The organism is Jiangella endophytica, from assembly GCF_003427025.1.
Classification (GTDB): Bacteria; Actinomycetota; Actinomycetes; order Jiangellales; family Jiangellaceae; genus Jiangella; species Jiangella endophytica.
This window is the reverse complement of record NZ_QVAI01000019.1, coordinates 113,180-158,300: the sequence shown is the minus strand read 5'-3', so window position 1 is coordinate 158,300 and position 45,121 is coordinate 113,180. Positions and strand designations below refer to the sequence as shown.

General features: G+C 70.9%; 39 protein-coding genes, 2 tRNA genes, 1 pseudogene and 1 riboswitch (1 of these 43 only partly in view). Of the genes and pseudogenes, 21 read left to right on the top strand and 21 right to left on the bottom strand.

The window, feature by feature from the left end; translation table 11 throughout:
* The 3 genes from DZA62_RS29315 to DZA62_RS29305 form a co-directional block, all read left to right on the top strand.
* On the top strand, positions 1 to 1,022 hold a 1,022-nt coding region (locus DZA62_RS29315), incomplete at its 5' end, for an ATP-dependent nuclease (protein WP_198664327.1).
* Complete coding sequence (locus DZA62_RS29310; protein ID WP_116952484.1) at positions 1,019 to 2,848, top strand: UvrD-helicase domain-containing protein; 1,830 nt, start codon at positions 1,019 to 1,021, stop codon at positions 2,846 to 2,848. The genes DZA62_RS29315 and DZA62_RS29310, both read left to right, overlap by 4 nt.
* A 385-nt stretch (positions 2,849 to 3,233) precedes the next feature.
* Positions 3,234 to 3,758, top strand: a complete 525-nt coding sequence (locus tag DZA62_RS29305) for a hypothetical protein (protein ID WP_116952483.1) — start codon at positions 3,234 to 3,236, stop codon at positions 3,756 to 3,758.
* Positions 3,759 to 4,052: 294 nt separating this feature from the next.
* Here the strand turns inward: DZA62_RS29305 and DZA62_RS29300 are convergent, their stop codons facing one another.
* Positions 4,053 to 5,516 carry a DUF4241 domain-containing protein gene (locus DZA62_RS29300; RefSeq protein WP_116952482.1) on the bottom strand — a complete coding sequence of 488 codons (1,464 nt, stop codon included), beginning with the start codon at positions 5,514 to 5,516 and terminating at the stop codon, positions 4,053 to 4,055.
* Between the two features lie 342 nt (positions 5,517 to 5,858).
* On the opposite strand from DZA62_RS29300, the gene DZA62_RS29295 reads away from it, so the two are divergent.
* Both DZA62_RS29295 and DZA62_RS29290 read left to right on the top strand, forming a co-directional pair.
* Positions 5,859 to 6,071, top strand: coding sequence for a helix-turn-helix transcriptional regulator (locus tag DZA62_RS29295; RefSeq protein ID WP_116952481.1), 213 nt, complete (start codon positions 5,859 to 5,861; stop codon positions 6,069 to 6,071).
* Positions 6,068 to 7,540, top strand: a complete 1,473-nt coding sequence (locus DZA62_RS29290; protein WP_116952480.1) for a tyrosine-type recombinase/integrase — start codon at positions 6,068 to 6,070, stop codon at positions 7,538 to 7,540. Before DZA62_RS29295 ends, DZA62_RS29290 begins: the two co-directional genes overlap by 4 nt.
* Positions 7,541 to 7,565: 25 nt before the next feature.
* Here DZA62_RS29290 and DZA62_RS29285 read toward each other — a convergent pair.
* The 4 genes from DZA62_RS29285 to DZA62_RS29270 all read right to left on the bottom strand — a co-directional run bounded on the left by DZA62_RS29285 (position 7,566) and on the right by DZA62_RS29270 (position 10,309).
* Positions 7,566 to 7,638, bottom strand: a tRNA-Glu gene (locus tag DZA62_RS29285).
* An 89-nt stretch (positions 7,639 to 7,727) separates the two neighbouring features.
* Positions 7,728 to 7,799: transfer RNA gene (locus tag DZA62_RS29280), tRNA-Gln, on the bottom strand.
* Positions 7,800 to 7,936: 137 nt separating this feature from the next.
* The gene (gltX, locus tag DZA62_RS29275; protein WP_232827636.1) at positions 7,937 to 9,466 is read right to left on the bottom strand and encodes a glutamate--tRNA ligase; all 1,530 of its coding nucleotides are present in this window, start codon (positions 9,464 to 9,466) and stop codon (positions 7,937 to 7,939) included.
* A 60-nt stretch (positions 9,467 to 9,526) separates the two neighbouring features.
* Positions 9,527 to 10,309 carry a fumarylacetoacetate hydrolase family protein gene (locus tag DZA62_RS29270; protein ID WP_116952479.1) on the bottom strand — a complete coding sequence of 261 codons (783 nt, stop codon included), beginning with the start codon at positions 10,307 to 10,309 and terminating at the stop codon, positions 9,527 to 9,529.
* A gap of 80 nt (positions 10,310 to 10,389) precedes the next feature.
* Here DZA62_RS29270 and DZA62_RS29265 point away from each other — a divergent pair, with 80 nt between their 5' ends.
* Genes DZA62_RS29265 through DZA62_RS29255 form a run of 3 tightly spaced genes read left to right on the top strand, consistent with a single transcriptional unit; the run spans position 10,390 to position 14,359 of the window.
* Complete coding sequence (locus DZA62_RS29265) at positions 10,390 to 12,474, top strand: TRAP transporter permease (RefSeq protein WP_116952478.1); 2,085 nt, start codon at positions 10,390 to 10,392, stop codon at positions 12,472 to 12,474.
* Positions 12,471 to 13,469, top strand: coding sequence for a TAXI family TRAP transporter solute-binding subunit (locus DZA62_RS29260; protein ID WP_116952477.1), 999 nt, complete (start codon positions 12,471 to 12,473; stop codon positions 13,467 to 13,469). Before DZA62_RS29265 ends, DZA62_RS29260 begins: the two co-directional genes overlap by 4 nt.
* 20 nt (positions 13,470 to 13,489) lie before the next feature.
* Positions 13,490 to 14,359 carry a 3-methyladenine DNA glycosylase gene (locus DZA62_RS29255; protein WP_408619870.1) on the top strand — a complete coding sequence of 290 codons (870 nt, stop codon included), beginning with the start codon at positions 13,490 to 13,492 and terminating at the stop codon, positions 14,357 to 14,359.
* Here the strand turns inward: DZA62_RS29255 and DZA62_RS29250 are convergent.
* Positions 14,343 to 15,389: a lipoate--protein ligase family protein gene (locus tag DZA62_RS29250; RefSeq protein ID WP_116952475.1), complete on the bottom strand. Its 1,047-nt coding sequence runs from the start codon at positions 15,387 to 15,389 to the stop codon at positions 14,343 to 14,345. The genes DZA62_RS29255 and DZA62_RS29250 overlap by 17 nt on opposite strands.
* A 51-nt stretch (positions 15,390 to 15,440) precedes the next feature.
* Between DZA62_RS29250 and DZA62_RS29245 the strand changes: the two genes are divergently transcribed.
* Both DZA62_RS29245 and DZA62_RS29240 read left to right on the top strand, forming a co-directional pair.
* Complete coding sequence (locus tag DZA62_RS29245) at positions 15,441 to 16,130, top strand: Pr6Pr family membrane protein (RefSeq protein WP_157987979.1); 690 nt, start codon at positions 15,441 to 15,443, stop codon at positions 16,128 to 16,130.
* Positions 16,096 to 18,615: a DEAD/DEAH box helicase gene (locus DZA62_RS29240; protein ID WP_232827635.1), complete on the top strand. Its 2,520-nt coding sequence runs from the start codon at positions 16,096 to 16,098 to the stop codon at positions 18,613 to 18,615. Before DZA62_RS29245 ends, DZA62_RS29240 begins: the two co-directional genes overlap by 35 nt.
* Positions 18,616 to 18,646: 31 nt before the next feature.
* On the opposite strand, the gene DZA62_RS29235 is transcribed toward DZA62_RS29240, so the two are convergent.
* A complete protein-coding gene (locus DZA62_RS29235) occupies positions 18,647 to 20,098 on the bottom strand; it encodes an LGFP repeat-containing protein (RefSeq protein WP_157987978.1) in 1,452 nt (483 codons plus the stop codon).
* Between the two features lie 140 nt (positions 20,099 to 20,238).
* Between DZA62_RS29235 and DZA62_RS29230 the strand changes: the two genes are divergently transcribed.
* The 3 genes from DZA62_RS29230 to DZA62_RS36005 all read left to right on the top strand — a co-directional run bounded on the left by DZA62_RS29230 (position 20,239) and on the right by DZA62_RS36005 (position 21,394).
* Positions 20,239 to 20,556, top strand: a complete 318-nt coding sequence (locus DZA62_RS29230; RefSeq protein WP_116952472.1) for an ArsR/SmtB family transcription factor — start codon at positions 20,239 to 20,241, stop codon at positions 20,554 to 20,556.
* Positions 20,553 to 21,071, top strand: coding sequence for an SRPBCC domain-containing protein (locus tag DZA62_RS29225; RefSeq protein WP_116952471.1), 519 nt, complete (start codon positions 20,553 to 20,555; stop codon positions 21,069 to 21,071). Before DZA62_RS29230 ends, DZA62_RS29225 begins: the two co-directional genes overlap by 4 nt.
* A gap of 110 nt (positions 21,072 to 21,181) precedes the next feature.
* Positions 21,182 to 21,394 (top strand): hypothetical protein, encoded by a 213-nt coding sequence (locus DZA62_RS36005; RefSeq protein ID WP_198664325.1) that lies wholly within the window; start codon positions 21,182 to 21,184, stop codon positions 21,392 to 21,394.
* On the opposite strand, the gene cimA is transcribed toward DZA62_RS36005, so the two are convergent.
* The 9 genes from cimA to thiD all read right to left on the bottom strand — a co-directional run bounded on the left by cimA (position 21,387) and on the right by thiD (position 35,138).
* Positions 21,387 to 22,976: a citramalate synthase gene (gene cimA, locus DZA62_RS29220; RefSeq protein WP_116952470.1), complete on the bottom strand. Its 1,590-nt coding sequence runs from the start codon at positions 22,974 to 22,976 to the stop codon at positions 21,387 to 21,389. The genes DZA62_RS36005 and cimA overlap by 8 nt on opposite strands.
* 1,244 nt (positions 22,977 to 24,220) lie before the next feature.
* Entirely contained in the window at positions 24,221 to 25,315 is a 1,095-nt protein-coding gene (locus DZA62_RS29215; RefSeq protein WP_116952469.1) for a branched-chain amino acid aminotransferase, read from the bottom strand.
* Positions 25,316 to 25,360: 45 nt separating this feature from the next.
* Entirely contained in the window at positions 25,361 to 26,155 is a 795-nt protein-coding gene (locus tag DZA62_RS29210) for a glycerophosphodiester phosphodiesterase family protein (RefSeq protein ID WP_198664324.1), read from the bottom strand.
* 162 nt (positions 26,156 to 26,317) lie between these two features.
* Positions 26,318 to 28,216, bottom strand: a complete 1,899-nt coding sequence (locus tag DZA62_RS29205; RefSeq protein ID WP_198664323.1) for a Xaa-Pro dipeptidyl-peptidase — start codon at positions 28,214 to 28,216, stop codon at positions 26,318 to 26,320.
* A gap of 150 nt (positions 28,217 to 28,366) precedes the next feature.
* Positions 28,367 to 30,271, bottom strand: a complete 1,905-nt coding sequence (locus tag DZA62_RS29200) for a Xaa-Pro dipeptidyl-peptidase (RefSeq protein WP_116952466.1) — start codon at positions 30,269 to 30,271, stop codon at positions 28,367 to 28,369.
* A 203-nt stretch (positions 30,272 to 30,474) separates the two neighbouring features.
* Entirely contained in the window at positions 30,475 to 31,518 is a 1,044-nt protein-coding gene (locus DZA62_RS29195) for a 3-isopropylmalate dehydrogenase (RefSeq protein WP_116952465.1), read from the bottom strand.
* A 390-nt stretch (positions 31,519 to 31,908) separates the two neighbouring features.
* Complete coding sequence (gene serA / locus DZA62_RS29190) at positions 31,909 to 33,498, bottom strand: phosphoglycerate dehydrogenase (RefSeq protein ID WP_116952464.1); 1,590 nt, start codon at positions 33,496 to 33,498, stop codon at positions 31,909 to 31,911.
* A 135-nt stretch (positions 33,499 to 33,633) separates the two neighbouring features.
* Entirely contained in the window at positions 33,634 to 34,308 is a 675-nt protein-coding gene (locus DZA62_RS29185) for a TenA family protein (RefSeq protein WP_116952463.1), read from the bottom strand.
* On the bottom strand, positions 34,305 to 35,138 hold the full coding sequence (gene thiD / locus DZA62_RS29180; RefSeq protein ID WP_116952462.1) for a bifunctional hydroxymethylpyrimidine kinase/phosphomethylpyrimidine kinase: 834 nt from the start codon (positions 35,136 to 35,138) through the stop codon (positions 34,305 to 34,307). The genes DZA62_RS29185 and thiD overlap by 4 nt, the downstream gene beginning before the upstream one ends.
* Positions 35,139 to 35,190: 52 nt before the next feature.
* Positions 35,191 to 35,284: riboswitch (TPP riboswitch) on the bottom strand.
* 84 nt (positions 35,285 to 35,368) lie between these two features.
* On the opposite strand from thiD, the gene DZA62_RS29175 reads away from it, so the two are divergent.
* A complete protein-coding gene (locus tag DZA62_RS29175; RefSeq protein WP_116952461.1) occupies positions 35,369 to 36,190 on the top strand; it encodes an alpha/beta fold hydrolase in 822 nt (273 codons plus the stop codon).
* Between the two features lie 4 nt (positions 36,191 to 36,194).
* Here DZA62_RS29175 and DZA62_RS29170 read toward each other — a convergent pair whose 3' ends face one another.
* Positions 36,195 to 37,256 (bottom strand): alpha/beta hydrolase family protein, encoded by a 1,062-nt coding sequence (locus DZA62_RS29170; RefSeq protein ID WP_198664322.1) that lies wholly within the window; start codon positions 37,254 to 37,256, stop codon positions 36,195 to 36,197.
* Positions 37,257 to 37,295: 39 nt separating this feature from the next.
* On the opposite strand from DZA62_RS29170, the gene DZA62_RS29160 reads away from it, so the two are divergent.
* A complete protein-coding gene (locus DZA62_RS29160) occupies positions 37,296 to 37,727 on the top strand; it encodes a nitroreductase family deazaflavin-dependent oxidoreductase (protein ID WP_116952458.1) in 432 nt (143 codons plus the stop codon).
* On the opposite strand, the gene DZA62_RS37340 is transcribed toward DZA62_RS29160, so the two are convergent.
* On the bottom strand, positions 37,724 to 38,332 hold the full coding sequence (locus tag DZA62_RS37340; RefSeq protein ID WP_116952457.1) for a Clp protease N-terminal domain-containing protein: 609 nt from the start codon (positions 38,330 to 38,332) through the stop codon (positions 37,724 to 37,726). The genes DZA62_RS29160 and DZA62_RS37340 overlap by 4 nt on opposite strands.
* A complete protein-coding gene (locus DZA62_RS29150) occupies positions 38,332 to 38,559 on the bottom strand; it encodes a hypothetical protein (protein ID WP_116952456.1) in 228 nt (75 codons plus the stop codon). The genes DZA62_RS37340 and DZA62_RS29150 overlap by 1 nt, the downstream gene beginning before the upstream one ends.
* An 84-nt stretch (positions 38,560 to 38,643) precedes the next feature.
* Here DZA62_RS29150 and DZA62_RS29145 point away from each other — a divergent pair, with 84 nt between their 5' ends.
* From DZA62_RS29145 to DZA62_RS29130, 4 genes are all read left to right on the top strand, one after another.
* The gene (locus DZA62_RS29145; RefSeq protein WP_116952507.1) at positions 38,644 to 39,336 is read left to right on the top strand and encodes a class I SAM-dependent DNA methyltransferase; all 693 of its coding nucleotides are present in this window, start codon (positions 38,644 to 38,646) and stop codon (positions 39,334 to 39,336) included.
* Positions 39,337 to 39,488: 152 nt separating this feature from the next.
* Positions 39,489 to 40,178 carry a phosphotransferase gene (locus DZA62_RS29140; protein WP_116952506.1) on the top strand — a complete coding sequence of 230 codons (690 nt, stop codon included), beginning with the start codon at positions 39,489 to 39,491 and terminating at the stop codon, positions 40,176 to 40,178.
* A gap of 109 nt (positions 40,179 to 40,287) precedes the next feature.
* On the top strand, positions 40,288 to 40,986 hold the full coding sequence (locus DZA62_RS29135) for a hypothetical protein (RefSeq protein ID WP_198664321.1): 699 nt from the start codon (positions 40,288 to 40,290) through the stop codon (positions 40,984 to 40,986).
* 154 nt (positions 40,987 to 41,140) lie between these two features.
* A complete protein-coding gene (locus DZA62_RS29130; protein WP_198664320.1) occupies positions 41,141 to 42,187 on the top strand; it encodes an iron-siderophore ABC transporter substrate-binding protein in 1,047 nt (348 codons plus the stop codon).
* Here the strand turns inward: DZA62_RS29130 and DZA62_RS29125 are convergent.
* A complete protein-coding gene (locus tag DZA62_RS29125; RefSeq protein ID WP_116952454.1) occupies positions 42,148 to 43,113 on the bottom strand; it encodes an NAD(P)/FAD-dependent oxidoreductase in 966 nt (321 codons plus the stop codon). The two genes, DZA62_RS29130 and DZA62_RS29125, sit on opposite strands and share 40 nt — an antisense overlap.
* Positions 43,114 to 43,179: 66 nt before the next feature.
* On the opposite strand from DZA62_RS29125, the pseudogene DZA62_RS29120 reads away from it, so the two are divergent.
* A pseudogene (locus tag DZA62_RS29120) lies at positions 43,180 to 43,368 on the top strand (helix-turn-helix domain-containing protein); the annotation flags it as partial.
* Positions 43,369 to 43,515: 147 nt separating this feature from the next.
* Positions 43,516 to 45,066, top strand: a complete 1,551-nt coding sequence (locus DZA62_RS29115) for an ankyrin repeat domain-containing protein (RefSeq protein WP_116952453.1) — start codon at positions 43,516 to 43,518, stop codon at positions 45,064 to 45,066.
* Here DZA62_RS29115 and ppk2 read toward each other — a convergent pair.
* Positions 45,059 to 45,121, bottom strand: the 3' portion of a protein-coding gene (gene ppk2, locus DZA62_RS29110) for a polyphosphate kinase 2 (protein ID WP_116952452.1). The gene runs 786 nt beyond the window's last position; only the last 63 of its 849 coding nucleotides appear in the window; its start codon lies beyond the right edge, outside the window; the stop codon is at positions 45,059 to 45,061. The genes DZA62_RS29115 and ppk2 overlap by 8 nt on opposite strands.

The window sequence follows — 45,121 nt, the reverse complement described above, 5'->3', positions numbered from 1 at the left end:
CACAGTCCCCTGAGGCGGTCGGCAGTTCGGGTCAGCATGCCTCGTCGAACGGGCACGCCGGCAAGGTACAAGTCGTCGTCACCACGCACTCCCCTGTCCTAGCCAGTACAGTCTCCGTCGACAACGTGGTGGTCACAGCCAGGGACGGCGACACCGCCCAGTGGTGCACCAAGACTACGGCCATCGCCTCACTCGGCCTCAAAGCCGCCGACCGGCGCAAGATCGACCGTTACCTCAACAGCACCCGAAGCGCGCTGCTGTTCGCCCGCGACGTCGTCCTAGTCGAGGGCATAGCCGAGGCACTTTTGCTCCCAGCCCTCGCTGCGTACCACCTGCCCGTCGCCAACTCCGTCGAGCGGGCCGCCGCGCTGCAACGCCAATTCCGCAGCACCAGCATCATCAGTGTCGAAGGCACCGACTTCGAGCCTTACCTGCGCCTCCTCCTCGCCGGGAACAACCCACGAGTCGACCGCGTCGTCGTCATCACCGACGGCGATAACGGCGCAGGCCAGGAACGAAAGCAGGCCTACGAGGCACTCTTCACCCAAGCCGTAGCCGACGGCCGACTCCACGTCGTAGTCGGCAGCACCACTCTGGAAGCAGAGATCTTCCGCGAGGAACCAAACGAAGAGCTGCTGCATCACGCATTCAAGGTCCTGCACCCACAGTCCGAACACCACTGGGACAACCTGCTCACGGCAGTCGAAGGCGAGGACGGCGACGTCAGAGCGAGCAAGTTCGCGCAGGCCATCTCCGCCAAGTCTGCAAAGGAACCGCTCTACCTCGACATCGGCAAGGGCGACTTCGCACACCTGGTAGCCGAGGCCATCCTGGTGGACACGGAAGGCGCCCTATCTGTGCCGGACTATCTTCGCGTGGCGATAGAGCTCGCAGCACACACCGACGCCGACATCTATGCCGATGCGGGCGCGCACACCGAGCCCCCACGACCGAACTCGAACCCGGAGCCCGAGAGACCGAGGAATCCCATGAAGGCTGGGGGCTCCGGGAGCACAGGGTGAACACGGAAAGTCCGGGGGACGCCGAAGATCACCCCGAAGGGCTCAGCGCGGAGCAGATCGCCGCGCTCGCCCCGCAGGTGCGTCTCATCGAGGCCGGCCCTGGTGCCGGCAAGACCAAAACTGTCATCGCGCGCCTGCGTGCGCGGGCAGCAGCTGGCCACCGCGTTGCTCTCCTCTCCTTCACCAACGCGGCCGTCGACGTCGCCCGCGCCAGATGCCGGGACGTCCCGGGCCTCGTCGATGCCCCCAACTTCGTCGGCACCTTCGACCAGTTCTTCCACCGGTACGTCCTCACACCAGACGTGCGCAGGAAGACTGGACAGTCCCCCACCTACCTCAGTTCCTGGGACGACCTGCCCTCTCACCTTGCCGTCGTGCGACCCACCAACGGCGGAGTTGGAGTACGGCTCAGCGCGTTCACTTCCCAGCACGGCGAGGACAGCGAGGATTGGGGCGTCGACGAATCACAGCTGACCCGCGCCGAGCGCCGAGGGTGGGATCCTCTGACCGCCTGGACCCGGAACCAGATGAACAACAACGGTTCCCAGCGAATCAACCACTTGCTCGCGCGCCATGTCTACGACACCGAACAGGCGCGACGACGCGCCCTCGAGGTGCTCGCCGACCTTGAGCAGCCATGCCTGCAGCGCCTCGCTCTCCGATTCTCAGAGATCATCGTCGACGAGTTCCAGGACTGCGACGAGCTCGAGCACCAGCTACTCGATCACCTTCGGGCGGTCGGCATCCACGTCGTCGTGGTGGCCGACCCCGACCAGGCCATCTATGAGTTTCGCAACACATCGCCGCAGGGCTATGTCGACTACCGCGCCACCCTCACGTCTGACCAGATCGCGCCTCTTACCACCTGCTTCCGGTCCACCCAGGTCATATGTTCACTCGTCTCCGGTCTTCGCTCGGTGGGCATGGACCCGATCAATGCGGATCCGGGGCACCCCGGCGGGGCAGAACTGGTGCACGTCGTCGTCGGTTCCGGCCCCGAAGCTGGCACCACGGCAGTAGCTATCACCAGGAGGTACGGGGTCAACGGGCGCCAGACGCGCGTCCTGGCACACAGGCGATCCGACGCGCGAGCCCTGACCCGCGCGGGGAAGGAGGCTCCGCGTGGGAACTCCCAAATGGAAGTCCTGATGGCGCCGCTCGCGGATCTGCTCTCTGGCGCAGATGCACGCACTCGACTTGCGGCCGCCAAGCGGATCGAACGCTTTGTCCTCGCCCAGTTCGACTGGAGCGAGGTACGCGTCGAGACCGACGGCGGTTCCCGCCGACCAGCCAGTCGCGAGGAGCAGTTGCTGGCGCTGGGAGTCGCTACTGAGCAGCTGCGCTTGGTGGTAAGTCGTCTGCTCACAGCATCGCCTGGCTGGACGGAGAAGACACCGTGCTCCAACGATGTCCACACCATCCTGAAGGACTTCGCTGCAGGCCTGGGCGTCGAACTCGTCTCCGACCTGAGGAGAAGACTTGTCGTTCCGCCGAAGGTGTGGGAATTCTGGACCTCACGGACCAGTCTGCTAACTGACGCGGCCGCCGAGGCGATCCGGTGGGGACACATCCACGGCGTCAAGGGAGAAGAGGTCGACGCCGTCGTGCTGGCGGTGCCCTCCAAAGCCCGGCCCAACGAACCCCACGTGCTCGATGACTGGGCCTCGGGAACCAACAGCGAGCAACGCCGGGTCCTCTACGTCGGGGTTAGCCGAGCCCGTCGGGTCCTGGTTCTCGTCGTCCCGGCCGGACGCAAGCAGCAGCTTCTTGACTTGCTCACCGGGGCAGGCGTTCCGTTCGACGTAAGTGCCGTTGCCCAGCGATGAATGGTCGTTGCGACAGTTTGAACCGCGCCTAGCGTCCTCGACGAATGCAGCCCCGCAGCGTTGATCGGTGCGGGACTCGAGGCGGTCGGTCCCCCTGGTCACGCCCCCGATCCAGGCCCGTGTGGGACCTGGTCCGAAGCACACGGAGCCCCTCGACCATCGCCGAGGCTCATATCGCTGCGGTGGCAACGTAGTAGCACGCACATGCCGATTCGGTGCGTCGTTCCGCCGCTACTGCAGCATCCGACATGATCGACTACATGGACTACTGAGCGCCGCCGACGAGGGCCTGGATCTCGATCCGGCGTACAACCGCAGGAGCCAAGCTGATCAGGGGCTGTCGGTGGGCCATGAGATCCTTGTAGTGATATCGAGAGGAGCCCACGTGGTTGCGTTCAAGCCCAACAAGCGAGGCCTCGACCAGCTTCAGCGCGAGCTGCAGCGAGAGCTCGACAAGCGGCCCGTCTTCGTTCGGACAGAGGCGGAACCCGGCAGCGTGATCCAGCCCGCCGCGACGGTGAATCACTATCACGGACCCGTGGTGACAGTTAACGGCGACGACGCTCAGATCGCCTGGGGCAACGAGACGGTGAACCAGATCCAGAGCCGTGTCGAGCAGATCGCACCTGGTTTCGAGGCGCTGGCCCGCACGATGACCGACCTGCTGGCGAACCTCGACAAGCTGGGCTTGGACGCCGACGACGAGCTGGAGATCCGGACCACCGTCGAGACCGTTCTCGGTGAGGTGGTCAAGGCCGAGCCGGACAAGCGCATTCTGAAACGGGCAGCAACGATGATAAAGGGTCTCCTCGCGCCCGTCGGGTTGGGCGTCGGCAAGGCTGTCACCGAGGAATCGGCAGAGGCAGCCCGCCAGGTAATCGAGAACATCGTGCAGACCATCCCCTCCTAGATCCGTACGCCCATCCGCCGAGTAGGAACGGACTGGACCGCCTTGGCGAAGCGATAGAGACGGTGGAGTAGGAAGCGGCTCGTCGGCGCGCTCGATCACACGTGGCATGGTCGGCAGACGCCATGTCGCGCCGCAGCGCTCGGTCTGTCGGCCCAGCGCCAAACGCACTCGGCATGACACGAGCGGGCGTACCAGCCACTGGCACCTTCGGCGGAGCAAGTCATTCCGCCGCGTTCGGTTCCGGTCGACGTGGCCAGCTACATCGCGGCGCGAGCAGCCCGAGTGGACCCTGTGTCACGTGTGTCGGTAGCCGACGTCCATGGTCACCTCGAGCACTGACCCGGGAGGGGGTGGTGTCGCCGGCCGCCACGTCTGGCTGTGCCGGTCCCCGGACACGGAGAGACCGAGGCGGTGACCGTCGAGGAGAACGACGCCGTCGGGTGCCAGTACCCGAATCTTGCGGATGTTCCTGCCGCGATACTCGATGGTGAACGAGCCGTCGTCTTCGGTGATCGCGAGATCACATGCGACGAGTTCGGGCGCCAAGACCGGGCCGGTCCGCCAGGGAATGGCGACCGTGGAGGTCTGGGCCTCGACCAGGACCAAGAAGTCGACGACGAGCGCCGCCAGAGTGCCATCGGCTGCCACACCCCAGTAGCACGGGTAGCCGCCGTCGCCGTAGCCGCTGGTCACCATGACGGCGTCATTCGTCTCTCCATTGAGGCCGAAGATGGTCCCGGGTGCGTTCGACAGCCGCTCGGCCTGGGCCTCGAAGAGTTCCTCCACGTGTTGAGCCTCGCAGCGCACCAGACTCGCCAGATCGAGGATCGCGACGTTGCCGTAATCGACGCCCACGACATGGGAGCCGCCGGTGCGCGTCGCAGGATGCCAACTGACGGGCGTCAGCTCGGACAGACGCATCCGCAAGGCCACGTTGGTCTGATCGACGGTTGCGACCTCCACCGGATAGCTGCCCGCCGGCACACGACGGCTGAGAGGCTCGAGATCAAACTCGCCGTAGCCGAAGTCACGGACGGTGAGCACGCCCATGTCGCAGGTGATCTCACCCAGCAGGGTGACCTCGATCGTGCCCGGCTTGTCAAAGAAGACGACCTGACGGCCGGCGCTGAACAGGGCCGGCAGATCCAGTTCGAGATCCGGATCGACATCCGACAACGGCGCGTCCTCGGTCGCGCCGGCCAAGAGCCGCGCCGCCTGGGCCTCATCGACAAGCGGCGCACCGGGCGGATCGAGGAACGACAGGATCGCACCGATGCGCCACTCACCGCCTCGACGCACGAGCCGGTACTCGTGGTAGGTGGTCTGTGCGCCGACCTCCATGATCGAGCGCGCCGCGGCCTCGTCGCCGTCCACCTCGACGGCGGTGATCCGCTCACAGGCCGGATCATGCGCCGGTGACGAGGACATCACGCCCTCCGCGCCGGTGCTACCTCCAGGCACACCGTGCACGTCGACGAGAGCTGACAGCTCCCGAACCCACCGGTCGTAGTCCGCTGGATCGTACGAGACTGCGCTCGGTGGCTTGCCGTGCCGCTCCCAACGCTGGTGGAAATCGGCAACGAAAGCCTCGACCCGCGCGGCGATCTCATCAGACACGGCCCAGAGGCTACCCACCGCGCCAACCAACTCAACCACTGCGAACGGCTCGGCATAGAAGGCGGCGTATTGCGGCGGGGCAGGCGCGTCGAACCGCCACCCGAGATCCACGTGTCCGAGCCGCGTCGGCACCTGCGTCATAGCGCCGCGAAGGACGCAGAGTGCGGGCACGTCGAGAGCGGACAGCAGCTCGACGAACTAGAGAAGGTTCGCAGCGAGGTGGGAGAGGCTCAGGTCAGCCACAGGGTCAGCACCGTCTGCGGAGCGTAGATAAATGACTCCCCCGTTCGGACACGCCAACCAGGGCTCATCCTCTGCGACTGGCCGGAGCCCGGAGCCTGACCCGACGCCTCAGCCCCGGCGTGGGCGGATGGCTGCCACGTAGTCGTCGATGTCACCCGTCCCGCTCGTGCTCGGCCGTCCAGCGGCGTCAACGCACCTATCCCGCGGAGGCTGGCGACACCAAGGGATGGGGAGGCTGCGATGGCTGCAGATCGTAGTCGGGATCGTCCGACACAGCGGCACCTGAGTATCGCGGACATCTGCACCGAACTGAACATCGCGCGGTCGACCTTCTACGACTGGCGGGCGAAGAAGACGGCCCCGCCGTGCATCAAGCTGCCTAACGGCGAGCTCCGCGTGCGCCGGAGGGACTTCGACGCCTGGCTGGACTCCCGGCTGGAGTCAGAGTCGTGAGGGCGACCACGTACAACGTCCGGGTCTGGAAGACGTCGGTTTACAAAGGCAGCCGCGTCAGGACGTACACCGTCCGGTGGGGCGTGGCCGGCGAGCCGTTCCGGGAGCCGTTCCGCACCGCGGCACAAGCCGAGAGCTTCCGTTCCGACCTGGTCGCGGCGGCGCGCAAGGGGGAAGCGTTCTACGTCGATACAGGGCTCCCGGTCTCGATGAAGCGCGCCGAGGCGAACATGTCCTGGTACGAGCTCGTCTGCGCATATACCGATACGAAGTGGCCGAAGTCAGCGGCGACCACGCGCCGCACGGTCGCAGAAGCCCTCACCGCGGCCACCTGCCTGATGTTCAGCAGCGAACGCGGCATGCCCGACGGCGTCCAACTGCGGTCCGCGTTGACGCGCTGGGCCTTCAATACCACCCGCCGCGACGACCCCAACCGGCCCGCCTGGGTCAGTGAAGCGCTGCGGTGGGCATCCAGCCACACCCGGCCGGCCGCTGACCTGGCCGACGCCGACGTGCTCCGACAGCTCCTCGACGGCCTCGCCGTCCGCCTCGACGGCGGAGCCCGCGCGGCCAGCGTCACGTCGCGCTGGCGGAAGATCCTCTACAACCTGGCCGAGTACGCGGTCGACCGGAAGGTCCTCATTGCCAACCCGCTCTCCACGGTCAAACAGCCGGCCCAACGCATCGCCGAGGTCGATCCGCGCAGCGTGGCCAACCCGACCCAGGCACGCGACCTGTTCACCGCCGTCGCCGCCCAAGGCACCACCGGCCAGCGGCTCGAGGCGTACTTCGGCTGCCTCTACTACGCCGCCATGCGCCCAGAAGAAGCCGCCGACCTGAGCCGACACAATCTCGACCTCCCAGAGAAGGGCTGGGGCTGGATCTACCTGGAAGCTGCCAAGCCCCACGCCGGCAGCGACTGGACCGACACAGGCATGGCCCGAGACTCCCGGCCGCTCAAACAGCGAAACCTCGGCGAAGTCCGAAAGGTCCCGTCCACGCCGGAACTCACCGCGCTGCTGCACCACCACCTCGCCACTTTCGGCACGACGCCCGACGGCCGGCTCTTCGTCGGTGAACGCAGCACCGACCACCTCCCAGCATTCACGGTCTTCCGAGTGTGGAGCCGCGCCCGCGAAGCCGTGTTCGGCAGCGCGGCGAGACGCTCGCTGATCGCGCTGCGCCCCTACGACCTCCGCCACGCCTGCGTCTCGACATGGCTCAATTCCGGCGTCCCGCCGACCAAGGCGGCGGCTTGGGCGGGCCACTCAGTCGACGTCCTGCTCAAGATCTACGCCAAGTGCGTCGACGGCGACGACGAGCTGTACCGCGACCGGATCGACGCCGCGCTCGGGCCTGGCCGCGGGCCGCGAAAACTTCGACACGTATTCGACAAGAACGGCCGTAGAGAGCCGCCTGGAGCCGTAGATGGCCGGACAGACAAGAACGGCCCCTCACCCGCGTTCTAGCAGGTGAGGGGCCGTTTCACTAGCGTAGCCCCGACGGGATTCGAACCCGCGCTACCGCCTTGAGAGGGCGGCGTGCTAGGCCGCTACACAACGGGGCCGTTGCGACCGAGGTCGCGAGGTGAAACTTTACCCGAGCCTCGCTCCGACTCCAAACCGGCTGGAGATCGTCGCCTGGCCGTGCCGGGCGCTGGGGTACCAGGACTCGAACCTAGACTAACTGAACCAGAATCAGTCGTGCTGCCAATTACACCATACCCCACTGGATCGGACGGTTTCCCGCTCGACCGCCCGGTAAGGATAGCGGTCCGACACGGTCCGATCCAAACCGGCAGCACGGCCGCACCGCAGCTCAGCGACACGTGGCGCACATCACCACGAAACGGCCCGTGGGACCGCTCAGCCCACCCGCCGCAGTGCCGCGTCCAGCCGCGCCAGGGTGCGGTCTCGCCCGAGCAGCTCGAGCGACTCGAACAGCGGCGGCGACACGCGGCGGCCGGTGACGGCGACGCGGACCGGGCCGAAGGCGTGCTTGGGCTTCAGGCCGAGCTCGTCGACGAGCGCCGAGCGCAGGGTGGCCTCGATCGTCTCCGTCGTCCACTTCTCGTCCGCCGCCAGCCGTGCACGCGCCGCCTGCAGCACCGGCCGGGCGTCCTCGGTCAGGACCTTGGCGACGGCGTCCTCGTCGAAGGCGACGGGGCCGGGAGCGAACAGGAAGCCGAGCATGCCGACCGCTTCGTCGAGCACCGTCATGCGCTCCTGGACGAGCGGGGTCGCGGCCCGCAGCAGCTCGAGGTCGGCCTCGGGCGCCGGGACGGCCAGCACTCCGGCCGCCTGCAGGTACGGCACCATGCGCGCTGCGAGGTCGTCGGGCGTGAGCCGGCGCAGCCAGACGCCGTTGATGGCTTCGGCCTTCTTGAGGTCGAACCGGGCCGACGCGGAGTTGACCCGGGTGACGTCGAAAGCGGCGGCCATCTCGTCCATCGAGAAGACCTCGCGGTCCTCGCCGATGGACCAGCCGAGCAGCGCGAGGTAGTTGAGCAGGCCCTCGGGCAGGAAGCCGCGGTCGCGGTAGAGCTGCAGCGACGACTGCGGGTCACGCTTGGACAGCTTGCGGTTGCCCTCGCCGGTGACGAGCGGCAGGTGCCCGAACCGCGGCAGCGGCCCGGAGGCGACACCGATGTCGCGCAGCGCCTGGTGCAGCACGAGCTGCCGCGGCGTCGACGACAACAGGTCCTCGCCGCGCAGCACGTGCGTGATGCCCATGAGCGCGTCGTCGACCGGGTTCACGAGCGGGTAGAGCGGCTGGCCGTTGGCGCGGACGATGACGTAGTCGAACAGGTTGTACCGGTCGACGGTGATCTCGCCGCGGATGAGGTCGACGAACGTGACGTCCTGGTCGGGCATCCGCAGGCGGAGGACGGGCTGGCGACCCTCCTCCTGGTACGCCGCGACCTGTTCGGCCGTCAGCGTGCGGCACTTGCCGTCGTACCCGCTGGGCCTGCCGGCCGCGCGGGCCGCCTCGCGACGCTCGTCCAGCTCCTCCGGCGTGCAGTAGCAGTGGTACGCGTGACCGGTCTCCAGCAGCCGCGACGCGGCCTCGGTGTAGACCTCCTGCCGCTGCGACTGCCGGTACGGCGCGTACGGGCCGCCGATGTCCGGCCCTTCGTCCCAGTTCAGCCCGAGCCAGCGCAGCGCCTCGAGCATCGCCTCGTACGACTCCTCGCTGTCGCGCGCGGCGTCGGTGTCCTCGATACGGAACACGAAGGTGCCGCCGAAGTGGCGCGAGAACGCGGAGTTGTAGAGCGCGGTGCGGATCACCCCCACGTGCGGGTTCCCGGTGGGCGACGGGGAGTAACGCACGCGGACGTCGGCAGGCGCGACGTCACCGAGCACGAAAGCGTCCGACGAGCCGGCGCCGTCAGTCACAGCAGATCACCTTGAGTTCTCAGTCAGAAGATGCAGATGTGGATGCACCGCAGGCTACCGTCAGTCGGCGGCGACGACGGGGTTGGCGAGCACCCCGATCCCCTCGACGGTGACGGCGACGTGGTCGCCCGCCGTGATCGGCCCGACGCCGGCCGGCGTGCCGGTGAGGATGACGTCGCCGGGCAACAGCGTGAACGCCGCGCTGATGTACTCGATCAGCGTCGCGACGTCGAAGATCAGCTGCGACGTGCGGCCGCTCTGCCGCTCCTCGCCGCCGACGCGGCAGCGCACCGCGAGGTCGCTCGGGTCGAGGTCGGTCTCGATCCACGGGCCGAGCGGGCAGAACGTGTCGAAGCCCTTGGCCCGGGCCCACTGGTTGTCGGTCTGCTGCAGGTCGCGCGCGGTGACGTCGTTGCCGCAGGTGTAGCCGAAGATCACCTCGGAGACGCGGTCGCGCGGCACCGACTTGGCGATGCGCCCGATGACGACGGCCAGCTCGGCCTCGTGGTGCACGTTGCCGGACTGCGGCGGCAGCACGATGGGCTCGTCCGGGCCGATGACGGACGTGTTGGGCTTGAGGAACAGCAGCGGCTCCTCGGGCAGCGGGTTGGACAGCTCGGCGGCGTGGTCGGCGTAGTTGCGCCCGACGCCGATGACCTTGCTGCGCGGGATGACCGGCGCCAGCAGCCGCACGTCCTCGAGCGCCAGCTTCTCGCCGGTCAGTTGCGGCGCCCGATAGAGCGGGTCGCCCTCGAGGACCGCGATGACGGTCGCTCCGCTGTCGTCCTGTCCCACCGCTCCGAAGCGTGGGTCGTCCCCCGTCGTGAACCTCGCGATACGCACGATGGTGAGCGTATCCCGCCTACGGACCGCGCACCCTACACACTAGCCATGAACCGGGCGTCACACCTAGGGTCATGGGGATGACCGACGCCTCGACGACGCGGCAAGCCAGTGGTGAAGGTGCGGACGTCGGTGAGCTCATGGCGAGGTACGACGAGGAGCTCCCCGCCCGCCGGTTGTCCGGCCGGGTCGCGCTGGGTGTCGGCATCGCCTGCTTCGCCGTCGCGGCGTTCGTGCTGCGTCAGGTGTTCTGGCCGCTCAGCGCCGGCAACCAGTACTACCTGATGCTGTTCCTGGCGTTCGTGCTGCCGCTGGTGTTCCTCTGCTACCGACCTGCGACGACGCGCGCACGGGCCTACCTCTCCAGCCCGCTGGAACAACGGACCGACAACCCGGGGCCGCTGGACTGGGCGCTGGCCGCGGTCGCGCTGGTCGCGTGCCTGTACCCGCTGCTGCCGGTGACGATCGGCGACTCCGGCGGCGGCTTCGACGCGTTCCTGGACCGGCAGGGCTCGCTGACCGGCCTGGACGTGCTCATGGGCGCCATCGTGCTGCTGCTGGTGATGGAGGCGACGCGGCGCACGACCGGCTGGGTGCTGCCGATCGTCTGCGTGGTGTTCCTGGCGTACGCCTACTACGGCGGCTTCCTGCCGCAGGGGTGGCCGGGCGCCCACGCGGGCATCGACTTCGACCAGATCGTCAACGCGCTCTACAACGACCCCAGCGGCTTCTACGGCGTCCCGCTCGACGTCTGCGCCACGTACATCGTGCTGTTCACGATCTACGGCGCCGTGCTCGACCGGACCGGCGCGGGCCGGTTCTTCATCGACCTCAGCTTCGCGATCTTCCGCCGGTCGCGGACGGCGCCGGGCCGGACGGTGGCGCTCTCGGGCTTCCTGCTGGGCACGGTCTCGGGGTCCGGAACGGCGACGGCGGTCGGCCTGGGCGCGGTGACGTGGCCGGTGCTGCGCAAGGCCGGCTACCCGCGCGAGAACGCCGGCGGCATGCTGGCGGCGTCGGGCATCGGCGCGATCCTGTCGCCGCCGACGCTGGGCGCGGCGGCGTTCATCATCGCCGAGTACCTGGGTGTCTCGTACCTGGACGTGCTGGTGTGGGCGCTGGTGCCGACGCTGCTCTACTACCTCGGCATCGTGCTGGCGATCGAGATCGACGCGCGCAAGGCCGGCGTCGCCGCCGTCGACGTCGAGCGGAAGAACCCGTGGCGGCTGCTGGCCCGGTCCGGCTACCACTTCCTGTCCCTCGGCGTGATCGTGATCTTCCTGGCGGCGGGCCTGACGCCGTTCCGCGCGGTCGTCTACGCGACCGCCGTCGCCGTCGGGTTCGGCGTGATCGACGCCGTCGTCCGCCGGCGCGGCCGGGACTGGGCCGGCGTCGCCGCCGACACCGCGCGGGTCGTGTACCTGTCGCTGTCCGACGGCGTGCGCTCGGTGCTGCCGGTGGCCGCGGTGTGCGCCGCCGCCGGGATCATCGTCTCGACGATCACCAAGACCGGCCTCGGCCAGGTGCTCTCCGACCTGCTCATCGACGCCGCGTCGGCGGTCACCGACGACGCGACCGTCGTGCTGATCCTGAGCGCGGTGCTGGCCGCCGTCGCGATCCTGGTCCTCGGGCTGGCGGTGCCGGTGACGGCGTCGTTCATCATCAGCTGGGTGGTCATCGGCCCGGCGCTGCTCGACCTCGACGTCTCCGCGCCGGCCGTCGCGATGTTCATCTTCTACTTCTCCGTGCTGTCCGAGGTGTCGCCTCCGACGGCGCTCGCGGCGGTCGCGTCGGCGGCGATCACCGGCGGCCGGGTCATCGCCACGATGTGGCAGGCGTGCAAGTACGCGCTGCCGGCGTTCCTGGTGCCGCTGGCGTTCGTGCTGACGGACAACGGCTCGGCGCTGCTGCTGGAGCGACCGGCCGGCGACGTCGTCTGGACCGTCGCCGTCTCCGCGGTCGCCGTCGCCGCCCTGGCCGCGGCCGCCGGGGGCTGGCTGATCCGCCGGGCCGGCGCAGCCGAGCGCACGCTGTGCGCCGTCGCCGCATGCCTGCTGCTGTACCTGCAGCCGCTGTCCATCGCCCTCGGCGCCGGCGTGCTCGCCGTCGCCGTCGTGGTCCACCTGAGCACGTCGTCCCGCACCCGAGAGGAGCTCCCGACATGAGAACTCGCGTCGTCACCCGGCTGGTGGTGGGATTGCTCGCGACCGGCCTGGCGGTGTCCGCCTGCGGCGGCCGCCAGACCACCTCCCCTAGCGACGACGGCGGCGACGCGGCCGCCTGCGAGGCCGGCTCGGGCCGGATGACCATCGCGACCGGCAACTCCACCGGCGTCTACTACGTGCTCGGCGGTGGCCTGGCGCAGCTGATCGGCGACCAGACCGACATCACCGCGACCGCCGCCGAGACCGGGGCGTCGGTGCAGAACATCCAGCAACTCGTGGCCGGCGACTACGACCTCGCGTTCTCGCTGGCCGACACCGCCGCCGACGCCACGCAGGGCGCCGGCGCGTTCGACGAGGCGCAGCCGGTGTCGGCGCTCGGGCGCATCTACCCCAACTACACGCAGGTGGTCGTGCGCGCGGACGCCGGCATCACGTCGATCGAGGACATGGCCGGCAAGACCATCTCGACCGGGTCGCCGAACTCCGGCACCGAGGTCATCGCGCACCGGCTGCTCGAGGCGGCCGGCCTGGATCCGGCGAGCGACGTGCAGGCGCAGCGCCTCGACCTCACCAAGACCGTCGACGGCATGAAGGACGGCTCGATCGACGGCCTCGTGTGGTCCGGCGGCCTCCCGACCGCCGCGATGACCGACCTGTTCACGTCGCTCGGCGACGACATCGCCTTCGTCGACATCACACCGCTGCTGCCGGCCCTGCAGGAGATCAACCCGGTGTACTCCGAGGGCGAGATCCCGGCCGAGACGTACGGCACGAACGCCGCGGTGCCGACGATCGTGGTGCCGAACGTCCTGATGGTCCGCGACGACCTCGACGACGGGACGGCGTGCGCGCTGACCAAGCTGGTCTACGACAACGTCGAGGCGCTGACCTCGGTGCACGCGGCGGCCGCCGACATCGACGTGTCGGTGGCGACGGAGATCGACCCGATCCCGCTGCACCCGGGCGCGGAGCAGGCACTCGACGAACTGGAGTGAGTTCGTACGCTGGGACCGTGATCCTGGCGGAGCGGCAGTGGCGCGCACGATTGCTCGCCCACGAGGCGCGCGTCGACGCGCTCGTCGGGGCGCACCTGTCGCGGCGGCGGGCGGGCGTGCCGCACCCCGTCCACGACTTCCTCTTCACCTACTACAGCTTCAAGCCCGCCCAGCTGCGGCGCTGGCACCCGGGCGCGGGCGTCGTGCTGGGCGGGTCGCCGCCGCACGCTGAGTGGGCGGGCTATGTCACCGGGCGCGGCGGCGTCACCGTCGGCGACGCCGTGGTGCGCAAGCGCGCCGCCACCGTCGAGTGGGTGCGCTCACTGCTGACGGCGACCGCGTCGCGGCCGGCGCACACCGGCTGCTTCGGGCTGCACGAGTGGGCCATGGTCTACCGCACCCGCCCCGGCGACGTGCGGCACGAGGCGTACCCGCTGCGGCTCGGCCACGACGGCACCGACGAGGTGGTCGAGGCGCACCAGATCAGGTGCTCGCACTTCGACGCGTTCCGCTTCTTCACCGACGCGGCCCGGCCGTTGAACGCGGTGACGCCGACGCGCGAGCTGCAGCCGGCACTGGAGCAGCCCGGCTGCCTGCACGCCGGCATGGACCTCTACAAGTGGGCCTACAAGCTGGTGCCGCTGGTGCCGTCGGAGCTGGTGGCCGACGCGTTCGAGCTGGCCGCGGAGATCCGCGAGCTCGACATGCGCGCCTCGCCGTACGACCTGGCGGACCTCGGGTTCGAGCCGGTCCGCATCGAGACCACCGAGGGCAAGCGCCACTACGTCGAACAACAGCGCGCCTTCGCGGCGCGCGGCGCGGGGCTGCGCCAACGCCTGCTCGCCGCGATCGACCGGGTCGCGGTGCCGGCCGTCACGGCACGCGGCTGAGCCAGTCGCCGGTGCCGAACTTCGACGCGACGAGGTCGTCGGCCAGCCGCAGCGTCTTGTCGTCGAGCCGGTCGTCGGTGAGGCCGTAGCGGGCGCGGAACGTGCCCACCATGCGGTCGATGACGTCGGCCCGCGCCAGGCCGGTCTGCGACCGCAGCGGGTCGACCCGCTTGTTGGCGCTCTTCGTGCCCTTGTCGGACAGCTTCTCGCGGCCGATGCGCAGCACGTCCAGCATCTTCGCCGCGTCGATGTCGTAGGCCATGGTGACGTGGTGCAGGACGACGCCGCCGGCGAGGCGCTTCTGGGCCGCGCCGGCGATCTTCCCGGCCGGCGAGGTGATGTCGTTGATCGGCTGGTACGTCGCCTCGATGCCGAGGTCGCGCAGCGCCGCCACCACCCACTCGTCGAGGAAGGCGTAGGAGTCGACGAAGGACAGTCCGGACACCAGCGACTCGGGCACGTACAGCGAGTAGGTGATGGTGTTGCCGGGCTCGACGAACATCGCGCCGCCGCCGCTGATGCGCCGCACGACCGTGACGTCGTGCCGCGACGCCCCGTCCAGGTCGACCTCGTTGCGCAGCGACTGGAAGCTGCCGATGATCACCGCGTTGGACGCCCACTCCCACACCCGCAGCGTCGGCGGCCGCTCCCCCGCACCGACCTGCTCGGCCAGCACCTGGTCCAGCGCCATCTGCAGCGCCGGCGCCTGCGGGCCCTCGTGCAGGAAGTGCCAGTCGTGGTCGGTCCAGGACGTCGCGCCGGTGAGTGCTCGTCGGACGGCCACCGCGACGGCGTCGGCGGAGAACCCGAGCATGACGACGCCGTCGAGCACGGCGTCGACGCGCGCGGCCAGCTCCGCGGCGGACAGCGAGACCGGCGCCCCGGCCAGCGCGGCGTCGATGCGCTCCAGCGCGTCGTCGGGCTCGAGGAAGAAGTCGCCGCTGACGCGCGCATGCCGGATGACGCCGTCGAGCACGTCGAGGTCGACGACGACCAGTTTGCCGCCCGGCACCTTGAACTCACCATGCATGATCGCAACAACCTGCCCGGACGCGCGGCTGTTCCCCGCTACGCTCCGACCATGCGACCGTGGCGTGAGAACCCGGCGACAGCGCGCTGGTGGCACCTCGTGACCGCGCTGATCCCGCTGGCCTCGCTGGTGGTGCAGTTCGTGCTGGTGCTCGACGGCGACAACGTGCTGGTGCACGACGGCGACGAGCCGCCGTCGACGGCGCTGCGGGTGGCGAACTTCTTCAGCTACTTCACGGTGCAGAGCAACCTGCTGGTCATCGCCGGCGCGCTGCTGCTGGCCCTCGACCCGTGGCGCGACGGCCGGTTCTTCCGGGTGCTGCGCCTCACCGGGCTGATCGGCATCAGCGTCACCGGCGTCGTGTACGCCACGCTGCTGGCGCCGATCGTCGACCTCGAGGGCATCGCGATGGCCACGAACATCGGCTTCCACTACCTGTCGCCGCTGCTCTACGTCGTCGGCTGGCTGTTGTTCGGGCCCTGGCCGCGCTTCGACGGCCGCACCATGGCGCTGTGCCTGGTCTGGCCGGTCGCCTGGCTGATCTACACGCTGATCCGCGGCGAGATCGTCGACTGGTACCCGTACCCGTTCATCGACGTGACGGAGCTGGGCTACGGCCGCACGCTGCTGAACTCGGCCGGCGTCACCGTCCTGCTGCTCGGGGTCGGCTGGCTGTTCGCGGCCGGCGACCGTAGGCTCGGGGACCGTGCCGGATCTGTCGACGTATCTCGAACGCGCTGAGCACGATCCGGACTCCCTCCACGACGCCTTCACCGACTGGGCCGCCGAACGCGGCTTCGACCTCTACCCGGCCCAGCAGGAGGCGCTGATCGAGCTGGTCTCCGGCTCGCACGTCATCCTCAGCACGCCGACGGGGTCGGGCAAGAGCCTGGTGGCGGTCGCGGCGCACTTCGCGGCACTGGCCGACGGACGCCGCACGTTCTACACGGCGCCGCTCAAGGCGCTGGTGTCGGAGAAGTTCTTCGCGCTGATCGAGATCTTCGGCGCGGCCAACGTCGGCATGATGACCGGCGACTCCAGCGTCAACCCGACGGCGCCGATCATCTGCTGCACGGCGGAGATCCTCGCCAACATCGCCCTGCGCAGCGGCGACGACGCCGACGTCGGCCAGGTCGTCATGGACGAGTTCCACTTCTACTCCGACCCGCAGCGCGGCTGGGCCTGGCAGGTGCCGCTGCTGGAGCTGACGAAGGCGCAGTTCCTGCTGATGTCGGCCACGCTCGGCGACGTCGCCTTCTTCGAGAAGGACCTGCGCCGCCGCACCGGCCGCGACGTCGCCGTCGTCACGTCCGCGCAGCGCCCGGTGCCCCTGACCTACCAGTACTCGCGCGAGCCGGCGCACGACCTGCTGGCCGAGCTGCTCTCCACCCACCGCGCGCCGGTCTACGTCGTCCACTTCACCCAGGCGGCCGCGGTCGAACGCGCCCAGGCGCTGGTCAGCGTCAACGTCGCCAGCCGCGAGCAGCGCGACCGCATCGCCGCGGAGATCGGCGGGTTCCGGTTCAGCTCCGGGTTCGGGAAGGTGCTGTCGCGGCTGGTCCGCGCCGGCATCGGGGTGCACCACGCCGGCATGCTGCCGAAGTACCGCCGCCTGGTCGAGCGGCTGACCCAGGCCGGCCTGCTCAAGGTGGTCTGCGGCACCGACACCCTCGGCGTCGGCATCAACGTCCCGATCCGCACCGTCGTCTTCTCCGGCCTCACCAAGTACGACGGCGTCCGCATGCGGCAGCTGAGCGCCCGCGAGTTCCACCAGATCGCCGGGCGGGCCGGCCGGGCCGGATACGACACCCTCGGCGAGGTGATCGTCCAGGCGCCGGAGCACGAGATCGAGAACCAGCGGCTGGTCGCGAAGGCCGGCGACGACCCGAAGAAGCTGCGCCGTGTGGTGCGCAAGAAAGCCCCCGAAGGGTTCGTCTCGTGGGGCCAGGCCAGCATGGAACGGCTGATCGCGGCCGAGCCCGAGCCGTTGAACTCCAGCTTCGAGATCAGCAACGCCATGGTGCTGGGCGTCATCAGCCGGCCCGGCGACGCGTTCGCCCACATGCGCAAGCTGCTCACCGACAACCACGAGCCGCCGTCGCGCACCCGCAAGCACGTCCACGACGCCATCGCGATCTACCGGGCGCTGGTCTCCGCCCAGGTCGTCGAACGGCTCGATCCGCCCGACGCCGAGGGCCGGACGGTGCGGCTCACCGTCGACCTGCAGCCGGACTTCGCGCTCAACCAGCCGCTGTCGCCGTTCGCGCTGGCCGCGTTCGACCTGCTCGACCCAGAGTCGCCGACGCACGCGCTGGACCTGCTCTCCGTCGTCGAGGCGACGCTGGACGACCCGCGGCAGGTGCTCTCGGCGCAGCAGCACAAGGCGCGCGGCGAGGCGATCGGCGCGATGAAGGCCGAGGGCATCGAGTACGACGAGCGCATGGAGCTGCTCGAGGACGTCACCCATCCGAAGCCGCTCGAGGAACTGCTCGACGCCGCGTTCACGATCTACCGGCAGAGCCACCCGTGGGTCGGCGACTACGAGTTGTCGCCCAAGTCCGTCGCCCGTGACCTCTACGAACGCGCCATGAGCTTCGGTGAGTACGTCGCGTTCTACAGCCTCGCCCGCTCCGAGGGCCTCGTGCTGCGCTACCTCGCCGACGCTTACCGTGCCATGCGCCAGACCGTGCCCGAGGAGTCGCGCACCGAGGAGGTGACCGACCTCGTCGAGTGGCTCGGCGAGCTGGTCCGCCAGGTCGACTCCAGCCTGCTCGACGAGTGGGAGGCGCTGCGCAACCCGGCGGCGCTCGACGGCGACGGCACCGGCGAGGCGCCGGTCGAGAACGCGCCCCGGCCGATCACCGAGAACCGGCGGGCGTTCCTGGTCAGCGTCCGCAACGCGCTGTTCCGGCGGGTCGAGCTGGCCGCCCGGCGGAACTGGACCGGCCTGGCCGAGCTGGACTCCGCCGACGGATGGTCCGCCGAGGACTGGCAGGACGAGCTGGAGCCGTACTTCGACGAGCACGCCGACATCGGCATCGGCCCCGACGCCCGCGGCGCGAAGATGCTGATCGTCACCGAGCACCCGGACCGCTGGGAGGTCCGGCAGATCCTCGACGACCCGGCCGGCGACCACGACTGGGGCTTCACCGCCGTCGTCGACCTCGCCGAGTCCAACGCCGCCGGCTACCCCGTCGTCGCCGTCACCGAGGCCGGCCGCCTCTAGACGCGAGGCGACCGGCCGTGGCCGGTCGTCGTCAGCCGAAGGTCACGTCGAAGTAGGCCTTGTACGCTCCCTCCCCGGTGAGCAGCGGCGTCGCGAGGTGGAACTCGACGTCGCGCTCGCGCTGCCGCGGCGCCTGAGCGAGGCCGATCAGGGCCTTGGGCGCCAGCGGGAACACGGCCGTGCCGATCGTGTCGTCGCCGCTGTCGATGGCGTCGTTGATGGCGTTGGCGATCGGCCCGGCGCCCACGTTGGCCAGGGCCAGGGCGATGCCGCTGACGGTGAGCCCGACGCCGGTCGCGGCGACGGCGGCGGCGAGGCCGTTCATCGCCAGGCGCACACCGGCCTCGATCTGGCCGCGGTACTCGTCCGGGTTCCCGCTGTCGTGCTCGGCCATCGTGACCGTGAGCGCGCCGATCCCGGCCGGCGGCCCCTGGTAGACGACCATGGCGTCCGGGAACGACCCGCCGGCGTCGACGTCGATGACCGGCGACCGGACGGAGACGGTGGCGTCCCGGTTCGGCCCGACGGCCGTGGCGACGATGTAGGTCTCGTCCTGCGCCGAAAGCTCGTCGGACTCGGCGAAGCAGTTCTGCCCCCGGTAGCGGACCTGGATGCTGCGGACCACCTGCACGCCGATGTCGTCCCAGAGGTAGATGTCGCCGTGCTCGAAGGTGTTCACCTTGCCGCGGTCGGCCCGCTCGAACTGCTCGTTGCTGGTCGGGTAGCCGAGGTCGCCCGTGGGCCCGCCCAGCTCCTTCCACTTGGCGCCGATCTTCCCGTGCACCTCGTGCGCCCCGGTGTCCTCGGTCGAGTACATGGTGCCGTTCTCGAACTCGGTGACCTTGCCGCGGCCGTCGGACACCCGCTTCGTGCCGGCGAGCGGCCGGCCCAGGAAGCTGCCGAGCTCGCCGAGCTTCTTGTACTCCGCGAAGATCGGCGCGTCGATCGCGAACGACTGCCCGGACGGGTGGATGAAGTAGATCGCCCGTCCCCCCTGGTACTCCTGCGAGTAGAGCCGGCCGAGGCTGCCCAGCCCCGTCGAGTGGATCGGCCCCGAGGGCTCGTCGAAGTCCGGCGATTCCAGGGCCTTGGCCTCGATGCCGTCGCGCACGATCCGGGCCACCCCGAGGCCGTCGGTCCGGCCCTCCAGCCAGGCCGCCTTCAGGTCCTCGACATGCTCGGTGCCCAGTGGCGGCGGGACGAAGTCGTCGGTCGTCATACCGCGCAGGCCTACGGTGATGCCGCGCTTGAACCCCTTCTTGTAGGCCTCGAACCGGGCGATGCCGTCGTCGAAGCCCTCGTTGAACGCCTCCGTGGCCGGGCCCGGCTCGCCCGCCGGGTTGTTGTCCAGCGTGTGGTCGCCGAACGCGCCCTCCTTGTAGCCGCCGGCGTATGCCGGTCCCAGGACCGGATCGCCGGCGTGCGGGTTCTCGAACGGCCGCTCGATGAGCCGGGTACCCGTCGCGTCCTCGTCGTCCGGCATGGCCATCGCCCCCCTGTGAGCCTGGCCCGGGCCGTGCGGCACCGGGCCGCCTGACGTTTCCCCTGTTCGCAGCATTGCACCGTCGTCGGCCGGTGTGAAGGGATTGACATGTGACCTTTTGGTCACCTATCGTTCCAGCCATGAACGACGACCGGGTCTTCAAGGCACTCGCCGATCCCACGCGGCGGTTCCTGCTCGACCTGCTGTTCACGCGTGACGGCCGCACGCTGACCGAGCTGGAGTCCGAGCTGGAGATGAGCCGCTTCGGCGTCATGAAGCACCTGCGCGTGCTGGAAGAGGCGAACCTCGTGGTCACCCGCAGGTCGGGGCGAGAGAAGTTGCACTTCCTCAACCCGGTGCCGATCCGCGAGATCCACGACCGGTGGATCGACAAGTACACCGAGCGCCACACCGCGGCGCTCCTGGAGCTCAAGGCCGAACTGGAGGACGAATCATGACCACCGCGACGCAGACCACCACCCAGGTGTACCGCATCTACATCAAGGCGACTCCGGAGGCGATCTGGGACGCCATCACGAAGCCGGAGTGGACGGCACGGTACGGCTACACGGGCCTGGCCAGCTACGACCTGCGCCCGGGCGGCGCCTACACCGTCGCGCCGACGCCGGAGTTCAAAGCTGCCGCGGAGGCGCAGGGCTTCCCGTGCCCCGACGTCATCGTCGACGGCGAGGTCATCGAGGCCGAGCCACCGAGGCGCCTGGTGACCACGTTCCGGATGCTCATGGACCCGGGCATGGCGGCCGAGGGCTTCACCCGTATCACGCACGAGATCTCGCCCGCACCGGACGGGAAGTCCAGCTCGCTGACGGTGACGCACGAGCTGGCGGGCGCGCCGCTGCTGGCCGCTCTGTCGCGCGGCGACAACGAGGCCGAGGGCGCCGGCGGCGGGCACGCCTGGGTGCTCAGCGACCTCAAGAGCCTGCTCGAGACCGGCGCTCCGCTGGCCGGCTGAGACCCGCTCGACCGCTGCGCAGCCGTTCGGCCGACACACGGTATGCCCGTCGGCCGAACGGCTGATCTTGGTCGACTCGCCGTATTTCGATGCGACATGGCGTGCGGAAAGTGACAGACTTCACTTTGGCCATACCGCAGAAACACTTTTACGAGAAGGGACCCAAGGTGATCCGGGGGATCCTCGACCACGGCAGCAACGGCTGGCGGGTCGAACTGTACGACACCGAACCTCTCCGCCGCACCATCATCGAGATCGACGCACTGCCCACGTGGGCCGACGCCTCGGCCGTCATGAACAGCGCCTTCAAGCTCGTCAGCTGATCGCCGTTCCCCCCTGGCGCAGCAGTCCGTAGGTGACGGCGTCGACGAGCGCCTCCCATGAGGCCTCGATGATGTTGGCCCCGACGCCTACGGTCTCCCAGGACGTCTTCCCGTCCGTCATCTCCACGAGCACGCGCGTCACCGCGTCCGTGCCGTGGGCCGCGTCCAGGATCCGCACCCGGAAGTCGATCAGCTCGAGCTTGGCGATCTCCGGGTACAGCGCGCCGATCGCGGTGCGCAGGGCGTGGTCGAGCGCGTTGACCGGACCGTTCCCCTCACCGGTCACGACGACGCGCTCGCCCCCCGCCCGCAGCTTCACCGTCGCCTCGCTGATGGCGTCGCCGCCGGGCCGCGACTCCGTGATGACCCGCCACGACTCCACGTCGAAATAGCTGGGCCGGCCCTCGGCCTCCTCGCGCAGCAGCAGCTCGAACGACGCGTCGGCCGCCTCGAACGTGTAGCCGGCGGCCTCGAGGTCCTTCACCCGCTGAGTGACCCGGGTGACCAGCTCGCGGTCGCCGGAGACGTCGTAGCCCAGCTCGCGGCTCTTCAGCTCGACACTGGCCCGCCCGGCCATGTCGGACACCAGCAGTCGCATGTCGTTGCCGACCCGCGCGGGGTCGGTGTGCTGGTAGAGGTCGGGGTCGACCTTGATCGCGCTGGCGTGCAGGCCGGCCTTGTGCGCGAACGCGCTGGCGCCGACGTAGGGCTGGCGCGAGTAGGGCACGATGTTGGTCAGCTCGGAGACGGCGTGCGCGATGCGGGTCGACTCCTGCAGCGCGCCCGCCGGCAGCACCGTCATGCCGCGCTTGAGCTCGAGGTTCGCGACGACCGTCATGATGTCGGCGTTGCCGGTCCGCTCCCCCGTGCCGTTGACGGTGCCCTGCACGTGGGTGGCGCCGGCGTCGACGGCCGCGACGGAGTTCGCGACCGCGCAGCCGGTGTCGTTGTGGGCGTGCATGCCGATGCGGGCGCCGGTGCGCGTGAGCACGTCGCGCACCGTCGCGCCGACGTCGTCGGGCAGCATGCCGCCGTTGGTGTCGCACAGCACGACGACGTCCGCCCCGGCATCGGTGGCGGTGCGCAGCACGCGAAGCGCGTAGTCGGGGTTCGTCCGGTACCCGTCGAAGAAGTGCTCGGCATCGAGGAAGACCCGCCGCCCGTTCTGGACGAGGAAACCGACGGTGTCGGCGATCATCGCGAGGTTCTCGTCCAGCGTGGTGCGCAGCGCCCGCTCGACGTGCCCGACGTGGCTCTTCGCGACCAGCGTCACCACCGGCGTCTCGGCGTCGAGCAGCGCCCGCACCTGCGGGTCCTCGGCCGCCGTGGTGCCCGCCTTCCGGGTGGCGCCGAACGCCGCGAGCTTCGCGTGCTTCAGGTCCAGCTCGGTGCGAGCGCGACGGAAGAACTCGGTGTCCTTCGGCACCGCGCCCGGCCAACCGCCCTCGATGAATCCGACGCCCAGCTCGTCCAGGTGGCTCGCGATGGCCAGCTTGTCCTGCACGGAGAGCGAGAGCCCTTCCTGCTGGGCGCCGTCGCGAAGCGTGGTGTCGTACACGTGGAACTGCTCGGGGTCGGTCACTGCTCTGTCCTCACGGGGTCGGCGAGCGCGGGTCGGACTGACAAACAAAAAGACCCCTCGCGGATGCGAGAGGTCTGCGCGCCTGGCGTTGTGCTGGGTGCCGGCGCGCTCACGTAATAATCAGGCAGAAAGTCATCGTCCAGCAGTATGGCACAGTTCACGCGAGCCGTGGAGCCGGGACCCGTGAACGTGGTCGCCCGGCCGGTCACCGGCGCCGACCGCGACATCGTCGTCCCTGCTCACCGCGGCCTCAGGCCCGACGCTCATCGCGGTGCGCGGCGAGCTGGAACGGCCGCTGAGCGATCGGGCACGAACTGGAGCCGCCGGGTTGGCCGGGGGCGTCAGTGGGCCGGGGTCGTCAGTGGGCTGGATCGTCAGGTGGCTGGGGCTCCCCGTCCCCCTGCCGCCCATTCTCTTGCCGCGACCGCGCGCCTCAAGCGGACTGACGGGCGCTTCGCGCCGACGACGACCGCTTGACCCGCACGCCCGCGGCCAAGAACGGGCAGCTATCAGAGGGACGGGGAGGATCTGGGCACGCCTCACCGCTACACACCTGCCTCACAGCCGCTTAGCTGCTGCTTGGCTCCCGTTGTGCCCCGTGTGCCGGGGGGTGGGCGGCGATGATCATCAACGATCCGCTACCTCACCAGGCGTCATCCCGCTCTGCGAGGCATGCATGCCTCGCAGAGCGAACACAGTCCTAGGCATGGCCCCCAGATCGCCGAGAAATCTCACCCCCTGGGCACCCACACCACCCCACCGAACCCACTAACCTCACAGACCCCGCCAGCCTCACAGGCCCCACCAACCCCGCCCGGCCGGCAACCCCACCGATCCCACCAACCGGCAGACGCCCCATCAACGACTCACGAACGCACCACCGACGCCCCACCGGCACGCCCGACGCCCCGACCAACGCACCCAGAAGCGTCCACCCCGACGCCCCACCCGTCGCCAGACTCCCCCCGTCCCCCCGACAGCTGCCAGCACTCGGGCCGCGGGTACGCGGGTCACGTCCAAGGCCCCCCACCACCACACACAGCACCCAGCAGAGGCCGCGGACTTGAGGCACGCACCCGCGGCCCAAACAATGAACAGCAGGGCGACGGGGGCATCACCAGCCAACGGAACCAACCCCGGCGAACCCGCGAACACCGGCCAACCGGCGAACCCCGGCGAACCCAGCAAGCCCACTCCGGTTGCCGCGCCGCGCCAGTAGCAGGGCGCGTCAGTAGCGGGGCGAGTCAGACGACGCGGTGCATCCAGCCGTGGGGGTCGTCGGCGCGGCCGTACTGGACGTCGAGCAGCGCCGAGCGGATCTCGGACGTCACGGGGCCGGGCTCGGTGCCCATGGACAGCTCGCCGCCCTCCCATGCGAGCCGCCCGAGCGGCGTGACGACCGCGGCCGTGCCACAGGCGAACACCTCGGTGATGTCGCCGGACGCCACGCCCTCGCGCCACTCGTCGATGGAGAAGCGGCGCTCGTCGACCTTGTGGCCGCGGTCGGCGGCCAGCGCGAGGATGGAGTCGCGGGTGATGCCCTCGAGGATCGTGCCGGTCAGTTCGGGCGTGACGATGGTGCCGTCGGCGCGCACGAAGTACAGGTTCATGCCGCCGAGCTCCTCGACCCACTTGCCCTCGACGGCGTCGAGGAAGCAGACCTGGTCGCAGCCGTGCTCGATGGCCTCCTGCTGGGCGATCAGGCTGGCCGCGTAGTTGCCCGCGCACTTCGCCGCGCCGGTGCCGCCAGGCGCGGCCCGGGTGTACTCCGACGACAGCCAGATGTCGACCGGCTTCACCCCGGACGAGAAGTAGGCGCCGGCCGGCGACGCGATGACGCAGAACGTCACCTGCTTGGCCGGGCGCACCCCGAGGAACACCTCGGAGGCGAACATGAACGGACGCAGGTAGAGGCTGGTCTCGCCCCCGGTCGGCACCCAGTCGGCGTCGGCGCGGACCAGCAGGTCGACGGCCTCGACGAAGGACTCGACCGGCAGCGACGGCAGCGCCATGCGGTGCGCGCTGCTGATCATCCGCTCGCCGTTGGAGGTCGGGCGGAACGTCCAGATGGAGCCGTCGGCGTGGCGGTAGGCCTTGAGGCCCTCGAAGATCGCCTGGGCGTAGTGGAACACCGCGGTGGCGGGGTCCAGCGCGAGCGGCGCGTACGGGCGCAGCCCGGCGTCGCGCCAGCCGTCCGGGGACCACGTGGCGGTGACCATGTGGTCGGTGAAGTTGGTGCCGAACCCCGGGTTCGCCAGGATCTCCGACCGGCGCTCGGGGGCTACCGGGTTCGACGTGAGCGTCGTCGAGAACTCCAGCGCCGGTGCGGTCGGTGTCATGGCGGTGCTCCTACATGGCGAAATTAGTTGGACGTCCAACCAACGCTACCGATCATCGCGTTCGGCGTAAACGGTGCGAGGCCAACGACCCTCGGCGATCATCACCTCCCGCAGCACGTCAGGCCGGTCGGTGATGATGCCGTCGACGCCGGCGTTGATCAGCCGATGCATCGTGGCAGGGTCGTCGACCGTCCAAACGATGAGGCGCAACCCCAGGTCATGGGCGCCTTCGACCAGACGGTCGATGAATATCGGGAGTCTACCCCAGCGCAACGGGACGTGCACGAAGCCCCCGTTCGCCACCCGTCGCGGCGGTGCGACGCGCCCGTGCGAGCAGGCCAGCCACGACACCAGCGACCGCCAGCCCAGCGCGCAGGACAGGCCCGGCCCGAGGTCGGCTCGCAACGCCGCCAGCCATCCGTCCCAGGCCCCGGCGAGGCACACCCGCTCGACCGCGTTCGCGGACCGCAGCACCCGCGACAGCGGCTCCAGCGACGCCTCGTCCTTGACGTCGATGACGAACCTGGCGTCCGGGAAGGCGGCCAGCAGGTCGTCCAGCCGGGCCACCGGCTCCGAGCCGAGGACCGTCAGCCGGCGGACCTCGTCCCACGTACGCCGGCGGACCAGCCCGCGCCCGTCGGTGACCCGCCCCAGCCGGGCGTCGTGGAAGGCCAGGCAGACACCGTCGGACGTGATGCGGACGTCGGTCTCGAGGTATCGCACCCCGAGCGCGTACGAGCGCTCGAACGCGGCCAGGGTGTTCTCGGCAGCCAGCCCCGCCCCACCCCGGTGGGCGATGGCCAGCACGTGCGGCTCCACTCCGTAACGAGTCAGGCTCACGACCCCTACGGTGACAGGCCCCAACGCGGAGCGCGATGGCGAAGTGCCTGTTCACGGCAGGGTTCACAGAAGGTTCATCGGCGCGGCGACCACGGGTGGCCGGCCGGTCAGCGTGGGCCCGCGGGAGGGGGAGGACGCGGGCCCACGCCGACGTTGACGGGGCTACCTCAGGCCGGCCGCCGTGGCCGCTGCCCGGCCGCCGACGATCGGCAGCTCGATCAGCGTCCGCTCCGGCGCGAGCGTGATGGTGGCCCGGTTCGGGTCGGCCTGGCTGCCGTAGTCGCGGTAGCTGCCGACGATGATCACGCCGATGCGGTGGCCGGCGGGGAACACGTAGTCCTCGGGCAGCAGCGGGAAGCTGACGTCGTAGGACTGCCCCGGCACCAGCGGCGTCACCGTGCTGTAGTCGTTCAGGTTGACGGCGTCGACGATGCCCTTCGTGACGACCTCGCGCTCGGTCAGTGCGACCCGCTTGCTGACCTGCCGGTAGCAGGCGTCCTCGGCGAACCCGCCCCACGTGGCGGTCGCGCCCCAGCAGTCCTCGACGGTGCCGGTGACGACGCCGTCGCCGGCCCGCTGGACCCGTTCGGCCGGCCCGTAGTCGACCAGGATCGCGCCGAAGTTCGTGTCGGTGGTGCTGACGGTCGCGTCGAGCGTCACCCGCGGTGTGCCGGAGATGTGCAGCGGCGCCGTCAGCGGCTGCGACACGTAGGCCAGCCGGTTCGGCTGCGCCGCGAGCTCGTTGGTGATCATCGCGGACTCGCGCTGGTCGGGGTTGTCGACGAAGCTCAGCGCGGGATCGGACGGCCGGTTCGGCGTGACGGAGAGCCGGCCGGCGGCGCCGGCGTTCGGCTTCAGCCACAGCCGCGTCTCGCGCGCCCCGGGGATCGGCCAGTCGTTGTACTCGGCCCAGACGTCCGGCGCCCTCTCGACGTCGACGATCGGCTCGTCCATGATCCCGTTGTCGACGTCCTGCAGCCAGTAGTCGAACCAGCGGTGCAACTCGTCGACCCATTCGGCGCGGCGGAAGTCGAACGGGTCGATGTGGCCGGTCTGGGTCAGCCACAGCTTGCGCGGCACGTCGTTCTCGGCCAGCTCGTACCACCACTTGCTGAACTGGTCCGGCCGGACGTTCTCGTCGTTCAGGCCGTGGACGACGAACACGCTGGCCTTGACCTTGCCGGCGTCGGGGTTGTAGTCGCGGATGCGCCAGAACGGCGTGTAGTCGCCGGTCTCGTCGCCGTCGTCGGCGGCCAGCACGTCGCGCACCGGCTGGCAGTACGCCCGGCGGGCCGGGTTGGTGACGGTGTTCGACAGCGACGACGGGTAGCTGTTCCCGCGGGTGACGACGCCGTTGCTGCGGGTGTAGTCGTACCAGCTGGAGATCGCGCTGATCGGCACGATCGTCGACAGGCCCTCGACGCCGGACGCGGCCGTCGCGTTCGCGAGCGTGCCGTCGTAGGACTTGCCGATCAGGCCGGTCCTTCCGTTGTGCCAGTCGGCGACGATCTCGTCGCCGTCCTTGTCGACGCCGGTCGCGCGGCCGTTCAGCCAGTCGATGACGACCTTCGGCGACAGGTTGTCGGAGACGTCGCCGGTGGTCGGGCAGCCCGTCGAGTTGTTCGTGCCGATCATGTCCATCAGCACGATCGCGTAGCCGCGCGGCACGAAGTAGTTGTCGTAGTACAGCGGCCAGCGGTCGAGCAGGCCGTCGCCGTCCTGGTCCAGCTTCAGCTCGGACTCGTTGCCCCGGCCCAGCGTCGAGTAGTACGGGCTCGGGTCCATGATGACCGGCACCTTCAGGCCCTGTTCACTGGCCGCCGGGCGCATGATGTCGACGGCGATGACGTCGAGCTCGCCGTTCGCGTCGGAGTCGTACGGCGAGGTGATGAAGACGCGTTCCCGGATCGCGTCGTCGTAGCCGAAGACGGGCTGGGTCACCCCGTCCTCCACGACGATGCCTGGTTCGTCCGCCGCGCCCGTCCCCGCGCCGGCGACCGCCGCCGTGGCGGTCAACGCGAGGGCGGCGGGAACGGCGAGCAACCTGCGGGCTCTGACCACGTGTGCCTCCCATGTCCGAAGAGTCCGACGTCGTGCCATGTCACATGAAAGTGGGCGTGACACTGCGTGTCAATATCGGGATGATTCGTGACATAGCGTCACGGCGACGGGGCGCCGGCGGACCACGCTCGGCGGCGCCCCGTCACGCCGTCACTCCAGGCCGGCCGCCCCGGCCGCCGCCCGGCCGCCGACGATCGGCAGCTCGATGAGGCTGCGCTGCGGCAGGATCGAGATCGTGGCCCGGTTCGGGTCGGCCTGGCTGCCGTAGTCGCGGTAGCTGCCGACGATGATCACGCCGATGCGGTGCCCCTCCGGGAACACGTAGTCCTCGGGCAGCAGCGGGAAGCTGACCTCGTACTTCGCACCCGGGACCAGCGGCGTCGGCCGGCTGTAGTCGTACAGGTTGACGCCGTCGATGATGCCCTTCGTGACGACCTCGCGCTGGGTGAGCGCAACCCGCTTGAACACCTCCTTGTAGCAGGCGTCCTCGGCGTAGCCGCCCCACGTCGCCGTCTCGCCCCAGCAGTCCTCGACAGTGCCGGTGACGACGCCGTCGCCGGTGCGCTGAACCCGTTCGGCCGGGCCGTAGTCGACCAGGATCGCGCCGAAGTTGGTGTCCTCGGCGTTGACGGTCGCCTCGAGCTTGACCTGCGGCGTCCCGGAGATGTGCAGCGGCGCCTCGAGCGGGTCGGACAGGTAGACCAGCCGGTTCGGCGTCACCGTCTCCTCGTTCGAGACCATCGCGGTCTCGCGCTGGTTCGGGTCGTCGGTGAAGCTGAGCGTCGGGTCGAGCGGGCGGTTCGGGATGACGGAGAGGTCGCCGGACGCGCCCGGGTTCGGCTCCAGCCAGATGCGCGTGGGCCGCGACCCCGGGATCGGCCAGTCGTTCGCCGTCTCCCACACGTCGGGCGCCCGCTCGATGTCGACCATGGGCTCGTCCATGATCCCGTTGTCGACGTCCTGCAGCCAGTAGTCGAACCACTGGTGGATCTCGTCGACCCACGCCTCGCGGCGGAAGTCGAACGGGTCGATGTGGCCGGTCTGCGTGAGCCACAGCTTGCGCGGGACGTCGTTCTCGGCGAGGCCGTACCACCACTTGCTGAAGTGGTCGGGGCGGACGTTCTCGTCGTTGAGCCCGTGGACGACGAACACGCTGGCCTTGACCTTGTCGACGTCGCGGTTGTAGTCGCGGACGTGCCAGAACGGCGTGTAGTCGCCGGTCTCGTCGCCGTCGTTGGCCGACAGGAAGTCGCGGACCGGGCTGCAGTAGTCGCGCCGGTCGGGGTTGGTGACGGTGTTGGCCAGGCTGGCGAGGTAGTTGTTGCCGCGCTGCACGACGCCGTTGCTGCGGGTGTAGTCGTAGTAGCTGGAGATCGCGCTGATCGGCACGATCGTCTCCAGCCCCTCGACGCCCGACACCGCGGTGCCGTTGGCCAGCGTGCCGTCGTAGGACTTGCCGATGAGCCCGGTCTTGCCGTTGTGCCAGTCGGCCACGACCTCGTCGCCGTCCTTGTCGACGCCGGTCGCGCGGCCGTTCAGCCAGTCGATGACGACCTTCGGCGAGAGGTTGTCCGAATCGTCGTGGACCGTCGGACAGCCGGTCGAGTTGTTCGTGCCGATCATGTCCATGAGGATCACGGCGTAGCCGCGCGGCACGAAGTAGTTGTCGTAGAACAGCGGCCAGCGGTCCAGCAGTCCGTCGCCGTCGAGGTCGACTTTGAGCTCGGACTCGTTGCCGCGGCCGAGCGTCGAGTAGTAGGGGCTCGGGTCCATGATCACCGGGACGTCGAGGCCCTGCTCGCTGGCCGCCGGGCGCATGATGTCGACCGCGATGACGTCGAGCACGCCGTTCGCGTCGGAGTCGTACGGCGACGTGATGAAGACGCGCTCCCGGATCGCGTCGTCGTAGCCGAAGACCGGCTGGGTCACGCCGTTCTCCACGACGATGCCGGGTTCGTCGTCGGCGGCGCCCGCGCCCACACTGGTGGCGACCGCCGCGGTCGCGGTCAGCGTGAGGGCGACGGGTACCGCGAGCAACCTGCGAGCTCTGACCACGTCTTGTCTCCCATGTCCGGAGTTCCGATATGTGCCATGTCACATACAAGTGGGTGTGACAAGGGGTGTCAAGATCGGACGTACGGCTACATGGGTGACGAAACGTGCTGGTGACATGGGCGTGATGGCATGAGAAGAAGCCGGCGGAGCGCTGGGCTCCGCCGGCTGCCAGTGCCGGCTACCAGTGCCGGCCCGGTGTGGCGTCAGGCGGTGACGCGGGCGGCGAGGGCGTCGCCGACGTCGGAGGTGCGGCGCTTCGCCGTCCCCCGCTCCCCGAGGTCCGCCGCCACCGCGTCGACGATGCGCGCGGCCTGGCCGGACAGCCCGAGGTGGTCGAGCAGCAGGCCCACCGACAGCACGGTGGCCGTCGGGTCGGCGATGCCCTGGCCGGCGATGTCGGGCGCCGAGCCGTGCACCGGCTCGAACATCGACGGTGCGGTGCGGTCGGGGTTGACGTTGCCGCTGGCCGCGAGGCCGATGCCACCGGTGATGGCGGCCGCGAGGTCGGTGAGGATGTCGCCGAACAGGTTGTCGGTGACGATGACGTCGAACCGGCCCGGGTCGGTGACGAAGAAGATGGTCGCCGCGTCGACGTGCAGGTAGTCGACGGCGACCTCGGGGTACTCCAGGCCGACCCGCTCGACCGTGCGCCGCCACAGATGGCCGGCGTGCACCAGCACGTTGTGCTTGTGCACATAGGTGAGCTTCTTGCGCGGCCGCGCCTGCGCCCGCGCGAAGGCGTCGCGGACGACCCGCTCGACGCCGAAGGCGGTGTTGACGCTGACCTCGTTGGCGACCTCCTGCGGCGTGCCCACCCGCAGCGCGCCGCCGTTGCCGACGTACGGCCCCTCGGTCCCCTCGCGGACGACGACGAAGTCGACCTCGCCGGGGCTGGCCAGCGGCGTCTGCACGCCGGGGAACAGCCGGGACGGGCGCAGGTTCACGTAGTGGTCGAGCTCGAAGCGCAGCTTGAGCAGCAGCCCGCGCTCCAGCACGCCGCTCGGCACGTCCGGATCGCCGACGGCGCCGAGCAGGATCGCGTCGTGCCCGCGCAGCTCCTCGAGAACGGAGTCGGGCAGCGTCTCGCCGGTGGCGTGCCACCGCCTGGCGCCGAGGTCGTAGGTGGTGGTGCCGATCTTGACGTCCGTGCCGGCCAGCACGGCGTCGAGCACCTTCAGGCCCTCGGTGACGACCTCGGTACCGATCCCGTCACCCGGGATGACTGCGAGGTTGAGACTGCGCGACATGGCCCACACCGTACGACCGTCGTCCACATGATGGCACCCGCGTCCCGCGATTCGGACGCGGGTCGCATCGGCCGTGGTCAGCGGCTACTGATGGAGAGGTCGCTCCGGCCGTACTCGCCGCCGTTGTCGCGACGGTCGATGGCCTCCTGCAAGGCGTGCCGGGCTTCCTGAGCTTGCTGCTGTTCGTCGGTCATGGCGCACTCCACAGATTTACTCGGTCGTCCTAGCTTATGAAGCACCGAGCCGGTCGTCTCGCGGAATGGCGGGCTATCTCAGGATTCGAGACGACGGGTGCGCGGGAGGCGCTGCGTGGTCGCGCGGAGAGCGGCTGAACGCGCGAACTCCCGCCGCACCCAGTGGCGCGACGGGAGTTCGGACGAGCGCGGGACGTCAGCCGTCGAGATCGACGGTGCGGCCCCACTCGGCGCCGATGGCGGCGACGATGTCGTCGAGCACCTGGCCGGGAACGGCCTGGTCGACGGTCATGGCGACGAGCGCCTGGCCGCCCTTGCCGGTGCGGCTGACCTGCATGCCGGCGATGTTGACGTCGGCCTCGCCGAGCACGCGCCCGACCGTGCCGACCACGCCGGGCCGGTCGGTGTAGCGCAGGAACGCCATGTGCTCGGCCGGCACCACCTCGATGTCGTACCCGAGCACCTCGACGATCTTCTCGACGTGCTTCGGCCCGGACAGCGTGCCCGACACCGACACCGAGCGGCCGTCGGCCAGCACGCCGCGCAGCGTCACCAGGTTGCGGTAGTCGGCCGACTCCTCGTCGGTGACCAGCCGGACCTCGACGCCGCGGTCGGCGGCGATGAGCGGGGCGTTGACGTAGGAGACCGGGTCCTCGACGACGTCGGCGAAGACCCCCTTCAGTGCGGCCAGCTCGAGGATCTTCACGTCGTGCGAGGTGATCTCGCCGCGCACCTCGACGTCGAGCTGGGTCGCGACGCCGCCGGCCAGGGCGGTGAAGATGCGGCCGAGCTTCTCGGCCAGCGGGATGCCGGGCCGGACGTCCTCGGCGATGGCACCGCCCTTGACGTTGACGGCGTCGGGCACCAGCTCGCCGGCCAGCGCGAGACGGACGGAGCGGGCGACCGACACGCCGGCCTTCTCCTGGGCCTCGTCGGTCGACGCGCCGAGGTGCGGCGTGACGACGACCGACTCGAAGTCGAACAGCGGCGACTCGGTGGTCGGCTCGGACGCGAACACGTCGATGCCGGCGCCGGCGACCCGGCCCTCCTTGAGCGCCAACGCGAGCGCGTGCTCGTCGACGATGCCGCCGCGCGCCGCGTTGATGACGCGCACCGACGGCTTCACCTTGCGCAGCGCCTGCTCACCGATGAGGCCGACGGTCTCGGGCGTCTTCGGGAGGTGGACGGTGATGAAGTCGCTCTCCTCGAGCAGCTGGTCCAGGGACACACTGCGCACGCCCATCTGTGCCGCCCGCGCTGCCGGCACATAGGGGTCGAACGCGATGACGTTCATGCCGAACGACGACAGCCGCTGCGCGACGAGGACGCCGATGCGGCCGAGGCCGACGATGCCGACGGTCTTCTCGTACAGCTCGACACCCGAGTACTTGCTGCGCTTCCACTCGCCGCCCTTGAGGGCCTCGTTGGCCGGGGCGATGTTGCGGGCGGTGGACAGCAGCAGGCCGACGGCCAGCTCCGCGGCACTGGTGATGTTGGAGGTCGGGGCGTTGACGACCATGACGCCGGCCTGCGTGGCGGCCTTCACGTCGACGTTGTCGAGGCCGACGCCCGCGCGGGCGATGACCTTGAGCTTCCTGGCGGCGGCGATGGCCTCGGCGTCGACCTTGGTGGCGCTGCGGACCAGGATCGCGTCGACGTCGGCGATGGCCGGCAGCAGGGCCGCGCGGTCGGCGCCGTCGACCTTGCGGATCTCGAAATCGGGCCCGAGCGCGTCGACGGTGGCGGGCGAGAGCTCTTCGGCGATGAGTACGACGGGCTTGGTCACGGTGGACTGAACCTCCGGATGTGTCGGGCGTTGTGTGACGAGCGCGACACTGGGCCCGGGTGCGACCGAGTGTAACGCCACGTAAACCCAATGCGCACCCACTCGTCGTACGGTGGTCGGTTCGTTACGTCCGGATTACGCAGGCTCGGGCCACGTCTCCCCACGCCAGGCAGCGTCCCAGAACATCCACTCGAACCTGGTCGCCCGCGTGTACGCGTCGTGCATGGCCACGACGGTGCCGGGGTGCCGCTCCGCCTGCTCGTCGGCGAACGACTCCGCGCGCCGGGTGTCGGCCTCGAACGCGGGGTCGCCGTAGGTGCGCAGCCACGCCTCGTACGGGTGCGCGTCGGTCCCAGCCAGGACGGTGACCAGCTCGCGGCCGACCTCGGTGTAGACGCGGAAGCACGGCAGCAGCCCGGCCAGTGCGACCCCCGCGGGCGCCACCGCGGCGTCGGCCTGCAGCGTGTTGACGTAGGCCAGGCAGGTCGGTGTCGGCTCCACCTCGCCGACGGCGTCGCGCAGTGACGTTCCGGCCTCGGCGAACAGCGCCTCGTGGAGCAGCCGCTCCGCGTCGACGGCGCCGGCGGCGAACCGGGCGATGACGGCCGCCTGCTCGGGCTCCGGCCAGCGGGCCGCCGTCGTCGCCAGCGCGCGGGCGTAGCGGGACAGGTAGTGCGCGTCGTCGGCGATGTAGCGGAGGAACACCTTGCGCTCCAGCGTCCCGTCGGCCAGGCCGGTGAGGAACGGGTGCGCGCGGATGGCGTCGTACCAGGGCGCGGCGGCGGTCCAGGCGTCGGCGGAGAAGCTCATGCGGGGGTCCCTTCCGGAGTCCACCAGGCGTGGAAGTGGTGCACCGGCCCGTGCCCGCCGCCGACGTGCAGCTGGTCGGCGGCGCGCAGCGCGTCGGTGAGGTACGTCTTGGCCGTCCTGACGGCGTCGCGCAGCGGCCGCCCGTGGCCGAGCCCGACGGCGATCGCGGACGACAGCGTGCAGCCGGTCCCGTGCGTGTTGGTCGTGGCGACCCGCGGCTCGCGCAGCTCCAGGACGCCGTCGTCGTCGGCCAGTACGTCGACGGCGTCCGGCCCGGCGGCGTGCCCGCCTTTGACCAGCGCCGCGGGTCCCTTGGCGCGCAGTTCGGCGGCGGCGTCGGCGGCCTCGCCGGGCGCGACGGCGGCGACGCCGAGCAGCGCCGCGGTCTCCGGCAGGTTCGGCGTGATGACGCTGGCCAGCGGCAGCAGGCGGTCGCGGATCGCCTCGACCGTCGCGTCGTCGACCAGCCGGTCCCCCGACGTCGCGACCATGACCGGGTCGACGACGAGGTTCCGGACGCCGTGCCGGCGGGCGGCGTCGGCGACCGCCTCGACGACGTCCGGGCTGCCCAGCATGCCGGTCTTCACCGCGGCGACGTCGAGGTCGGTGAAGAGCGCGTCGAGCTGCTCGGTGACGAACGCACCCGGCACCGGGAGGACGCCGGTCACGCCGCGGGTGTTCTGCGCCGTCAGCGCCGTGAGCACCGCGCCGCCGTACGCCCCGAGCGCGGAGAACGTCTTGAGGTCGGCCTGGATGCCCGCACCGCCGGACGGGTCGGACCCCGCCACGGTGATGATCGTGGGTGTCGTCGGGGGTGTCGGGGGTGTCATGGTTCGCCGTCAGCTCCTCCCACCGGGAAGGGAGCGGACGACACCGGCGCTGCCGGTATCACCGTCGGTCTCCCTGCGCCGGCATGACCCGGATCAGGTTCGGCGGGTGTGTTCTCAGCCCACGCGGGGCACCCCGGCCGATCGGTACGTCCCCGACTCTAACGGACGCCGGCCGCGAGGTCCCCCACGGCCGCGAGTCACCCAGGAGACGGGAAATAGACTCGTCCGGGATGGAAACGCACGAGGAGTTCTCCTGGCGCGGCCGCCGGGTCCACTGGAGCCGGCGCGGTTCGGGTCCCCCGGTCGTCCTTTGCCACGGCACGCCGTGGTCGTCCGCGCTCTGGGCGCCGTTCGCCGACGCCCTGAGCAGCCAGTACACCGTCCACCTCTGGGACATGCCGGGCTACGGGCGCTCGTCCAAGGACGACGGGCACGACGTCTCGCTGGCCGTCCAGGGCGAGCTGCTGGCCGACCTGCTGCGGTTCTGGGGCGGCCCGCCGCCGCACCTGGTGACGCACGACATCGGCGGCGCGGTGACGCTGCGGGCGCACCTGCTGCACGGCGCGCCCATCGCGTCGCTCGCGCTGATCGACGTCGTGGCGCTGGCCCCGTGGGGGTCGCCGTTCTACCGGCTGGTCGGCGAGAACGCCGCGGTGTTCGAGGCGCTGCCGGCGGCGATGCACGAGGCGCTGCTGAGGGAGTACGTCTCCGGCGCGGCGGCGGGAGACCTGACGGGGGACCAGCTGCGGATGCTGGCCGAGCCCTGGCTCGGGCCGGAGGGGCAGCGGGCGTTCTACCGGCAGATCGCGGCCGCCGACCAGGCGCACACCGACGAGATCGAGCCGTTGTACCCCACGGTCGGGGTGCCGACGCTGGTCGCGTGGGGCACCGCCGACACGTGGATCCCGGCCGACCGCGCGCACCGGCTGGCCGGCGTCATCCCCGGCGCCCGCCTGGAGCTGATCGACGGCGCCGGTCACCTCGTCCAGCTGGACGCGCCGGTCGCGGTGACGGCGGCCCTGCAGCGCTGGCTGGGCTCCGTGACGGCGTGAGCCGTCAGGCGCTCAGGTGCTCGGCGAAGAACGCGGCCGTCCGCTCGATGGACAGCTGCCAGCCGGCCTCGAACGCGTGCGGCTCGCCCTCGTAGAGTTGCAGTGTGACGTCCTTCCCGGCGGCCCGCAGCGCGGCGTCGGTGTCGTAGGCCCACTGCAGCGGGCAGGTCTCGTCGGCGGTGCCATGGTGGATGAGCACCGGTTCGGTGACCCGGTCGAAGAACGTCACCGGGGAGACGTCGCGCCAGAACGCCGGATTCTGCTCGGGCGCGCCGTAGGCGGCGATGATCTCGGCGGTGAGGTCGGCAGCGGCGGGTTCACCGCGGGTCCAGCGGTCGAAGTTCTCGACGGCGTCGGAGCTCACTGAGGCATAGACGACCGCGGCGTCGACCAGGCCGGGCTGCACGACCAGCGTGTTCAACGCGACGCCGCCGCCCATCGACCGGCCCAGCAGGCCGACGCGCTCGCCGTCGAGCTGCGGGATGGCGCTGTTGCGGACCGCCAGGACCGCGTTGACGACGTCCTCGGTGTAGCCCAGGCGCAGCCGCACCTCGTTGGCGGGATCGTCGTCGGAGCCGGCGTGGTTGCGGTAGTCGGTGTGCAGGACGGCGTAGCCCTGGCGGGCGAGGTAGTCCTGCTCGCGGCGCAGGCCGCGGCCGGTCGTGTAGACGTCCGGGTCGATGTAGCCGTGTGCCAGGACCAGCACCGGGAACGGGCCGGCGCCGTCGGGCAGGTTGAGGACGGCGCTGATGGTCAGGCCGGCGCCGCGGTAGGTGACGGCGTAGCGCGTGTAGCCGTCGCCGGTCTCCAGCACGTCGCCGAGCCGGAGGTCGCCACCGTCGTACCGCTCCTGCATGAGGGCGGGGAGCGAGACGGGGTGCGGCGGCGGCGGGGACGGGGTGGGCGTCGGCGTGGGTGTGGGCGTCGGGGTGGGCGTCGGGGTGGGTGTCGGCGTCGACGTGGCCGACGGGCTCGGCGCGGCGCCTGGCGGGTCGCCGTCACCGCCGCCGGAGCAGGCGGTGACGACGAGCACGGCGGCGACGAGCGCCGCCCGCAACCTGGTCACGTCGCCCATTCTCCCCGGCGCAGCGGCCATGATGGGTCCATGGCGAAGACGTACCGGACGACGCTGCCCCGCCGGCTCGGGAACGTGGCCTTCACGGCGGCGTTGAAGGCCGGCCTGGTGCCGCCGTACGCCGTGCTCACGACGCGCGGGCGCACGTCGGGCAGGCCGCGGAGCACGCCGGTGCGGGTGATGAAGCACGTCGGCCGCCGCTACCTCGTCGCGCCGTACGGCACGGTCGACTGGGTGCGCAACGCCCGCGCTGCCGGCGAGGTGACGCTGCGCCGCGGCCGCCACACCACCCCGTACGCCGTCGTCGAGTGCCCGCCGGACGAGGCCGGCGCGGTGCTCAAGGCGTACGTGCGGGCCGAGCCGATCACCCGTCCGTACTTCGACGCCCGCCCGTCGGACCCGCAGGCCGCGTTCGCCGCGGAGGCCGACCGGCACCCCGTCTTCCGGCTCGAGCCGCGTTAGGCGGCGTCGCGCAGGTCCGTGAGCACCTGTTCGCGGACCGCCCTCGGCTGGATGCCGAGCCGGTCGAACACCGCCAGCGTCTGCTGGTCGTCGCTGCGCAGCAGGCCGAGCAGGATGTGCTGCGTCCCGATGGAGTGGTCTTTGCGGGCCAGCGCCTCGCGCAGCGACAGCTCCAGCGCCTTCTTCGCCCGCGGCGCGAACGGGAGGTGCCCCGGCCCGCCGTCGCCCTGCTTGCCGCGGCGGAAGACGCCGAACCGCTTGCCGCGGCCGGACTCCAGCGGGGCGTCCAGGGCGCCCTCGCCGAACGTCTCCTCGGCGCGCCGGCGCACCTCGCCGAGGTCGATGCCGAAGGCCTTCAGCGCCTCGGTGTCCTCCTCGCCCAGCGCCGCTCCGTCGCCGGCGACGGCGACGGCGACGACCGCCTCGCGGCCGCGCTCCTGTGTGACGCCGAGTCTGGTCAGCGTCGCGACACCCGGCGCGTCGGGCGTGGTGAGCAGCGCGAGCAGGACGTGCTCGGTGCCGATCCAGCGGTGCCGCAGCTCGCGAGCCTCCTGCTGGGCCCCGATGACGACGTCACGGGCATCAGTGGTGAACCGCTCGAACATCATTGCCTCCTTGCGTGCTTCTTGTGCACTGCTTGTCTGCTGACGCCGAGGGCGGCCCCGATCTCCTCCCAGGACCAGCCCTGGCGGCGGGCGCCCTCGACCTGCAGCGCCTCGAGCCGCTCCACCAGCCGGCGCAGCGCGGCGACCGCCCGCAGGCCGACCCTCGGGTCGGCGTCGACGGCGCCGGTCGCGGCGTCGACCGCCTCTCGTGCTTCCGATCCGGTCATGCTGTCAACATAAGCTGACAGCTCATCGTTGTCAACACGTGTTGACGAGAGGTGCTGTCGGTGGCCGCCGATACGGTCGTGACCGTGATCGAACCCGACTTCCTCACCGCCACGCGCGCCGCCTACGACACCGTCGCCGCGTCCTATGCCGAGCAGCTCCGCGACCACCTCGCCGGCGAGCCGTTCGACCGCGCCATGCTCGACGCCTTCGCGTCGATGGTCGGCACCGGAACCGATGCCGCAACCGACGCCGGGGCCGACGCCGGGCCGGTGGTCGAGGTGGGCTGCGGCCCGGGCCGCATCACCGGCTACCTGCACCGCCTCGGCCTCGACATCTCCGGCATCGACCTCTCACCAGCGATGATCGAGATCGCCCGCGCCGCCCACCCCGACATCCCCTTCACCGTCGGCTCCATGACCGCGCTCGACCTCGCCGACGGCGGCCTGGCCGGGCTCGTCGCGTGGTACTCGATCATCCACACGCCGCCCGAGCTGCTCCCCGGCGTGTTCGCCGAGTTCCGCCGCGTCCTACGCCCCGGCGGCCGGGTGCTGCTGGCCTTCCAGGTGGGCGACGAACGCGTCCGGGTCGAGCAGGCCTACGGGCACTCGGTCTCCGCCGACGCCTATCGGCTGCCACCCGAGCACATCGCCGAGCTGCTCACGGCGGCCGGGCTCACCGTCGAGGCGCGCCTGGTCCGGGCGGCCCGGCCGCCGGAGAAGATGCCGCAGGCCTACCTGATCGCCAAGGCCGGCGCCGCCCCCGAGGAGGTGCACTGACGCGGCCGCACGCCGACCGGCTCAGGGAAGGCGGCCGCCACCGGCCACGAGCGCGGCCGCTCAGCTCGCGGTCGACCGGCACCCGAACCGGGGCACGCCGCGCCCCCATGGTGCGCCCGGACGCCGTCGGAGGGCTCGCCTACGCTCGGTCCATGACCGACGTGACAGGCCTGGAGCTGGTCGGCACCGGCCGCACCGCCGACGTCTACGCGTTCGGCGGCGGGCAGGTGCTGCGCCGATACCGCGACGGCGGGTCCGCCGCGACCGAGGCCGCCGTCATGACGCATGTCCGCGCCCACGGCTTCCCCGCGCCCGCCGTCCATGCGGCCACTGGTCCGGACCTCGTGCTCGATCGGCTGACCGGGCCGACGCTGCTCCAAGCGGTCCTCGGCGGCGAGCTGACGGCCGCCGACGCCGCCGTCGTCCTGGCCGGGTTGCACCGGCGGTTGCACGCCGTCCCGCCGTCCGGTCACGCGCGCCCCGCCGGGTCGGCCGCCGACACCGTCGTCCACCTGGACCTGCATCCCGACAACGTGGTGCTGACGCCGGACGGGCCGGCCCTCATCGACTGGCGCAACGCCACCGACGGCCCCGCCGACCTCGACGTCGTGTTCTCGGCACTCATCCTGGCGCAGGTCGCCGTGAGCGACGAGGCCGGGCTGGCGCCGTTCGCGGCCGCGTCCATCGGGCCGTTCCTGTCCGCCGCCGGCGGCGCGCCGCTGCACCACCTCGACGCCGCCAAAGCCCGCCGCGGCGCCGACCCGCAACTGACCCCGGCCGAACGCGAACGGCTCGCCGCCGCCGCCGCGCTCGTCGCCGAGGAGTCCCGGCGCGGCTCCTGACCACCCTCGCCGGGCGACGCAAAAGCTCCGCGCAAAGCAGTGGAATCCGGGCGTGATCAGGAGCAAGATGGTGAACACACAACCCGCCGAAGACTCTCGGGGTGCATCCATGTCCGGTCTCCACAACGACGCACCAGGCATGTTGCCGGTGCTCTCGAAGGGCAAACACCGCAACGCACGCAAGGGCGCGTGCTTCATGGAATTCGCGTCCTACCTCGCCGGCGAGCGCTGGAGCGACCACCCGGCCTGCACGCATCCACTCCTGGCCGCCGTCGCCCGGCTGGTGAACGACGCCATCTCCGACGATCGCCGGCCACGGCTGGCACCGCTGGTCCCCATGGTCATCGGGGTCGACTCCGACGATCCGCGCATGGACGTCCACATCACGCTGCGGGTCGCCCAGACGGCACTGCCGGTCGCGTCGGCCGAGCGCCAGCGTGTGCTGGCGGTCGCGCTGCTGTCGGCCGAGCGGATCCTCGACGAGCTCGACCACCGGCCGTCCGGCACGCTCACCGAGCGCAGCCGCCAGGCACTGGCCAAGGTCCCGGTGGCGGCCCGCTGGGCGTACGACTTCGCCGAGGGCGAGCAGACCACGATGAAGGGATTCCAGCGCTACGCAGCGCCCACGGCGGTCCGCTGCGCAGTCGAGGGTGTCGCCAACGCGTGCGTCTCCGATCCCGACGCGCTGCTGCACCAGCTGCTCGAGCTGACCATCGCCGACTGCGCCGCCCTGGTCGAGCCCCGCAGCGGCACCGACCCGGCCCGCTGGGCCGACGCCTGCCGGCTCACCGGCACCGTCACCACCTGACGCGAACGCGCCGCCCGGCCCCGGATCGGTCCATCCCGGGGCCGGGACGACGGCTGCCCGCGAGCGCAACCCACCCACGCCGCACCAGATCGGGGCGGGGCCGGCCGAACCCCCCGAGATGCGAAGTTAGGTTTGCCTGAGCTAACTTGGCCCGGTGAGTTCTCGACGCCTGCCCACGTCCCTGCTCGTCCTGCTGCTCGGCGCGGCAGCCCTCACCGGCTGCGGCTCCGACGACGACTCCCCCGGCGACTCCCCCGGCGACAACGCCGGCACCGGCACCCCACCAGCGGACGGCGACGCGTTCCCCGTCACGATCGACCACGCCCTCGGCTCCACGACCATCGACGAGGCGCCGGAGCGCGTCGTCACGTGGGGGCCGTCGAACCAGGACGCGGCCCTGGCGCTGGGCGTCACGCCGGTAGCGATGCCGTTCTTCGACTACGGCGGCGACGACGAGGGCGTGCTGCCGTGGGTGCGCGAGACCCTCGGCGACGCCGAACTGCCGACGTTGCTGCCGAACGCCGCCGGCGAGGAGATCCCGTACGAGGCGATCGCCGAGGAGCAGCCCGACGTCATCCTCGCCGTCTACTCCGGCATCACGCAGGAGGAGTACGACACGCTCAGCGCCATCGCGCCCACCGTCGCCTACCCGGACGCACCATGGAGCACGCCCTGGCAGCAGCAGACCACCGTCATCGGCCAGGCGCTGGGCCGCGAGGCCGAGGCCGAGCAGCTGGTCGCCGAGACGGAGGACTACCTCGCCACCCGCACCGACGAGTTCCCGGAGCTGGCCGGCGCGACCTTCGCCTACGGCGCCGAGGACGGCGCGCAGCTCGCGCTCTACACGTCCGACGACGTGCGCGTGCGGCTGCTCACCGACCTCGGCATGACTCAGGCGCCCTACGTCGACGAGCACGCGGAGGGCGACGGCGTCTACTACTACGTCTCGCCGGAGCTGGCCGGCGACGTCGAGTCCGACGTGTTCGTCGCGTGGTTCAACGACCAGGCGGCGGCGGACGCGTTCGCGGCGAACCCGGCGTACGCGCAGATCCCGGCCGTCGCCGCGGGCGCGTTCGCCCCGATCGCCGGCGAGGACTACGTGACCGCCAGCTCCGCACCGACTGTGCTGTCGATTCCGTGGATGCTCGACGACTACCTGCCTCAGCTCGCGGCGGCCGCCTCGGCGCGCGCCGGCGAGTAGACACCCTCGTTCACGAGGGTCATGTTGATCATGGCAGCGGCGTCCACTCCGGCCGCCGCCGACTTGATCACGGTCGCGAACACGTCGGCGACGTTGCCGGCCGCCCAGATGCCGGGCACCGAGGTGCCGCCCATCGGGTCGACGGCGACGGCGGTCCCGGCGATCATGCCGCCGCGTTCCTGCTCGACGGCGGTGAGACCGAGCCCGGCGACCATGCCGACACGCGCGATCGGCTTCGGCGCGACGACCATGGCGCCGACGGGGACGACGAGGCCGCCCTCGACCTCGGCGCCGGTCAGCGCGTCGGCCTCGATCCGCAGCGCCGCGACCGTCCCTTCGACGACTCGCACGCCGCGGCCGGCGAGATCGGCCAGCTGCGCGTCGTCGAGGGCGGGCGCGGTGTGCGTGAACAACGTGACGTCAGCGGACCACTGACGGAACAGCTGCGCGTGATGCACGGCGGCGGCCGACGTCGCCAGGACGCCGACGGCCCGGTCCCGCACCTCCCAGCCGTGGCAGTACGGGCAGTGCAGGACGTCGCGACCCCAGCGCTCGCGGACGCCGGGCACGTCCGGCAGCTCGTCGACACCACCGGTGGCCAGCAGGATGCGCCGCGCCCGCACCTCCTCGCCGCCCTCCGTCCGGACGGTGAAGTCGCCGGCCGCGCCGGTCACCTCGGCCACCGCCCCGGCCAGGAACTCGCCGCCGTACCCCTCGATCTCCGAGCGGCCGATGCGGTACAGCTCGCCCGGCGCCGTGCCCTCACGGCCGAGGTAGTTGTGCACGCCGCCGGCGGGCGCGTTGCGCTGCTCCCCGGCGTCGATCACCAGCACCGACCGCCGCGCCCGCGACAGCGTCAGCGCGCCACTCAGTCCGGCCGCCCCGCCGCCGATCACCACCACGTCGTAACGGTTCTCATTAGTCATGATGCCATCGTGCGCGAGCGTCGGCGAGACGGCAAGGTTCGTTGCCGATCTGGCAAACTCCTGTCCATGGAGGACGAGTCGCTCGGCCGGGTCCTCGCCGCCGTCGGGCCACGGCTGCGCGAGCTGCGGCAGCAGCGCGGAGTCACGCTGACCCAGCTGTCGGAGACCACGGGCTTCTCGGTGAGCACGCTGTCCCGGCTGGAGTCCGGCGGGCGGCGGCCCACGCTGGAGCTCCTGCTGCCCATCGCCCGGGCGGCGACGAGGTAGGCTCGGCGGCATCGCGGCCGGAGCCGCGTCCGGGTCCGCGGGCAGGGTCGAACCCACTCCGTCGATGCATCATCGTCCGAGCCTTTGTGCGGCCGACCGTGCGGACCATCGGCGCTCTCGCGCACGGAGGTCTCGATGTCCGAGCTACCCGCTCGACCCCACCTCGGCCACCTGAAGAAGCAGGCCAAGGCGCTGCTGCGCGCACTGCGCGACGGCGATCCAGCGGCAGCGGCCCGGTTCGGCGCCACGATGCCGCACGCCGGCGAGCCGCAGCTGCGCGACGCGCAGTCATGCATCGCCCGCGAGTACGGGTTCGCGTCCTGGGCCGCGCTGCGCCGGCACGTCGACGATGTCCGCGACGTGTCGACGGCCGGCTGGCTGCGGCTGGTGTACGCCGGCGACTCGATCGGCGGCACGCATGCCGCCCGCCCCGAGGAGGCGGCCCGGCGGCTCCGCGACGGCGTCGATCTCACCGGGGCCGCCCCCACCGGCGCCACTCCCGCCGGCGCCACCTCCGCCGACGTCGTCACCGCGACCGGCGACCTCGCCGCCGTCACCGCCGCGATCGCCGCCGACCCCGGCTGGGTGCACCGGCCCGGCGGCACGCTCGGCGTGCCGCCGCTCTTCGCCGTCACGCATTCGTCGCTGGTGCGGCTCCCCGAGTTCGCCGACGGCATCCGTGCCTGCGCCCGCGAACTGCTGACCGCGGGCGCCGACCCGAACCAGGCGGTCACGCCGTCCGGCGGCCACCACCCGCTGACCGCGCTCTACGGTGCCGCGGGCGTGACCCACGATCGCGAGCTGACGGCCCTGCTGCTCGCCGCCGGCGCCGATCCGGACGACGGCGAGTCGCTGTACCACGGCCTCGGCGACCCCGAGTGCGCCCGGCTGCTCCTCGCCGCCGGCGCGACCGTGACCGGCACGAACGCCATGTACGCCGTCTCCGACCACCACGACCCCGACGTGCTGCGGCTGCTGCTCGAGCACGGCGGCGACGCCAACGAGCCGTCGCCGACGTGGGGCTCGCCGCTGCTGTTCGCACTGCGACGACGCTGCTCGACGGCGTTCGTGCGGCTACTGCTCGACGCCGGGGCGGACCCGCGCGCCGTCACGCCGGACGGCGTCGACCCGCACCGCATGGCGCTGCGGTTCGGGCGACCCGAGATCGCCGCGCTCCTGCCCGCCGACGCCGCGGGTGTGGCGGACGACGCGCCACTCGACGAGCTGATCGCCGCCTGCGCGCGCGGCGACGGCGACGACACCCGGCGGCTGCTGGCGGCGCACCCCGACCTGCCCGGCCGGCTCGACGACGGTCAGCGGCGGCTGCTGCCCGATCTCGCCGGCGAGGGCGCCGCCGACGCCGTCCGGCTCCTGGTCGAGGCGGGCTGGCCGGTCGACGAACCCGGCGGCGACTGGCAGGCGAGCGCGCTGAACCACGCCGTCTTCCGCGGCGACGCCGCGTTGACCCGGTTCCTCCTCGAGCACGGCGCCGACCCCACTGCGGAGCACGGCTTCGGCGACACCGTCGTCGGCACGCTGTCGTGGGCGTCGCTGAACAACCAGGAGACCGCGATCCCCGGCGACTGGCCCGGATGCGCGCGAGCCCTCCTCGGCCACGGCGTGCGGTTGCCGGAGGACTACGCGTTCTCCGACGAGGTCCGGGCCGTGGCCGAGGAGATCACCTGAGCGAGTTCGCGTGGTCCGGCACGTACGTCTGCAGCTCGCGGGGCGGCCGCTCGTA

What these genes read in the sequence shown, in the direction of transcription:
- DZA62_RS29300 (WP_116952482.1), bottom strand. Translation starts at nt 5,516, where the DNA reads ATGACGCAGGTGCCGACGCGGCTCGGACACGTGGATCTCGGGTGGCGG.
- DZA62_RS29295 (WP_116952481.1), top strand. Translation starts at nt 5,859, where the DNA reads ATGGCTGCAGATCGTAGTCGGGATCGTCCGACACAGCGGCACCTGAGT.
- DZA62_RS29265 (WP_116952478.1), top strand. Translation starts at nt 10,390, where the DNA reads ATGACCGACGCCTCGACGACGCGGCAAGCCAGTGGTGAAGGTGCGGAC.
- DZA62_RS29260 (WP_116952477.1), top strand. Translation starts at nt 12,471, where the DNA reads ATGAGAACTCGCGTCGTCACCCGGCTGGTGGTGGGATTGCTCGCGACC.
- DZA62_RS29250 (WP_116952475.1), bottom strand. Translation starts at nt 15,389, where the DNA reads ATGCATGGTGAGTTCAAGGTGCCGGGCGGCAAACTGGTCGTCGTCGAC.
- DZA62_RS29245 (WP_157987979.1), top strand. Translation starts at nt 15,441, where the DNA reads ATGCGACCGTGGCGTGAGAACCCGGCGACAGCGCGCTGGTGGCACCTC.
- DZA62_RS29235 (WP_157987978.1), bottom strand. Translation starts at nt 20,098, where the DNA reads ATGCCGGACGACGAGGACGCGACGGGTACCCGGCTCATCGAGCGGCCG.
- DZA62_RS29230 (WP_116952472.1), top strand. Translation starts at nt 20,239, where the DNA reads ATGAACGACGACCGGGTCTTCAAGGCACTCGCCGATCCCACGCGGCGG.
- DZA62_RS29225 (WP_116952471.1), top strand. Translation starts at nt 20,553, where the DNA reads ATGACCACCGCGACGCAGACCACCACCCAGGTGTACCGCATCTACATC.
- DZA62_RS29215 (WP_116952469.1), bottom strand. Translation starts at nt 25,315, where the DNA reads ATGACACCGACCGCACCGGCGCTGGAGTTCTCGACGACGCTCACGTCG.
- DZA62_RS29195 (WP_116952465.1), bottom strand. Translation starts at nt 31,518, where the DNA reads ATGTCGCGCAGTCTCAACCTCGCAGTCATCCCGGGTGACGGGATCGGT.
- DZA62_RS29185 (WP_116952463.1), bottom strand. Translation starts at nt 34,308, where the DNA reads ATGAGCTTCTCCGCCGACGCCTGGACCGCCGCCGCGCCCTGGTACGAC.
- thiD (WP_116952462.1), bottom strand. Translation starts at nt 35,138, where the DNA reads ATGACACCCCCGACACCCCCGACGACACCCACGATCATCACCGTGGCG.
- DZA62_RS29175 (WP_116952461.1), top strand. Translation starts at nt 35,369, where the DNA reads ATGGAAACGCACGAGGAGTTCTCCTGGCGCGGCCGCCGGGTCCACTGG.
- DZA62_RS29160 (WP_116952458.1), top strand. Translation starts at nt 37,296, where the DNA reads ATGGCGAAGACGTACCGGACGACGCTGCCCCGCCGGCTCGGGAACGTG.
- DZA62_RS37340 (WP_116952457.1), bottom strand. Translation starts at nt 38,332, where the DNA reads ATGTTCGAGCGGTTCACCACTGATGCCCGTGACGTCGTCATCGGGGCC.
- DZA62_RS29150 (WP_116952456.1), bottom strand. Translation starts at nt 38,559, where the DNA reads ATGACCGGATCGGAAGCACGAGAGGCGGTCGACGCCGCGACCGGCGCC.
- DZA62_RS29140 (WP_116952506.1), top strand. Translation starts at nt 39,489, where the DNA reads ATGACCGACGTGACAGGCCTGGAGCTGGTCGGCACCGGCCGCACCGCC.
- DZA62_RS29135 (WP_198664321.1), top strand. Translation starts at nt 40,288, where the DNA reads ATGTCCGGTCTCCACAACGACGCACCAGGCATGTTGCCGGTGCTCTCG.
- DZA62_RS29125 (WP_116952454.1), bottom strand. Translation starts at nt 43,113, where the DNA reads ATGACTAATGAGAACCGTTACGACGTGGTGGTGATCGGCGGCGGGGCG.
- DZA62_RS29115 (WP_116952453.1), top strand. Translation starts at nt 43,516, where the DNA reads ATGTCCGAGCTACCCGCTCGACCCCACCTCGGCCACCTGAAGAAGCAG.